The organism is Pseudomonas sp. Irchel s3a18, assembly GCF_900187535.1.
In the GTDB taxonomy this organism is placed as follows: Bacteria; Pseudomonadota; Gammaproteobacteria; order Pseudomonadales; family Pseudomonadaceae; genus Aquipseudomonas.
On record NZ_FYDV01000016.1, the window covers coordinates 57,672 to 114,507 of the forward strand.

50 protein-coding genes and 3 pseudogenes (1 of these 53 running past the window's edge) are annotated in these 56,836 nt (G+C 60.2%); 25 read left to right on the plus strand and 28 right to left on the minus strand.

Translation table 11 applies throughout. The annotated features are described in order from the left end of the window. Window positions 1-8: 8 nt before the first annotated feature. Window positions 9-1,304 carry a glycine-betaine demethylase subunit GbcA gene (gbcA, locus tag CKW29_RS20020; protein WP_095147206.1) on the minus strand — a complete coding sequence of 432 codons (1,296 nt, stop codon included), beginning with the start codon at window positions 1,302-1,304 and terminating at the stop codon, window positions 9-11. Window positions 1,305-1,586: 282 nt separating this feature from the next. Between gbcA and gbcB the strand changes: the two genes are divergently transcribed. Beyond that, entirely contained in the window at window positions 1,587-2,687 is a 1,101-nt protein-coding gene (gbcB, locus tag CKW29_RS20025) for a glycine-betaine demethylase subunit GbcB (RefSeq protein ID WP_095147205.1), read from the plus strand. Between the two features lie 39 nt (window positions 2,688-2,726). On the opposite strand, the gene CKW29_RS20030 is transcribed toward gbcB, so the two are convergent. After that, window positions 2,727-3,551, minus strand: coding sequence for an NAD(P)-dependent oxidoreductase (locus CKW29_RS20030; RefSeq protein WP_095147204.1), 825 nt, complete (start codon window positions 3,549-3,551; stop codon window positions 2,727-2,729). Between the two features lie 611 nt (window positions 3,552-4,162). Further along, window positions 4,163-5,203, minus strand: coding sequence for a low specificity L-threonine aldolase (locus CKW29_RS20035; protein ID WP_095147203.1), 1,041 nt, complete (start codon window positions 5,201-5,203; stop codon window positions 4,163-4,165). Window positions 5,204-5,333: 130 nt separating this feature from the next. Between CKW29_RS20035 and CKW29_RS20040 the strand changes: the two genes are divergently transcribed. The 8 genes from CKW29_RS20040 to fdhA all read left to right on the plus strand — a co-directional run bounded on the left by CKW29_RS20040 (window position 5,334) and on the right by fdhA (window position 15,058). After that, window positions 5,334-6,056, plus strand: coding sequence for a TraX family protein (locus CKW29_RS20040; protein ID WP_095147202.1), 723 nt, complete (start codon window positions 5,334-5,336; stop codon window positions 6,054-6,056). Window positions 6,057-6,226: 170 nt separating this feature from the next. Then, entirely contained in the window at window positions 6,227-7,480 is a 1,254-nt protein-coding gene (gene glyA / locus CKW29_RS20045) for a serine hydroxymethyltransferase (protein WP_095081391.1), read from the plus strand. A 23-nt stretch (window positions 7,481-7,503) separates the two neighbouring features. Next, complete coding sequence (locus tag CKW29_RS20050; protein WP_027617102.1) at window positions 7,504-8,754, plus strand: sarcosine oxidase subunit beta; 1,251 nt, start codon at window positions 7,504-7,506, stop codon at window positions 8,752-8,754. 14 nt (window positions 8,755-8,768) lie between these two features. Next, the gene (locus CKW29_RS20055) at window positions 8,769-9,098 is read left to right on the plus strand and encodes a sarcosine oxidase subunit delta (RefSeq protein ID WP_095147201.1); all 330 of its coding nucleotides are present in this window, start codon (window positions 8,769-8,771) and stop codon (window positions 9,096-9,098) included. After that, on the plus strand, window positions 9,095-12,112 hold the full coding sequence (locus tag CKW29_RS20060) for a sarcosine oxidase subunit alpha (RefSeq protein WP_095147200.1): 3,018 nt from the start codon (window positions 9,095-9,097) through the stop codon (window positions 12,110-12,112). The genes CKW29_RS20055 and CKW29_RS20060 overlap by 4 nt, the downstream gene beginning before the upstream one ends. A 54-nt stretch (window positions 12,113-12,166) precedes the next feature. Continuing rightward, window positions 12,167-12,799, plus strand: a complete 633-nt coding sequence (locus CKW29_RS20065) for a sarcosine oxidase subunit gamma (protein WP_095147199.1) — start codon at window positions 12,167-12,169, stop codon at window positions 12,797-12,799. 94 nt (window positions 12,800-12,893) lie between these two features. Then, on the plus strand, window positions 12,894-13,751 hold the full coding sequence (gene purU / locus CKW29_RS20070) for a formyltetrahydrofolate deformylase (protein WP_095147198.1): 858 nt from the start codon (window positions 12,894-12,896) through the stop codon (window positions 13,749-13,751). A gap of 107 nt (window positions 13,752-13,858) precedes the next feature. After that, window positions 13,859-15,058, plus strand: a complete 1,200-nt coding sequence (gene fdhA, locus CKW29_RS20075; protein WP_095147197.1) for a formaldehyde dehydrogenase, glutathione-independent — start codon at window positions 13,859-13,861, stop codon at window positions 15,056-15,058. A gap of 285 nt (window positions 15,059-15,343) precedes the next feature. On the opposite strand, the gene CKW29_RS26340 is transcribed toward fdhA, so the two are convergent. The 3 genes from CKW29_RS26340 to CKW29_RS26115 all read right to left on the minus strand — a co-directional run bounded on the left by CKW29_RS26340 (window position 15,344) and on the right by CKW29_RS26115 (window position 17,381). Then, a complete protein-coding gene (locus tag CKW29_RS26340; protein ID WP_371850672.1) occupies window positions 15,344-15,844 on the minus strand; it encodes an RHS repeat-associated core domain-containing protein in 501 nt (166 codons plus the stop codon). After that, window positions 15,799-16,167 carry a hypothetical protein gene (locus tag CKW29_RS20080; RefSeq protein ID WP_371850671.1) on the minus strand — a complete coding sequence of 123 codons (369 nt, stop codon included), beginning with the start codon at window positions 16,165-16,167 and terminating at the stop codon, window positions 15,799-15,801. The genes CKW29_RS26340 and CKW29_RS20080 overlap by 46 nt, the downstream gene beginning before the upstream one ends. 188 nt (window positions 16,168-16,355) lie before the next feature. Next, window positions 16,356-17,381: an RHS repeat-associated core domain-containing protein gene (locus CKW29_RS26115; protein ID WP_256584923.1), complete on the minus strand. Its 1,026-nt coding sequence runs from the start codon at window positions 17,379-17,381 to the stop codon at window positions 16,356-16,358. 156 nt (window positions 17,382-17,537) lie between these two features. On the opposite strand from CKW29_RS26115, the pseudogene CKW29_RS20090 reads away from it, so the two are divergent. Further along, window positions 17,538-17,852: pseudogene (locus CKW29_RS20090) on the plus strand (formaldehyde dehydrogenase, glutathione-independent); the annotation flags it as partial. A gap of 83 nt (window positions 17,853-17,935) precedes the next feature. Here CKW29_RS20090 and CKW29_RS20095 read toward each other — a convergent pair. Then, a complete protein-coding gene (locus CKW29_RS20095; protein WP_159950318.1) occupies window positions 17,936-18,412 on the minus strand; it encodes a DUF3757 domain-containing protein in 477 nt (158 codons plus the stop codon). Between the two features lie 290 nt (window positions 18,413-18,702). On the opposite strand from CKW29_RS20095, the pseudogene CKW29_RS20100 reads away from it, so the two are divergent. After that, a pseudogene (locus tag CKW29_RS20100) lies at window positions 18,703-19,032 on the plus strand (formaldehyde dehydrogenase, glutathione-independent); the annotation flags it as partial. A 57-nt stretch (window positions 19,033-19,089) separates the two neighbouring features. Here CKW29_RS20100 and CKW29_RS20105 read toward each other — a convergent pair. The 3 genes and pseudogenes from CKW29_RS20105 to CKW29_RS20115 form a co-directional block, all read right to left on the minus strand. Then, window positions 19,090-20,103, minus strand: a complete 1,014-nt coding sequence (locus CKW29_RS20105; protein WP_095148955.1) for an RHS repeat-associated core domain-containing protein — start codon at window positions 20,101-20,103, stop codon at window positions 19,090-19,092. Between the two features lie 176 nt (window positions 20,104-20,279). Then, a complete protein-coding gene (locus CKW29_RS20110) occupies window positions 20,280-20,954 on the minus strand; it encodes an anti-sigma factor domain-containing protein (protein ID WP_095148956.1) in 675 nt (224 codons plus the stop codon). Beyond that, window positions 20,951-21,587: pseudogene (locus CKW29_RS20115) on the minus strand (RNA polymerase sigma factor). Before CKW29_RS20115 ends, CKW29_RS20110 begins: the two are co-directional and overlap by 4 nt. A gap of 147 nt (window positions 21,588-21,734) precedes the next feature. On the opposite strand from CKW29_RS20115, the gene CKW29_RS20120 reads away from it, so the two are divergent. Further along, window positions 21,735-22,283, plus strand: coding sequence for a DUF2780 domain-containing protein (locus CKW29_RS20120; protein WP_095147192.1), 549 nt, complete (start codon window positions 21,735-21,737; stop codon window positions 22,281-22,283). A gap of 1 nt (window position 22,284) precedes the next feature. Here CKW29_RS20120 and CKW29_RS20125 read toward each other — a convergent pair whose 3' ends face one another. Beyond that, entirely contained in the window at window positions 22,285-23,172 is an 888-nt protein-coding gene (locus CKW29_RS20125) for an acyltransferase (protein WP_095147191.1), read from the minus strand. Window positions 23,173-23,366: 194 nt separating this feature from the next. Between CKW29_RS20125 and CKW29_RS20130 the strand changes: the two genes are divergently transcribed. Continuing rightward, a complete protein-coding gene (locus CKW29_RS20130; RefSeq protein ID WP_159950321.1) occupies window positions 23,367-23,873 on the plus strand; it encodes an ATP-dependent zinc protease in 507 nt (168 codons plus the stop codon). Between the two features lie 46 nt (window positions 23,874-23,919). Here the strand turns inward: CKW29_RS20130 and CKW29_RS26345 are convergent, their stop codons facing one another. Further along, a complete protein-coding gene (locus CKW29_RS26345) occupies window positions 23,920-24,993 on the minus strand; it encodes an RHS repeat-associated core domain-containing protein (RefSeq protein ID WP_095147189.1) in 1,074 nt (357 codons plus the stop codon). Window positions 24,994-25,172: 179 nt separating this feature from the next. Between CKW29_RS26345 and creB the strand changes: the two genes are divergently transcribed. The 3 genes from creB (at window position 25,173) to creD (ending at window position 28,748) form a co-directional block, all read left to right on the plus strand. Then, on the plus strand, window positions 25,173-25,853 hold the full coding sequence (creB, locus tag CKW29_RS20140; protein WP_095147219.1) for a two-component system response regulator CreB: 681 nt from the start codon (window positions 25,173-25,175) through the stop codon (window positions 25,851-25,853). After that, on the plus strand, window positions 25,853-27,271 hold the full coding sequence (gene creC / locus CKW29_RS20145) for a two-component system sensor histidine kinase CreC (RefSeq protein ID WP_095148957.1): 1,419 nt from the start codon (window positions 25,853-25,855) through the stop codon (window positions 27,269-27,271). The genes creB and creC overlap by 1 nt, the downstream gene beginning before the upstream one ends. Before the next feature lie 115 nt (window positions 27,272-27,386). Then, window positions 27,387-28,748, plus strand: a complete 1,362-nt coding sequence (creD, locus tag CKW29_RS20150) for a cell envelope integrity protein CreD (RefSeq protein WP_095147187.1) — start codon at window positions 27,387-27,389, stop codon at window positions 28,746-28,748. A 94-nt stretch (window positions 28,749-28,842) separates the two neighbouring features. Here the strand turns inward: creD and CKW29_RS20155 are convergent, their stop codons facing one another. The 10 genes from CKW29_RS20155 to CKW29_RS20200 all read right to left on the minus strand — a co-directional run bounded on the left by CKW29_RS20155 (window position 28,843) and on the right by CKW29_RS20200 (window position 40,407). Continuing rightward, complete coding sequence (locus tag CKW29_RS20155) at window positions 28,843-29,907, minus strand: RHS repeat-associated core domain-containing protein (protein ID WP_095147186.1); 1,065 nt, start codon at window positions 29,905-29,907, stop codon at window positions 28,843-28,845. A gap of 87 nt (window positions 29,908-29,994) precedes the next feature. Then, the gene (locus CKW29_RS20160) at window positions 29,995-31,074 is read right to left on the minus strand and encodes an RHS repeat-associated core domain-containing protein (protein WP_095147185.1); all 1,080 of its coding nucleotides are present in this window, start codon (window positions 31,072-31,074) and stop codon (window positions 29,995-29,997) included. Window positions 31,075-31,177: 103 nt separating this feature from the next. Next, the gene (locus CKW29_RS20165; RefSeq protein ID WP_095147184.1) at window positions 31,178-31,807 is read right to left on the minus strand and encodes a glutathione S-transferase; all 630 of its coding nucleotides are present in this window, start codon (window positions 31,805-31,807) and stop codon (window positions 31,178-31,180) included. A gap of 203 nt (window positions 31,808-32,010) precedes the next feature. After that, a complete protein-coding gene (locus CKW29_RS20170; RefSeq protein WP_095081362.1) occupies window positions 32,011-32,190 on the minus strand; it encodes a hypothetical protein in 180 nt (59 codons plus the stop codon). After that, window positions 32,187-33,317, minus strand: a complete 1,131-nt coding sequence (locus tag CKW29_RS20175; RefSeq protein ID WP_095147183.1) for a PepSY domain-containing protein — start codon at window positions 33,315-33,317, stop codon at window positions 32,187-32,189. Before CKW29_RS20175 ends, CKW29_RS20170 begins: the two co-directional genes overlap by 4 nt. Window positions 33,318-33,377: 60 nt before the next feature. Beyond that, a complete protein-coding gene (locus CKW29_RS20180; RefSeq protein ID WP_095148958.1) occupies window positions 33,378-35,792 on the minus strand; it encodes a TonB-dependent siderophore receptor in 2,415 nt (804 codons plus the stop codon). A 298-nt stretch (window positions 35,793-36,090) separates the two neighbouring features. Beyond that, the gene (locus tag CKW29_RS20185) at window positions 36,091-37,071 is read right to left on the minus strand and encodes a FecR domain-containing protein (RefSeq protein ID WP_095148959.1); all 981 of its coding nucleotides are present in this window, start codon (window positions 37,069-37,071) and stop codon (window positions 36,091-36,093) included. Beyond that, window positions 37,068-37,586: an RNA polymerase sigma factor gene (locus tag CKW29_RS20190; protein ID WP_095147180.1), complete on the minus strand. Its 519-nt coding sequence runs from the start codon at window positions 37,584-37,586 to the stop codon at window positions 37,068-37,070. Before CKW29_RS20190 ends, CKW29_RS20185 begins: the two co-directional genes overlap by 4 nt. A 176-nt stretch (window positions 37,587-37,762) precedes the next feature. Then, window positions 37,763-38,470, minus strand: coding sequence for a PolC-type DNA polymerase III (locus CKW29_RS20195; RefSeq protein WP_095148960.1), 708 nt, complete (start codon window positions 38,468-38,470; stop codon window positions 37,763-37,765). Further along, the gene (locus CKW29_RS20200; RefSeq protein ID WP_095148961.1) at window positions 38,467-40,407 is read right to left on the minus strand and encodes a putative nucleotidyltransferase substrate binding domain-containing protein; all 1,941 of its coding nucleotides are present in this window, start codon (window positions 40,405-40,407) and stop codon (window positions 38,467-38,469) included. Before CKW29_RS20200 ends, CKW29_RS20195 begins: the two co-directional genes overlap by 4 nt. A gap of 250 nt (window positions 40,408-40,657) precedes the next feature. On the opposite strand from CKW29_RS20200, the gene CKW29_RS20205 reads away from it, so the two are divergent. Continuing rightward, complete coding sequence (locus tag CKW29_RS20205) at window positions 40,658-41,104, plus strand: response regulator (protein ID WP_095148962.1); 447 nt, start codon at window positions 40,658-40,660, stop codon at window positions 41,102-41,104. A 97-nt stretch (window positions 41,105-41,201) separates the two neighbouring features. Here CKW29_RS20205 and CKW29_RS20210 read toward each other — a convergent pair whose 3' ends face one another. After that, window positions 41,202-43,379, minus strand: a complete 2,178-nt coding sequence (locus CKW29_RS20210; RefSeq protein ID WP_095148963.1) for a malate synthase G — start codon at window positions 43,377-43,379, stop codon at window positions 41,202-41,204. 511 nt (window positions 43,380-43,890) lie between these two features. Here CKW29_RS20210 and CKW29_RS20215 point away from each other — a divergent pair. After that, complete coding sequence (locus tag CKW29_RS20215; protein WP_095147175.1) at window positions 43,891-44,409, plus strand: glycine cleavage system protein R; 519 nt, start codon at window positions 43,891-43,893, stop codon at window positions 44,407-44,409. A gap of 220 nt (window positions 44,410-44,629) precedes the next feature. Here the strand turns inward: CKW29_RS20215 and rarD are convergent, their stop codons facing one another. The 5 genes from rarD to CKW29_RS20240 all read right to left on the minus strand — a co-directional run bounded on the left by rarD (window position 44,630) and on the right by CKW29_RS20240 (window position 50,433). Continuing rightward, on the minus strand, window positions 44,630-45,517 hold the full coding sequence (rarD, locus tag CKW29_RS20220; protein WP_095148964.1) for an EamA family transporter RarD: 888 nt from the start codon (window positions 45,515-45,517) through the stop codon (window positions 44,630-44,632). A 140-nt stretch (window positions 45,518-45,657) separates the two neighbouring features. Further along, complete coding sequence (locus CKW29_RS20225; protein ID WP_095148965.1) at window positions 45,658-46,632, minus strand: serine/threonine protein kinase; 975 nt, start codon at window positions 46,630-46,632, stop codon at window positions 45,658-45,660. Window positions 46,633-46,858: 226 nt separating this feature from the next. Next, complete coding sequence (locus CKW29_RS20230) at window positions 46,859-48,760, minus strand: PhoX family phosphatase (RefSeq protein WP_095148966.1); 1,902 nt, start codon at window positions 48,758-48,760, stop codon at window positions 46,859-46,861. Window positions 48,761-48,870: 110 nt separating this feature from the next. Then, window positions 48,871-49,635 (minus strand): TOBE domain-containing protein, encoded by a 765-nt coding sequence (locus CKW29_RS20235; protein WP_095147171.1) that lies wholly within the window; start codon window positions 49,633-49,635, stop codon window positions 48,871-48,873. 57 nt (window positions 49,636-49,692) lie between these two features. Further along, on the minus strand, window positions 49,693-50,433 hold the full coding sequence (locus tag CKW29_RS20240; protein ID WP_095147170.1) for a ComF family protein: 741 nt from the start codon (window positions 50,431-50,433) through the stop codon (window positions 49,693-49,695). A gap of 94 nt (window positions 50,434-50,527) precedes the next feature. On the opposite strand from CKW29_RS20240, the gene bioB reads away from it, so the two are divergent. The 7 genes from bioB to CKW29_RS20275 all read left to right on the plus strand — a co-directional run. After that, a complete protein-coding gene (gene bioB, locus CKW29_RS20245) occupies window positions 50,528-51,583 on the plus strand; it encodes a biotin synthase BioB (RefSeq protein WP_095147169.1) in 1,056 nt (351 codons plus the stop codon). Window positions 51,584-51,750: 167 nt separating this feature from the next. Continuing rightward, window positions 51,751-52,929: an 8-amino-7-oxononanoate synthase gene (bioF, locus tag CKW29_RS20250; protein ID WP_095148967.1), complete on the plus strand. Its 1,179-nt coding sequence runs from the start codon at window positions 51,751-51,753 to the stop codon at window positions 52,927-52,929. Next, a complete protein-coding gene (locus tag CKW29_RS20255) occupies window positions 52,922-53,653 on the plus strand; it encodes an alpha/beta fold hydrolase (RefSeq protein ID WP_095148968.1) in 732 nt (243 codons plus the stop codon). The genes bioF and CKW29_RS20255 overlap by 8 nt, the downstream gene beginning before the upstream one ends. Further along, entirely contained in the window at window positions 53,646-54,455 is an 810-nt protein-coding gene (gene bioC / locus CKW29_RS20260) for a malonyl-ACP O-methyltransferase BioC (protein WP_095148969.1), read from the plus strand. Before CKW29_RS20255 ends, bioC begins: the two co-directional genes overlap by 8 nt. Next, window positions 54,455-55,135: a dethiobiotin synthase gene (bioD, locus tag CKW29_RS20265; RefSeq protein ID WP_095147165.1), complete on the plus strand. Its 681-nt coding sequence runs from the start codon at window positions 54,455-54,457 to the stop codon at window positions 55,133-55,135. The genes bioC and bioD overlap by 1 nt, the downstream gene beginning before the upstream one ends. 106 nt (window positions 55,136-55,241) lie before the next feature. After that, the gene (locus CKW29_RS20270; RefSeq protein ID WP_095148970.1) at window positions 55,242-55,538 is read left to right on the plus strand and encodes a pyrroloquinoline quinone biosynthesis protein PqqE; all 297 of its coding nucleotides are present in this window, start codon (window positions 55,242-55,244) and stop codon (window positions 55,536-55,538) included. A 276-nt stretch (window positions 55,539-55,814) separates the two neighbouring features. Next, window positions 55,815-56,836, plus strand: the 5' portion of a protein-coding gene (locus CKW29_RS20275; protein ID WP_095148971.1) for a phenylacyl-CoA dehydrogenase. Its footprint extends 784 nt past the window's final position; the window shows 1,022 of its 1,806 coding nt (coding positions 1-1,022); it begins with the start codon at window positions 55,815-55,817; its stop codon lies off the right edge, out of view.

Sequence of the window (56,836 nt, forward strand, 5' to 3'; positions counted from 1 at the left end):
GGCTTGCTTTAGCCTTGAACAGGAACCCCTTTGAGGTATGGCGCAGGCTCTGCACCCAGGTTGTTCAGCAGGCGCTCGCTGTACCAGTCCACGAAGTTCACCACGCCAAACTCGTAAGTCTTGGAGTACGGCCCAGGTTGGTACGCGGTGGAGTTGATCCCGCGCTGGTTCTCTTCAGCCAGGCGACGGTCCTGGTCGTTGGTGGCATCCCAGACCTGACGCATGCGCTCCACGTCGTAGTCCACGCCTTCGACGGCATCCTTGTGCACCAGCCACTTGGTGGTGACCATGGTTTCCTGGGCGCTGATCGGCCACACAGTGAAGACGATGATGTGGTCGCCCATGCAGTGATTCCAGGAGTGCGGCAGGTGCAGGATGCGCATCGAGCCCAGGTCCGGGTTCTGGATGCGGCCCATGAGCTTCTTGCAGCCTTGCTTGCCGTCCAGGGTCATGGACACGGTGCCCTTGAGCAGGGGCATGCGCACGATGCGGTTGCGCAGACCGAAGCTGGCGTGGGCGTAAGGGATCTTCTCGGCTTCCCAGGCAGCGGCGGAATCGGCCACGTGGTCCTTGAACGCCTGGTCGGCGCGCGGGTCGGTGACGTCGTCCCACTCGAGCAGGGTTTTCAGTAGTTCCGGGTGCGACGCGTTGCAGTGGTAGCATTCGCGGTTGTTTTCCAGCACCAGTTTCCAGTTGGCCTTTTCCATCAAGGTGGTGGTGATCGCCACCTTGGTGTTCTCCATGTCGTACGGTTCCATGTAATGGTTCAGCGTCGACAGGAAGTCATCGATGGCTGGCGGGTTTTCCGCCAGGCTGATGAAGATGTAGCCGCCAGCGGTTTTCACGTTCACCGGCTTGAGGCCGTACTGTTTCATGTCGAAGTCGTCGCCCATCTCGGTGCCGGCGAACAGCAGGCGACCGTCGAGCTCGTAGGTCCACTGGTGGTAGTGGCAGACCAGCTTGGCGACCTTGCCCTTGTCACTGGTGCACAGGCGCGAGCCACGGTGGCGGCAGACGTTGTGGAAGGCATGCACCACGCCTTCGGCGCCGCGGATCACGATGATCGGGTTCTTGCCGATCTGCAGGGTCAGGTAGTTGCCCTTGGTCGGGATCTCGCAGGTCATGCCGGCGATCAACCACTCTTTCTGAAAGATTTCCTGCATGTCGATATCGAACAGGCGGTCATCGGAGTAGAACGGTTGTGGCAGCGAGAACGTGCGCTCGCGCTCTTGCAGCATCTGTGCGGTGGCCTTGCGTGCGGGTTCCAGTGGATCGCCCAGGCTCAGGGTAGTGGTGACGTCCATCGATTTAGTCCTCATGGCCATTCGGTGTGGCCGGCGAATAGTGGCTGATACGGTTGCTACGCAAGACAAAAACAGCGTTTATCTGTTGAGGCGAGTGTGGGGCCGGCGCTGGTCAGAACCTTATCCATGGGCGACATGATGCAATCTGTTCCCGACGCGCAACCCCCGGTATACAGGGGCTGGTCGCGATAAGTACGTGAATGTCGTAGATAGGTAAGTGGTCGCCTCGCGCCTTGAGCAGAATCGCCAATATGAGGCCGACAGTCGGCCGTGGAGATCAGCATGTCCAACAGCTTCCTGAACCCGGTAACCACCCAGACCTGGGCCAATGGCCGACACATTGTCCGTTGCGTCAAAGTCATCCAGGAAACCTGGGACGTGCGCACCTTCTGCTTCATGGCCGATCAGCCGATCATGTTCTTCTTCAAGCCGGGGCAGTTCGTCACCCTGGAACTTGAGATCGAAGGCCAGCCGATCATGCGGTCTTACACCATTTCCAGCTCGCCGTCGGTGCCCTACAGTTTCTCGGTGACCATCAAGCGCGTGCCGGGCGGCAAGGTCTCCAACTGGCTGCACGACACCCTGCACGAGGGCCAGGAACTGGCGGTGCACGGCCCGGTGGGATTGTTCAACGCCATCGACTTCCCGAGCCCGAAAGTGTTGTACCTCAGCGGCGGTGTCGGCATCACCCCGTGTATGTCCATGGCCCGCTGGTTCTACGACACCAACGGCAATGTCGACATGGTGTTTATCCACAGCGCACGTTCGCCCAAGGACATCATCTATCACCGCGAGCTGGAACACATGGCTTCGCGGATCGACAACTTCAGCCTGCACTTGATCTGCGAGAAACACGGCCTGGGCGAGCCCTGGGCCGGTTATCGCGGCTACCTGAACCACAAGATGCTGGAATTGATGGCGCCGGATTTCCTCGAGCGCGAGGTATTCTGCTGCGGCCCGACCCCGTACATGAACGCGGTCAAGCGTCTGCTCGAAGCCAGTGGCTTTGACATGAAGCGCTATCACGAAGAATCCTTCGGTGCCACGCCACCGGAGGCCCGCGCTGATGCGGTTGAGCAAGCCGAACAGGCTGCCGAAGCACCGGAAGTCGACGCCGCGGATTTGCACCAGGTGGAGTTCACCGCCTCTGGCAAGAGCATTCGCGTGGCGCCGGGCGAAACCGTGCACGCGGCGGCGGCCAAGGTCGGACTGTTGATCCCCAAAGCCTGCGGCATGGGTATTTGCGGCACCTGCAAGGTGTTGAAGCTTGGGGGCGAAGTGGAGATGGAGCACAACGGCGGGATCACCGAGGAAGACGAGGCCGAAGGGTTCATCCTGTCGTGCTGCAGCGTGCCGAAAGGCGATGTGCGCATCGAGTTCTAAACGAAACGATCCCGCCCGCCAGGGCGGGATCGGCGGTACTTAGTCGATGAACAGGTCGGTCATCAGCTTGTCGGTGGTGCCCGGCGCGAAGCGATAGTGCTCGAACTCGGTGGCACCCTGTTCCCGAAGTATTTGCTCATCGATCAACAAACGTCCGGTCAGGCTGCGGTTGGCGCTGCTGAGAATGGCGTGGGCGGCATCGGCCATGATGGCGGGTGTGCGGGCGTGCTTGAACGATTCCCGCGATCCCAGCTGAAACTCGATGGCGGCTGTGGCGATCATGGTCTGTGGCCACAACGAGTTGACGCTGATGCCATAGGCTGCAAATTCCTCGCTCATGCCCAGGGTCAGCATGCTCATGCCGTATTTGGTCACGGTGTAGGGGCTGTACTGGGCGAACCATTTGCTGGCCAGGTTCAGCGGTGGCGACAGGTTGAGGATGTGTCCGCCGGATTTTTTCAGATAGGGCAGGGCGGCCTGGCTGCACAGCAGCACGGCGCGGGTGTTGATCTGGTGCATCAGGTCGAAGCGCTTGAGTTCGATGTGCGCAACCCCGGTCAGCTTGATTGCCCCGGCATTGTTGATCAGCGCGTCAATACCGCCGAAATGCTCGTTAGCCTGGGCCAGTGCCGCCTGCACCGCGACTTCGTCGCGAACATCGACCTGCAGGGCCAGCGCCTTGCCTCCAGCCGCCTCAACTTCCAGGGCCACGCTATGGATAGTCCCGGGCAGTTTGGGGTGAGGCTCCGCACTTTTGGCGGCGATCACGATATTGGCCCCATCGCGGGCAGCTCGCAGCGCAATCTCACGGCCGATGCCACGGCTGGCGCCAGTGATGAACAGGGTTTTACCTTGCAATGACATGTACACGCTCCTGATTGTTGTTATGTGAGCGGACGAGCTCGACAGAGAATGTAGACGAAGCCTGATGGATGGCGCGAGCGGACAAAAGTGACTTCACCCGTCGGCAGAGGTCGTTTCGGGACCTGCGAAGTGCTGTAGTGGGTAAGATAAAGCGGCGGGGATATTGCAGAAGGTCTGAAAGGCTCCGCGTCTAAAGGGCTTTGACGCGGAGCATTGGAGCGATAATTTACGGCCTTTCTGAGGAGATCTCAATTTTGTAATTATTTGACATCTGTTGCACGAAAACCTTTTTTACAACAATGGATTCTGAATTGTCGTGATGTTTAATTGTGTCGCCGATGTTCACAATTTTTAAAAATTCATCTCTTTCAACTTCTTTGGCGGTACTTGTCAGAAGCACACCTTGTGATTGATCGTTCATTTTGATAGCTCTCTACTGGAACAGCGTTTGCGCCGAATGTTCGACGGGCCTTGTTCCTGAAAGACTGCGCAACCTTTTCAGGTGTTCCGACGATACGCCAGCGTTGCAGAGCAGTTGAACTGTCAGAAATAACAGTTCTGATGAGCGGCGCGACGCAATCCGGATGCGCCTGCCGCTGCTGGTGCCAGATTCAGGCACTCATCACTTCACGAATATCTTTCGCCAATTCACGCACGCGCTCTTCGTCGGTATCCCATGAGCACATGAAGCGGGCGCCGCCTTTGCCGATGAAGGTGTAGAAACGCCAGTTTTTCTCGGTCAGTGCCGCGACGGCCGACTCCGACAGCTGCAGGAACACACCATTGGCCTGTACCGGGAACATCAGTTCAACGCCGGGAATGTCGCTGACCAGTTCGGCCAGCAGCTGCGCGCAGTGGTTAGCGTGGCGGGCGTATTTGAGCCAGGCGTTGTTTTCGAGAATGCCGACCCAAGGGGCCGAGAGGAAGCGCATTTTCGACGCCAGTTGACCGGCCTGTTTGCAGCGGTAGTCGAAGTCTTCGGCCAGTTTCTGGTTGAAGAACAGAATCGCCTCACCGACCGCCATGCCGTTTTTCGTACCGCCAAAGCACAGCACGTCGACGCCGGCTTTCCAGGTCAGGTCGGCGGGCGAGCAGCCGAGGAAAGCGCAGGCGTTGGAGAAGCGCGCGCCGTCCATGTGCAGGTTCAGGCCCAGTTCTTTGCAGGTGGCGCTGATGGCGCGGATTTCGTCCGGGGTGTAGACGCTGCCGACCTCGGTGGCCTGGGTCAGGGTCACGACCCGTGGTTTCGGGTAGTGGATGTCCTGGCGCTTGAGGGCGATTTCGCGGATCGAGGCTGGCGTCAGCTTGCCGTTTTCGGTGCCGGCGATCAGCAATTTTGAGCCGTTGGAGAAGAATTCCGGCGCGCCGCATTCGTCGGTTTCGACGTGGGCGGTTTCCGAGCAGATCACACTGTGGTAACTCTGGCACAGCGACGACAGGGCCAGTGAGTTGGCGGCGGTGCCGTTGAAGGCGAAGAACACTTCGCAGTCGGTTTCAAACAGCTTGCGGAAGTCGTCCGAGGCGCGGGCAGTCCACTCATCGTCGCCATAGGCGCGCTGGTGGCCCTGGTTGGCCTGTTCCATGGCGGCCCAGGCTTCAGGGCAGATACCGGAATAGTTGTCGCTGGCGAATTGTTGGCTCTTATCGGTCATGGCCCGCTTCCGTGGTCGAGACTCTTGGGTGAAGAGTTCGTTGGTCAATGAGGGTGCGCACTTTACCGAAGATCGTCCGGGGAGCACACGGGATGTATCTGTCAGAAAACTACACAGTCGATGGGCGATTATGCACGTGACTCAACGTGACGGGGCACTCGATCTGCTCAAATGGTTGGCGCTGCTGAGCATGGTGCTCGATCACCTGCGTTACATCGGGTTGCCCCTGGACCTGCTGTATGTGCCGGGGCGTCTGGCGTTCCCGTGGTTTTGCCTGGCAATGGCGGCCAACCTGGCGCGGCCGGCCGCGGTGCCTGGCGATGGCGTGCGTCAGTGGCGTTACCTGGGCTGGTTGCTGCTGTTCAGTCTGTTGAGCGAAATACCCTACCGGTTGTATATCCCTGATCCTGGCGTTTTAAACGTGTTGCCTACACTGGCGCTGGGGTTGCTGGTTGCGCGTGGCTGGCAACAACCGGACATTCAGGCGCGCGGGTTGGGGCTGGTGGCGCTGCTGCTGGGGGCTCTGTTCAGTGAACGACTGATGTTCGGTGTGTTCGGTGTCCTGCTGCCCCTGGCGACGCTGCTGGTGATCCGCAAGCCGTGGTATTTCGCCGTGTTGCCGGGACTGGTCTGTCTGGCGGCCAATGAGTGGGAGGCGCTGATTGCCGCCGGTCGCCACGGCAACACGCTTGCCGAGGTCGCTTTTGGCGTCTGCCTGATCGCACCGCTGGGCGGTCTGTTGCTGTTGCGCGGTGTGCGCCAGTGCTCGCCACCGCCGATGCGGCGCTGGGCTTACGCGCTCTATCCCGTGCATTTCCTGCTGTTACTGGGCCTGCGTCAGGTCCTGTCCTGAGCCCTGTTCAAGAGTCTACCGGCACAGCATGTCGTAAACGCACCTTTGCGTGGCGTCCATAGGCATTTGACCACTCGAAGCCGGCCATACCATCGCATTCAAAGGGCACTGCGCAAAGGCAGGTGCCTCACCGAGACGAATGGCGCACCGCCGCCGCTGGGAGAGACGCGATGTTCAGCAAGCAAGACCAGATCCAGGGTTACGACGATGCACTGCTGGCGGCGATGAATGCCGAGGAGTTGCGCCAGGAAGATCACATCGAGCTGATCGCGTCAGAGAACTACACCAGCAAGCGCGTCATGGAAGCCCAGGGCAGCGGCCTGACCAACAAATACGCCGAAGGTTATCCGGGCAAGCGTTACTACGGCGGTTGCGAGCACGTCGACAAGGTCGAAGCCCTGGCCATCGAGCGCGCCAAGCAGCTGTTCGGCGCCGACTATGCCAACGTCCAGCCGCACTCCGGCAGCCAGGCCAACGCGGCGGTCTATCTGGCCCTGCTGCAAGCCGGCGATACCGTACTGGGCATGAGCCTGGCCCACGGCGGGCACCTGACCCACGGTGCCAAGGTCAGCTTCTCCGGCAAGCTCTACAACGCGGTGCAATACGGCATCGACACCGACACCGGCCTGATCGACTACGACGAAGTCGAGCGCCTGGCGGTCGAGCACCAGCCGAAAATGATCATCGCCGGCTTCTCCGCTTACTCCAAGACCCTGGATTTCCCGCGCTTCCGTCAGATCGCTGACAAAGTCGGTGCTTATCTTTTTGTTGATATGGCCCACGTCGCCGGTCTGGTCGCTGCCGGTCTGTACCCGAACCCGATTCCGTTCGCCGACGTGGTCACCACTACCACCCACAAGACCCTGCGCGGTCCACGGGGCGGCCTGATCCTGGCCCGCGCCAACGAAGAGCTGGAAAAGAAACTCAACGCCGCCGTGTTCCCCGGTGGCCAGGGCGGCCCGCTGATGCACGTGATCGCCGCCAAGGCCGTGTGCTTCAAGGAAGCACTGGAGCCAGGCTTCAAGGTGTATCAACAGCAAGTGATCGACAACGCCCAGGCCATGGCCGGCATCTTTATCAAACGTGGCTACGATGTAGTGTCCGGTGGCACCGACAACCACCTGTTCCTGGTGAGCCTGATCCGCCAGGGCCTGACCGGTAAAGAAGCCGACGCCGCCCTGGGTCGCGCCCACATCACCGTGAACAAGAACGCCGTACCGAACGACCCACAGTCGCCGTTCGTCACTTCGGGCCTGCGCATTGGCACCCCGGCCGTGACCTCGCGTGGCTTCAAGGTCACCCAGTGCACGGAACTGGCCGGCTGGATCTGCGACATCCTCGACAACCTCGGCGACGCCGACGTTGAAGCCGATGTGGCGAAGAACGTCGCGGCCCTGTGCGCGGACTTCCCGGTTTATCGCTGAGCGCGGTTTTGGAGTAAATGACTATGCAACGCTACTCAGGCTTCGGCCTCTTCAAACACTCCCTCAGCCACCACGAAAACTGGCAGCGGATGTGGCGCACGCCGACCCCGAAAAAGGTCTACGACGTGGTCATCGTCGGCGGCGGCGGGCATGGTCTGGCGACTGCCTACTACCTGGCCAAGGAGCACGGCATCACCAACGTGGCCGTGGTCGAGAAAGGCTGGCTGGGCGGCGGTAACACCGCGCGCAACACCACCATCGTGCGTTCCAACTACCTGTGGGATGAGTCGGCGCACCTCTACGAACACGCCATGAAACTCTGGGAAGGCCTGTCCCAGGACCTGAACTACAACGTGATGTTCTCCCAGCGCGGGGTCTACAACCTGTGCCACACCCTGCAGGACATCCGTGACTCCGAGCGTCGGGTCAGCGCCAACCGCCTCAACGGCGTCGACGGCGAATTGCTCAACGCCCAGCAAGTGGCCGACGAGATTCCGTACCTCGATTGCTCGAAGAACACCCGCTATCCGGTGATGGGCGCGACCGTCCAGCGTCGCGGCGGCGTGGCTCGCCACGATGCCGTGGCCTGGGGCTTTGCCCGTGCCGCCGACGCCCTGGGCGTGGACCTGATCCAGCAGACCGAAGTGATCGGCTTTCGCAAGGAAAACGGTGTGTGCATCGGCGTGGAAACCAACAAGGGTTTCATCGGCGCCAAGCGCGTCGGCGTGGTCACCGCCGGTAACTCCGGGCACATGGCCAAGCTGGCCGGTTTCCGCCTGCCGATCGAATCCCACCCGCTGCAAGCGCTGGTGTCCGAGCCGATCAAGCCGATTATCGACAGCGTGATCATGTCCAACGCCGTGCACGGCTACATCAGCCAGTCCGACAAGGGCGACCTGGTGATCGGTGCCGGTATCGACGGCTACAACGGCTACGGCCAGCGTGGTTCCTACCCGGTGATCGAACACACCATCCAGGCCATCGTCGAGATGTTCCCGGTATTGTCCCGCGTGCGCATGAACCGCCAATGGGGCGGCATCGTCGACACCACCCCGGACGCCTGCCCGATCATCTCGAAAACCCCGGTGCCGAACATGTTCTTCAACTGCGGTTGGGGCACCGGCGGTTTCAAGGCCACACCCGGCTCGGGCAACGTGTTTGCCGCGAGCCTGGCCAAGGGTGAAATGCACCCGTTGGCCGCACCTTTCTCCATCGACCGTTTCCACAACGGTGCGTTGATCGATGAACACGGCGCTGCTGCGGTCGCCCACTAACAGGAGAAATCCCTATGTTGCATATCTTCTGTCCTCACTGCGGCGAACTGCGCTCCGAAGAGGAATTCCATGCATCCGGCCAGGCGCACATTCCGCGCCCACTGGATCCGAACACCTGCACCGACGAGGAGTGGGGCGACTACCTGTTCTTCCGTGACAATCCTCGCGGCCTGCACCACGAACTGTGGGACCACGTTGCCGGTTGCCGCCAGTACTTCAACGTCACCCGAGACACCGTGACCTACGAGATTCTCGAGACCTACAAGATCGGCAGCAAGCCGCAGTTCACCGACAAGACTGAAAGTCCGAAAGTGGCCGCGCAGGCTCTGGGAGCGAAGGTATGAGCCAGATCAATCGCCTGTCCAACGGTGGACGGATCGACCGCAACAAAGTCCTGACCTTCACCTTCAACGGCCAGGTCTACAAAGGCTTTGAAGGCGACTCCCTGGCTGCTGCACTGCTGGCCAATGGCGTCGACATCATCGGTCGCAGCTTCAAGTATTCCCGTCCGCGCGGGATCTTCGCCGCAGGCTCCGAGGAGCCGAACGCCGTGCTGCAGATCGGCGCCACCGAAGCCACCCAGATCCCCAACGTCCGGGCCACGCAACAGGCGTTGTACCAGGGCCTGGTCGCCACTAGCACCAACGGCTGGCCGAGCGTGAACAACGACATGATGGGGATTCTCGGCAAGGTCGGCGGCAAGCTGATGCCGCCGGGCTTCTACTACAAAACCTTCATGTACCCGCAATCGTTCTGGATGACTTACGAGAAGTACATCCGCAAGGCTGCCGGCCTGGGTCGTTCGCCGACCGAGAATGATCCGGACACCTACGACTACATGAACCAGCATTGCGACGTGCTGATCGTCGGTGCCGGCCCTGCCGGTCTGGCGGCTGCCCTGGCCGCTGCGCGCAGCGGCGCCCGGGTGATCCTGGCCGATGAGCAGGAAGAGTTCGGCGGCAGCCTGCTCGATACCCGCGAAAGCCTGGATGGCAAGCCAGCCACCGAGTGGGTCGCCAACGTGATCGCCGAGCTGAAGGCCACCCCGGATGTGCTGTTGCTTCCACGGGCGACCGTCAACGGCTACCACGACCACAACTTCCTGACCATTCACGAGCGCCTCACCGATCACCTCGGCGACCGCGCGCCGATCGGCCAGGTGCGCCAGCGCATCCACCGGGTTCGCGCCACGCGCGTGGTGCTGGCCACCGGGACCCACGAGCGTCCACTGGTCTACGGCAACAACGACGTGCCGGGCAACATGCTGGCCGGTGCCGTCTCGACTTATGTGCGTCGCTACGGCGTGGCACCGGGTAAAAAACTGGTGCTGTCCACCAACAACGATCACGCCTACCGCGTGGCCCTGGACTGGCTCGATGCCAGCCTGCAAGTGGTCGCCATCGCCGACGCCCGCAGCAACCCGCGTGGTGCGCTGGTGGAAGAAGCGCGGGCCAAAGGTATCCGCATCCTGACCGGCAGCGCGGTGATCGAAGCCCGTGGCAGCAAGCACGTGACCGCTGCCCGCGTGGCGGCCATCGATGTCAAAGCCCACACCGTGACCAGTCCGGGTGAATGGCTGGAGTGCGACATTGTCGCCAGTTCCGGCGGTTACAGCCCGGTGGTTCACCTGGCCTCGCACCTGGGTGGCAAGCCGATCTGGCGTGAAGATATCCTCGGTTTTGTACCGGGCGAAGCCCCGCAGAAGCGCGTATGCGTCGGTGGCATCAACGGCGTCTATAGCCTCGGTGACTCGCTGGCCGACGGTTTTGAGGGGGGCGCCCGCGCCGCCGCCGAAGCCGGTTTCAAAACGGTCGAAGGCGTGCTGCCCAAGGCCCTGAGCCGCCATGAGGAATCGACCCTGGCGTTGTTCCAGGTCCCCCATGAAAAGAGCACCGCACGGGCGCCGAAGCAATTCGTCGACCTGCAAAACGACGTCACCGCCGCCGCCATCGAACTGGCGACCCGCGAAGGCTTCGAATCGGTCGAGCACGTCAAGCGCTACACCGCATTGGGCTTCGGTACCGACCAGGGCAAGCTGGGCAACGTCAACGGTCTGGCCATCGCCGCCCGTTCGCTGAACGTGACCATCCCGCAGATGGGCACCACCATGTTCCGCCCGAACTACACGCCGGTCACCTTCGGCGCGGTGGCCGGTCGTCACTGTGGGCACATCTTCGAGCCGGTGCGCTACACCGCGCTGCATCACTGGCACGTGAAGAACGGTGCCGAATTTGAAGACGTCGGGCAGTGGAAGCGCCCTTGGTACTTCCCGCGCAACGGCGAAGACCTGCATGCCGCGGTCAAGCGCGAATGCCTGGCCGTGCGTGAAAGCGTCGGCCTGCTCGATGCCTCGACACTCGGCAAGATCGACATCCAGGGACCGGATGCGCGGGAGTTCCTCAACCGCGTCTACACCAACGCCTGGACCAAGCTGGACGTGGGCAAGGCGCGCTACGGCCTGATGTGCAAAGAAGACGGCATGGTCTTCGATGACGGCGTCACCGCCTGCCTGGCCGACAACCACTTCGTGATGACCACCACCACGGGCGGCGCCGCGCGTGTGCTGCAGTGGCTGGAGCTGTATCACCAGACCGAATGGCCGGACCTGAAGGTGTACTTCACCTCGGTCACCGATCACTGGGCGACCATGACCCTGTCCGGGCCGAACAGCCGCAAGCTGCTCAGCGAGGTCACCGACATCGACCTGGACAAGGACGGCTTCCCGTTCATGACCTGGAAAGAAGGCCTGGTCGGTGGTGTGCCAGCGCGGGTGTTCCGGATTTCGTTTACCGGTGAGCTGTCGTACGAAGTCAACGTGCAGGCCGACTACGCCATGGGCGTGCTCGAGAAAATCGTCGAGGCCGGCAAGAAGTACAACCTGACGCCGTATGGCACCGAAACCATGCACGTATTGCGGGCCGAGAAGGGCTTCATCATCGTCGGCCAGGACACGGACAGCTCGATGACTCCGGACGACTTGAACATGGGCTGGTGCGTGGGTCGCACCAAACCGTTCTCGTGGATCGGCTGGCGTGGCATGAATCGCGAAGACTGCGTGCGTGATCAGCGTAAACAGCTGGTCGGCCTCAAGCCAATCGATCCGACCAAATGGCTGCCGGAGGGTGCGCAGCTGGTGTTCAACACCAAGCAAGCGATCCCGATGACCATGGTCGGTCATGTGACCTCCAGCTACGCCCACAACTCCCTGGGCTACTCGTTTGCCATGGGTGTGGTCAAGGGCGGTCTGGAGCGCCTCGGTGAGCGAGTGTTCGCACCGTTGGCCGACGGCAGCGTGATCGAAGCGGAAATCGTTTCTTCGGTGTTCTTCGATCCGAAAGGCGATCGCCAGAACGTGTAATCGATCACCCCCGCGCCAGGCGCGGGGGGACACAGAATTCAGGACAGGTGCTTTATGACCGCAGCCAATGTGTACCAACAACGCCCAACCACCGGGGCCAAGGCCGAGTCGTCGCTGCATCATGCCGACCTCGCCAGCCTGGTGGGCAAGGGCCGCAAGAGCGCCGGTGTCACCGTGCGCGAGAAAAAACTGCTGGGCCACCTGACCCTTCGCGGCGATGGCCATGACCCTGCATTCGCAGCCGGTGTGCACAAGGCCCTGGGTCTGGAACTGCCCGTGGCCCTGACCGTGGTCGGCAAAGGTGAAACCAGCCTGCAATGGATGGGACCGGACGAGTGGCTGCTGATCGTGCCGACCGGCGAAGAGTTCGCCGCCGAGCAGAAGCTGCGCGCCGCGCTGGGTGACCTGCACATCGCCATCGTCAATGTCAGCGGCGGTCAGCAGCTCCTCGAGCTGAGCGGCCCGAATGTGCGTGAAGTGCTGATGAAATCCACCAGCTATGACGTGCACCCCAACAACTTCCCGGTGGGCAAGGCGGTGGGCACGGTGTTCGCCAAGTCCCAGCTGATGATTCGCCATACCGCTGAAGACACCTGGGAACTGCTGATCCGTCGCAGCTTCTCCGATTACTGGTGGCTGTGGTTGCAGGATGCGGCAGCGGAATACGGGCTGAGCGTCCAGGCCTGATGATCATTCCCACCTGTGGCGAGGGAGCAAGCTCCCTCGCCACAGTGTGGTATTGCCTTTGCCGTGTTGGTTTCGCAACAGGAGTCACCGCACTATGAGCCGCGCCCCAGACACATGGATTCTGACCGCCGACTGCCCCAGCGTGCTCGGCACGGTAGACGCGGTGACCCGCTTTCTGTTCGAACAGGGTTGCTACGTCACCGAACACCACTCCTTCGACGACCGGCTCTCGGGCCGATTCTTCATTCGCGTGGAATTCCGTCAGCCCGACGGCTTTGACGAACAGTCATTCCGCGCAGGTCTGGCTGAACGAGCTGAAGCCTTCGGCATGATCTTCGAGCTGACACCGCCGCATCATCGACCCAAAGTGGTGATCATGGTTTCCAAGGCCGATCACTGCCTTAACGACTTGCTCTACCGCCAGCGCATCGGCCAGTTGTCGATGGACGTCGTCGCCGTGGTGTCCAACCACCCGGACCTCAAGCCCTTGGCCGACTGGCACCAGATTCCGTACTACCATTTTCCCCTCGACCCCAACGACAAACCGTCCCAGGAGCGTCAGGTGTGGCAGGTGATCGAGGCGTCCGGCGCCGAACTGGTGGTCCTTGCCCGCTACATGCAAGTGTTGTCGCCGGAGCTGTGCCGCAAGCTCGACGGCAAGGCGATCAACATTCATCACTCCCTGCTGCCCGGCTTCAAGGGTGCCAAGCCCTATCACCAGGCCTACAACAAGGGCGTGAAACTGGTGGGCGCCACGGCGCACTACATCAACAACGACCTCGACGAAGGCCCGATCATCGCCCAAGGCGTGGAAGCGGTGGATCACAGCCACTACCCCGAAGACCTGATCGCTAAAGGGCGAGATATCGAAGGCCTGACCCTGGCTCGGGCGGTGGGGTATCACATTGAGCGGCGGGTGTTCTTGAACGCCAATCGCACGGTTGTTCTCTGAAAGCAGCTTCAAGTTGCAAGCTTCAAGTAAAAGCGGTGTGCTGAGGTCAGCTTGTAGCTTGACGCTTGAAGCTTGCCGCTCAATAACAACAACAGCGAGGTGAAAGCATGTCTGGCAATCGTGGTGTGGTGTATCTCGGCGCGGGCAAGGTCGAAGTGCAGAAAATCGACTATCCGAAAATGCAGGATCCGCGCGGCAGGAAGATCGAGCACGGTGTGATCCTGCGCGTGGTCTCTACCAATATCTGTGGTTCCGACCAGCACATGGTGCGCGGTCGCACCACCGCCCAGACCGGTCTGGTGCTGGGTCATGAGATCACCGGCGAGGTGATCGAGAAGGGCAGCGATGTCGAGAACCTGAAAATCGGCGACCTGGTGTCGGTGCCGTTCAACGTCGCCTGTGGGCGCTGCCGCTCCTGCAAGGAGATGCACACCGGTGTCTGCCTGAGCGTTAACCCGGCCCGTCCTGGTGGTGCCTACGGGTATGTCGACATGGGCGACTGGACCGGTGGCCAGGCTGAATACGCCATGGTGCCGTACGCTGACTTCAACCTGCTGAAACTGCCGGATCGCGACCGGGCCATGGAAAAAATCCGTGACCTGACCTGCCTGTCCGACATCCTGCCTACCGGCTACCACGGCGCTGTCACCGCCGGCGTTGGCCCGGGCAGCACCGTATACATCGCCGGCGCCGGCCCGGTCGGCCTGGCGGCTGCCGCTTCCGCGCGCTTGCTGGGCGCTGCGGTGGTGATCATCGGTGACGTCAACCCGATCCGCCTGGCCCATGCCAAGGCCCAGGGTTTCGAAATCGCCGACCTGTCCCTGGACACCCCGCTGCACGAACAGATCGCCGCCTTGCTGGGCGAGCCTGAAGTGGATTGCGCCGTCGACGCCGTTGGCTTCGAAGCCCGTGGCCACGGCCATGCCGGGGTGAAACACGAAGCTCCGGCCACCGTGCTCAACTCGCTGATGGGCGTGGTCCGTGTCGCCGGCAAGATCGGTATCCCGGGCCTGTACGTCACCGAAGATCCGGGTGCAGTGGATGCCGCCGCAAAAATGGGCAGCCTGAGCATCCGCTTTGGTTTGGGCTGGGCTAAATCCCACAGCTTCCACACCGGCCAGACCCCGGTCATGAAGTACAACCGCCAGTTGATGCAGGCGATCATGTGGGACCGGATCAAGATTGCCGACATCGTGGGCGTTGAGGTGATCAGCCTGGATGATGCGCCACGTGGTTATGGCGAGTTTGATGCGGGTGTACCGAAGAAGTTTGTGATTGATCCGCATAAGTTGTTTAGTGCGGCTTAGGGGTATGAGGTGAAAAAGAGGGCGACGTAATGTCGCCTTTTTTAACAGTGTGGATATTGCATTGGGTCTGCGGTAGCTGGTGATTTTCTATTACTGCTGTCGGAATTTAATTGTCCAGTGTGCAGCAAGTTCTTGTTCGTACATAAATCTATTGAAGTTTGAGCTTATGTCTGAATTTTCTATATTTTTGAATGTTAAGGAAGTGTGAATTTCTTTGGGGATTTTAACTTGCTCTATATTGCTGGAGCCCTTGACTATGCCGCGTGCAGAGTATGAGCGCAGCTCTTAAAATTTATTAGTGTAAACGGCAAGGATTGAGCCATTTTCATGTAGGCTGGCGTAACTTTTCGCCCCGTCGAAGGTGTTGGTTATAAAAATATGTTTGCTGTTGTCATGGACTCCTACGCTCAATACATCGGCCGCGTTTTTTTTGCTCGTACCGTGAAAGCCAAGAAAAACATGTTCTTTATCAGCTAGGTTGGAAGGGGGTTTTGTAATCGACGTGATTTTAACAGTATTGGCAGTGCCGCGTTTTTTCATCACCCCAAGCCCGCGCAGAATGCTTTTCAGCCAGATAGGTGTATGTCCGTTAGGATCTCGTCCATTCACCGGATCCCCCACGCAATACGTGTACGCATTTAAACCACCCTCCCCGAATGGGCTCCAACTGTCCGGGCTGTTGAATCGCATCAACACTGGGTTAAACGCCCGATAACCATTGCCCAACAGATAATGCCCGGTCACCGGGTCTGGCCGTTCGCCGTTGAAACCGAGGAGGCAGACCAAGCCATTTCCGGTGAGCGGTGACCATAAGGTGTGTAGACGAACGCATCAGGCTTAATCCCATCGAGCACTTTCATCACTGAGCACTGTTGGTCGGTCGCGAGCAGGTTGGTTTGCACTGTGCCGCTCAAATGCTGTTGCTGGGTCAGCAGTTCGTCGTCGTGTTGCATGATCGAGTGCTGCACCACGCCCTGGATCTCGGTCGTCAGGCGACGTTTCTGGTAGAAGCGTTGGGTGTCGGCCTGTACTGCCGGTTTACTGGAAGCCAGGTGATCCAGCGAGTCGTAATGATATCGGCAAAGAAGAATTTTGCTGTTGATGTGCATGAGGTTCGCTCCCTGACAAGGAAATCGGATTAAGGATTAACTGCGATGCAATCGGCCTACGTTGCTACCAACTGAATTGAAAGGGTCGACGTCTTCAGGTTTACCAGCTCCTGTGGCAAGTAGGCGTAGCCTGAGGTTTGGTGCTTTATCAATGCGTTGGTCATCCATTTCAATATTCTTGAATGAGGTTATTGGAATTTGAAATCTTGTCTAATGGCAGTGATGTGAGTTATGGGGCTTCTAAGTCTTCTGGAGCTGCTAGAGCTGCTAGAGCTACTAGAGCTGCTAGAACTACCACTTTGGTGAAATTGGCTCCGCCAATTCCAGTAACTACTTGATCGCACTTCGTAATCAGGGAGTACTTTGTATCCAGGGGGTGGATTTGACTTGAAGTGCCTTGTCAGCCCGTCCAGCATTTCATCCTTCACTGCTTGGTCGGTGGTGCTGTAGTAAGTATCTCTATAAAAACGGACGATTTCAGACTCGTCGTGTCTCCAATTTTTCGGAATAGAGGGTAGATCTTCAGGGGTGGAAAGGCGGCGGCTGTTCATGTGCTGATTGTTTTTGTCTGATTTCGCAACAGGAACATTCGTCTTTTCCGCAGGCGATGGTTTTTTCGGAGATGGCTTTTTACTAAATCCCAACCTCTTCTTTATGCCATTTAAAAAGTTAAGTATCCATGGGCGGTGCCCTGTAGGATCACTCCTGTTCACCGGATCTCCCGCGCAATACCCATACGCATTCAACCCCCCCTCTCCAAACGGACTCCAACTGTCCGGGCTGTTGAACCGCATCAACATCGGGTTAAACGCCCGATAACCATTGCCCAACAAATAGTGCCCGGTCACCGGGTCTGGCCGTTCGCCGTTGAAACCGAGCAGGTTGAGCAAGCCGTTTTCCGGTACGCGATGACCATAAGGTGTATAGGCGAGGTGATGGGGGCGTGTGGCGTCGAGGATGGCCAGCACCGAGCGTTGCTGATCAGTGGCGAGCAAGCGTGTTTCCTGCATGCCGTTCTGGCGTTGTTGCTGCGCCAGCAGTTGATCTTCGTGCTGGAGGATCGAGCGCTGTATCGCGCCTTGAATCTCGGTGGCCAGGCGGTCTTTGAGGTAGAAGCGTAGGGAGCTGGCCTGTGCCGTTGGGGTGCAATCGGCCAAGCGGTCCAGAGGGTCGTAGCGGTAGCGGCAGAGTAGGGTCTCGCGGTGGGTTGGCATGGTCGGGGCTCCCTGGAAGGCGCGGCAATTCAGGGTTTACTGTGGCTCAATCGATCGGGGTTGCCTACTAGCAGAGTTGCTAGGGTTGATGGTGGGAGGTGACGCAGAGCGTCACGGGCGGCATTCTCACGCTGGGGCTGGGGCTGGGGAATGATCAAGATCGGTATTCTGAGCCTGTACGTTACCAAAGACCCGGGCGCCGTCGACGCCGCCGCGAAAATGGGTAGCCTGAGCATCCGCTTTGGTCTCGGTTGGGCAAAATCCCACAGCTTCCACACCGGCCAGACCCCAGTCATGAAGTACAACCGCCAGTTGATGCAGGCGATCATGTGGGATCGGATCAAGATTGCCGACATTGTGGGTGTTGAGGTGATCAGTCTGGATGATGCGCCACGTGGCTATGGCGAGTTTGATGCGGGTGTGCCGAAGAAGTTCGTGATTGATCCGCATAAGTTGTTTAGTGCGGCCTGACGCCTGGAACTGGCGGGGGAAAGGGCGACTTCAGTCGCCCTTTTTTAGTGTTGGAACTGTCAATTATCTGCGGTTGCTTTTCCCTATGGCTTGACCAGTGAGCTGTAGTTGAATGCACATTCTTTCTGGGAAAGTGATTCGCAGGTTTCGATGGTCTTGGCTTTTTTGTGGGCACCGTCCTTTACGTTATTTGACTGGGACTTCCACTTTGTCCCCGGCACGGACGCCCAGTCTTTAAAGGAGTACAACGTCAGCCGCGCAAACGCGAACCAGTCATCGCCCTCATAATCACAGGAGACCACGTCTGTATTACCTTCAGAGCTGACATCCCGGTACAGCGCTCCGGTGAACTTGAACGTTTCAAGATGCTCCTCTTCCGCATAGGGGTTTTCGCCCACCCAGAGACGGCCATTCGGCCCGATTGCACTGTAGCTCCACCCTTCAGCTTCTTTCTGCTGTTTGATGCTGGACTTTTGCGGGCACATTGCGATATCCGCGAAGGCGTTGCCCGCAAGGGCTGAAAGTATCACCGTAATTGCCGCGAGTTTTTTCATTATCATGTTGTACTCCATTACATTGGTAGGAGTCTTCAGTTTGGGGTGCCAAAAACTTTTCCGCTACGATCAGAACTGATAGTTGTCAAGGCTGTTTTAGTGTGAACTGAAAACGACGGGCAGAAGAACAAGCGTGAAAACTCTGGGAGGGGTGACGGGATTCCAGGTTTTAATAATATCAAAAGGCTTTTAATCGGATGGCCGAAGTGTCCCGTCTTATCATCTTGACTGACTGAGCCCCCACGCAGTATCCATAAGCATTCAAGCCACCAAGCGAAGTGATAGCATGTATCGCTTCGAGGATGGCCGGCAAGATCGGTATTCCGGGCCTGTACGTCACCGAAGATCCGGGTGCAGTGGATGCCGCCGCAAAAATGGGCAGCCTGAGCATCCGCTTTGGTTTGGTCTGGGCAAAATCCCACAGCATCCACACCGGCCAGACCCCGGTCATGAAGTACAACCGCCAATTGATGCAGGCGATCATGTGGGACCGGGTCAAGATTGCCGACATCGTGGGCGTTGAGGTGATCAGCCTGGATGATGCGCCACGGGGGTATGGTGAGTTTGATGCGGGTGCGCCGAAGAAGTTTGTGGTTGATCCGCATAATTTGTTTAATATGGCGTAAATCTGCTTTAAATGTAGAGAGGGTAACGGTGTGTCGCCCTTTCATTAGCAGATTAATTTATGAATCGGTTCTTATTGTGGTCTGTTTTTTTTGGTTGGCTTCGGCTTTTTTGATTAATGCGATTAGCTTGTTTTCATAGTGTTGTTCTAGTTCTGTTAGACGGCGCAGCTCTTTTTGAATCTGTGGGGCGTCTTTTTCTGTTAAGGTTCTAGACGGGATCGGGATGCCGTATTCTTCAGAATTTATTTTTGTGATTCTTTCCAGGTAACTATCTGGCTGGTTTTTTAAGTTTAGAATGTTATGCCTTGTATTTTGAAGTTTGGCTTCGTTTCTAGCTATTTTATTTTTAATGCTAGCTATCGTGCCTTCTGACTTGATCAGGTAGGAAACATCGGTTTTGGTGCTGGTGGAATTTGCTAGGCTGGTGGAGGCTATGGGGGTGTTTAAGCTTTCCCGTGATGAACTCAGGCTTTGTGTCGAGTTACTGAGTAATCTCTCCCTGCGGGTAACCGGCCTCCCCAGAATTTTACTGAAGATTGACCGTAAGGGCATATGTCCGGTTTCATCCCTTTGATTCACCGGATCTCCCAAGCAATAAACATACGTATTCAACCCACCTCTCCCAAACGGACTCCAACTGTCCGGACTGTTGAATCGCATCAACACCGGGTTAAACGCCCGATAACCATTGCCCAACAAATAGTGCCCGGTCACCGGGTCTGGCCGTTCGCCGTTGAAGCCGAGCAGGCCGTTCTCTGGAATGCGATGACCATAAGGTGTATAGGCGAGGTGATGGGGGCGTGTGGCGTCGAGGATGGCCAGCACCGAGCGTTGCTGATCAGTGGCGAGCAAGTGGGTTTCCTGCATGCCGTTCTGGCGTTGTTGCTGCGCCAGCAGTTGGTCTTCGTGCTGGAGGATCGAGCGCTGTATCGCGCCTTGAATCTCGGTGGCCAGGCGGTCTTTGAGGTAGAAGCGTTGGGTGCTGGTCTGTGCCGCTGGGGTGCAATCGGCCAGGCGGTCCAGTGAGTCATAGCGGTAGCGGCAGAGCAGGGTTTTGTGCTGGGTTGGCATGGGCGGGGCTCCCTGGAAGGCGCGGCGATTCAGGGTTTTACTGTGGCCCAAGCGAGCGGGGTTGTGTACTAGCAGAACTGCTAGGGTCGGCGGTGGGAGGTGACGCAGAGCGTCACGGGCGGCATTTCCACGTGGAGCATGGGAGCGATCAAATGATCAGTCTGAGCATGCTCGATCTACAACGCTGCCAACGCCCCTTGATACAACACCGGCCCCGTCGGTTGCCCGGTGGGTGAGCCGCCCTCCGGTTCCAGGCTGACCGCCAGTGCAATCGGTTCGCCTAGCAGTGCCTGCTGTTCACCGTTCAGTCCAATCCGACCTTGGCCGCCCACCGGGATCATGCCCATTGAGAGGGGTTTACCGTCGGCCGGAATCGCCCACAGTTCCAGGCTGCGACCGGGGGCGACGGCGGGCAGGGTCAGGGGGTCGACTTGCAGATAATTGTCGTGGGCCTTGATGTGCAGGGCCGGTTGGGCGCTGGCGTCGAGCAAGGTGGCGCTGTAGCGGGCGTTGTCGCGGTGGTAAAACAGCCCCAGGGTCAGCGCCACCAACAGCAAGCAGATCGCCGCCGTGATGCGCAACCCATTCCAGGACGGACGTCTGGCCGGTACGTGCAGGTGTTGTGGTTCGATGCGCGCGTTGATGGCGGCCCATACCCGGTCTGGCACCGGGACGGCCACCAGGGGTTCATTGAGCCGGGCCAGGCTTTCTTGCCATTTGGCCACCTCGTTGCGCAGTTCGGTGTCGTCCAGCAGCCGCTGTTCGAAACGCCGGCGCGCGGGTACCGACATCAGGCCAATGGCGTAGTCGGCGGCCAGCGCTCGGCGCAGGCGGCGGTTATGAATGTTCATGACTCCAGGCACCTGCGCAGGCGTTCCATGCCACGGCGAACCGAGGATTTGACCGAACCCGGGGACGCGGACAGGTGCTCGGCCAGTTCCCGGCAGTTCAACCCCTGAAAGTAGGCCGCGCTGATCGACTGGCGCTGTTTGTCATCCAGGGTCTCCAGGCTGCGGTTCAGCGCATGGGTTTCGCGGTCGCTACTGAAAGATTCCTGGGTTGAAGGCGCATTGTCGGCCAGTGCCTGTTCCTCTTGAGCGGTCAGGCGCCGGTCGCGGTGTTTGCGTAGCTGGTCGATGGCCTGGTGGCGGGTGATGTTGATCATCCAGGTCATCGGCGCCGACACCTGCGCCTGATAACGCGAGGCGTTGTTCCAGATGCGCACGAAGCTTTCCTGCAGTACGTCTTCGGCCATCGCAGGGTTGCCCATGAAGCGCAGGGCCACGCCATGCAGGCGTGGTGCGGTGCTGCGATACAGGGTCTCGAATGCACGGCGGTCACCGAGTGAGCATTGCGCGAGGAGCTGGCTGAGGGAATCGGCGTCGGCGGTGGAAATGGTCATTCTCCAGGCGAAAGCGGTGCGCGGGCGGGTTATGGGCGTGGTGCTCACAGGCTAGCCCAGCCTGGGCGGTCGTGCCATTCATCGGCTGCTGGTGCGGGTGTCACGGTCCTTATGCATCTCAGTGCTGAAAATGGATGGGTGAACGCGGAACATTCCCGGGCCGGTTTCAGTCAAAATGGCGGTTCGTCGCCCATGAAGGGCACCTTTGAGAGTTCAGGAGTTGGTTTCGATGAAGATTTCACGCGGTTTTGCTTTGGCTTCGCTCATGACTCTGGCGGCCAACCCGGTCTTCGCCGGTTTCAGCCTGAACGATGTAGCGGGTGCAGTATCGGGCATGCAAGGTGGCGACAAGGCCGCAGCCACGGCCCCAACCTCGCAGGCCGTCGGTTTGCTGAGCGCCTTGAGCGCGCTGAACGTGACGCCGGAACAAGCGATTGGCGGCACCAGTGCGATGTTGGGCCTGGCGAAGAACCAGCTCAGTTCCACTGACTATTCGGAGCTGGCCAAGAGCGTGCCGGGGATCGAAAAACTGGCGGGTGGCGGTGAGCTGGGCGCCCTGGCGGGCTTGCTGGGTTCGTCCGGTAAAACGGCCGGCCTGGAAAATGCCCTGGGCACGGTCAAGGACACCAATGACCTGAATACAGCCTTCAGCGCACTGGGCATGGACGGTGGCATGGTTGGCCAGTTTGCCCCGATCCTGCTGCAGTTCCTGGGCCAACAGGGTGTGGCCGGTACGCTGCTGCAGAGCCTGGGCGGTATCTGGGGCGCCGGTAGCTGATTCAGCGACGCTCGGCGCGCAAGGCGTCGATGCGTGCGTCTTTCTCGGTCCAGAGCTGGTTGAACCAGTTCTGGACGTCTTCCCGGAACACCGAATCGTTTTCGTAGTCGCCCTGCCACAGTGCCGGGTCCAGCTCGCGGGTCTTGATGTCGATGATCACCCGTGGCACCGCGCCGCTGATCAAATCCCAGAACCCCGGAATCTTCGCCTGTGGATACACCACGGTCACGTCGAGGATGGCGTCCAACTGTTCGCCCATGGCGGCCAATACAAACGCCACGCCACCGGCCTTGGGCTTGAGCAGGTGCTTGAAGGGGGATTGCTGGGCGCCGCGTTTGGCTTGGGTGAAGCGCGTGCCCTCCAGGTAGTTGACCACGGTCACGGGTTGGCGCTTGAACAGTTCGCAGGCCGCTTTGGTGATTTCCAGGTCCTTGCCTTTCAGCTCCGGGTGTCTGGCCAGGAAGGCTTTGCTGTAGCGCTTCATGAACGGGTAATCCAGTGCCCACCAGGCCAGGCCCAGGAACGGCACCCAGATCAGTTCCTTTTTCAGGAAGAACTTGAAGAATGGCGTGCGCCGGTTGAGGGTCTGGATCAGTGCCGGGATATCGACCCAGGACTGGTGGTTGCTGACCACCAGGTAGGAGGTGTCGACCCGCAGGCCTTCGCCCCCGCGAATGTCCCATTGGGTGGGGATGCACAGGGCAAAAATAAGCTTGTCGATTTCGGCCCAGGTCTCGGCGATCCACATCACCGCCGCGCTGGCATAGTCGCGATAACGCCCGGGCAGGAGCAGTTTGAGCAGGGCAAACACCAGCAATGGCCCGATCAGAACCAGGGTGTTGAGTAACAGCAACAGGGTGACGAAACAGCCGGTGAGCAGGCGGCGCATAAATGACTCTTGGCAATCCGTGGGCGCGCCATGATAAGCAGCTTCGACGCGCAGGCCAAATGTGGGGGCCGACGAATGTTTCACCTTTGCCCCTCTAACCTACTCGCAATGATCGTTCCCACGCGGGAGCGCGGGAACGATCATCGCCAATGCGGTCTAAAATCCCGTTGTCCTACTCCCAGGGAATCCCTTACGTGAAATCCGTCCTCGCACTGTTATCCCTCCTGGCCCTGCCAGTCATGGCCGCCGAACCGACCCTGTACGGCCGTTACGAGTACATCGCGCTGCCGGAAATCGGCGGTGAAGTGCTCAAGGCCAAGATGGACACCGGCGCGTTGACCGCCTCGCTGTCGGCCAGGGATATCGAAACCTTTACCCGCGATGGCGAGGAGTGGGTACGTTTCCGCCTGGCGACCAAGGATGCGAGCAACAAGGTCTACGAACACAAAGTCGCGCGAATCAGCAAGATCAAGACCCGCTCGGAAGAGAGCGACGATGAAGACGAAGAGGTCGCACCCACCAAGCGGCCAGTGGTCGATCTGGAGCTGTGCCTGGGCAACGTCAAGCGCACGGTCGAGGTCAACCTGACTGATCGCAGCAGCTTTAACTATCCGTTGCTGATTGGGGCGAAGGCGTTGCGTGAATTTGGCGCAGCGGTGAATCCGGCTCGGCGCTTTACGGCGGATAAGCCGGACTGTTGAAACAGCAGAGTGCCTATCAATAGTATGGCTCTGTTCTTCGGAATGCCTAATGTGACAAGCTGCCGTGGGGATCACGGATTCGGCTCAATTCGTCTCTGCGGATTGCAATGCTAAGTCTTGCCAGTGAGTAGTTTGGATCGTCGGGGCTTATGTGCGGAACGGCTTCGTCATAAGTCGGGAGTCCGGCATTTTCCCCCGTTGTGGAAGTAGATGGTAGTGCCCGGCCATTCATTGTTTCAGAGGAATTGTTCCTCCCGCTATACATTCCACTGGTAGGTGTATGAGGCCTTGGTGGAGGGTTGGCAACCGACCTTCCATATGATTCAGATGAGGGGCCTCCTCGACCATATATCGTTTGTCCAGGCGCGAAGTTACCTGGAGTTGAGCCTATAGCTGGCGGTGGTGGAGGTAAATCCACTACGAGTTCGATGCGCGTCCATTCAGGCATCTGCCTGGTTGGGACATTCGCGACGGTCGTTAAAGGCGCTGCTCGATTTGTGTTAGCCAATGGGGTAATCAATGGACTAGGAGGGACTACAGCTATCGTAGTAGGTCGTCGTAAACTACGTAAAGTTGGCAGAATCGTGAAGTGTCCGTTTGGATCTGTTAGATTAACCGGATCCCCTACGCAATACGCATACGCATTCACCCCCCCCTTGCCAAACGGACTCCAACTGTCCGGACTGTTAAACCGCATCAACACCGGGTTGAACTGTCGATACCCATTCCCCAAATGATAATGCCCGGTCAGCGGGTCCGGCCGTTCGCCGTTGAACCCGAGCAGGCTGAGCAAACCATTTTCCGCTGGGCGATGGCCGTAGGGGGTGTAGGTAAGGTGATGAACTTGAGCCGCGTCGAGGGCGCTCAATACCGAGCGTTGTTGATCCGTCGCCAGTAGGGCCGTATTGGCCTTGCCGCTCTGGTAGCTCTGTTGCGCGAGCAATTGATCGTCGTGCTGGAAAATGCGGGTGTGCAGTGAACCCTGGATTTCAGTGGCCAATCGACTCTTGAAGTAAAAGCGCTGGAAGGTGGCCTGGTTCAATAGTGAGCAACCGACTTGGCGATCTAGCGGGTCGTAGTGATAGCGGGACAATTCGGTTAAGCGCGAGGAAGCAGGCATCAACTTTGCTCCATGCAGGATCCCAAAAAATGAACCTTGAGCATCGGCGCTTTTTCAGCCGTTGCCTACTATCAGAACTGCTAGGTACTACAGTCCCGCCGCTGATTCACCGCTGTCGGATTGACGACGACTGCGCCTTGGGGCACCGTTCGTCCATTCAATTGCCGGGCCTGGATGCCATGCCTCATATCCTGATTGTCGAAGACGAAGCGGCGATTGCCGATACCCTGGTGTATGCGTTGCAAGGCGAGGGGTTCACCACCACGTGGTTGAGCCTGGGGGCGGCCGCGCTTGAGCATCAACGGATGACACCGGCCGATCTGATCATTCTCGACATCGGCTTGCCGGACATCAGCGGCTTTGAAACTTGCAAGCAACTGCGACGTTTCAGTGAAGTGCCAGTGATGTTCCTCAGTGCCCGCGACGGTGAGATCGACCGGGTGGTGGGCCTGGAGATCGGCGCGGACGATTACGTGGTCAAGCCGTTCAGCCCGCGTGAGGTAGCGGCGCGGGTCCGGGCGATTCTCAAGCGCATGGCGCCGCGTCCGGGGATCGAGTCCACCAGCGCGTTGTTTCAGGTCGACGGCGAGCGGGTGGTGATCAGCTATCGCGGTCAGCCGTTGAGCCTGACCCGGCATGAGTTTCGACTGTTACAGTGCCTGCTGGAACAACCCGAACGGGTGTTCAGCCGCGAGCAATTGCTCGATGCGCTCGGGGTGGCCGCCGATGCCGGGTACGAGCGCAGCATCGACAGCCACATCAAAAGCGTGCGCGCCAAGTTGCGCCTGGTGGCGGCCAACGCCGAGCCGATCCAGACCCACCGAGGCCTCGGTTACAGCTACAGCCCAGGGCACAGCTGATGCCATTGGGGATCCGGATCTTCCTGGTCTATGTGCTGTTCATCGGCCTGACCGGCTACTTCGTGCTCAGCACCGTGATGGAAGAGATCCGCCCCGGCGTGCGCCAGTCCACCGAAGAAACCCTGGTGGACACCGCCAACCTGATGGCCGAGATCCTGCGCGACGACTTCAAGGCCGGCACCCTCAATCAGAACCGCTGGCCCGAGTTGCTCAAGGCCTATGGCGAGCGGCAACCCGCGGCAAGTATCTGGGGCTTGCCGAAGAACCAGGTCAACCACCGTATCTACGTCACCGACGCCAAGGGCATCGTGGTGCTGGACTCCAGCGGCACGGCGCTGGGCCAGGACTATTCACGCTGGAACGATGTCTACCTGACCCTGCGCGGTCAATACGGTGCACGCTCGACCCGCAGCATTGCCGACGACCCCGGTTCATCGGTGATGCACGTCGGCGCGCCGATTCGCGACAACGGGCAGATCATCGGCGTGGTCACCGTGGCCAAGCCCAACAGTTCCTTGCAGCCCTACGTCGACCGTACCGAGCGCCGCTTGCTGTGGTACGGCGCCGGGTTGATCGGTTTGGGCCTGCTGTTCGGCGCGGCGCTGTCGTGGTGGCTGAGCAGGGCTTTGCGGCGTTTGACCGGCTACGCCCAGGCCGTCAGTGAAGGCCAGCGGGCCCAATTGCCTCACTATCGGGGAGGCGAACTGGAGCAGTTGGCCGTGGCCGTGGAGCACATGCGCACGCAACTGGAGGGCAAGGCCTACGTCGAGCGTTATGTGCATACCCTGACCCACGAATTGAAAAGCCCGCTGGCGGCGATTCGCGGTGCCGCCGAGTTGCTGCAGGGTGAGATGCCGGCGGCGCAGCAACAGCGTTTTGTCAGCAACATCGACAGCGAAAGCGCGCGGATGCAGCAGTTGATCGAGCGCTTGTTGAACCTGGCTCAGGTTGAACAGCGCCAGGGACTGGAGGAGCGGGTGGCGGTGCCATTGGCGGCGTTGGTGGATGAACTGCTCAGCGGCCAGCAGGCGCGGATCGAGCGCAAGCAACTGCGGGTCGACCTGCGGATTTCAGCGGATTTGAATGTGATGGGCGAGCCGTTTTTACTGCGTCAGGCGCTAGGCAACTTGCTGGAAAACGCCTTGGATTTCAGTCCGGTCGAGGGTGTGTTGCGCTTCAGTGCCGAGCGGCAGGGCGATCAGCTTGTGTTCAAGGTGTTCAACCAGGCCGAGCCGATTCCCGAATACGCCTTGCCGCGATTGAGTGAGCGTTTCTACTCACTACCCCGCCCGGACAGTGGACGTAAAAGCACCGGGCTGGGGCTTAACTTTGTCGAAGAGGTGGTGAAGTTGCATGGCGGGGCAATGCACGTCGGCAATGTGCCGGGCGGCGTGGAAGTCACACTGCAGCTTCCCTGACCCCCTGCGTGTGGCTTATTGAAGTGAGTGATCTCCACACAGTCTCCACATTGCCTCCATAAAACCCCCACAGCGCCCCCTCAGACTTTCCCTCATTCGAACAGGGAGAGACCCCATGAACCGCAGCCTGGCCTTGAAACTCGGGGCGATTGCCCTATTGATTCTGTTGTTGCTGATTCCGTTATTGATGATCAGCGGCATGATTTACGACCGCCAGCAACTGCGCGACGGCGTCCTCGAAGACATCGCCCGCAGCTCCAGCTACAGCCAGCAGTTGAGCGGGCCGCTGATGGTGGTGCCGTACCGCAAGGTGGTGCGTACCTGGAAACGCAACGAAAAAACCAACGCGCGTTATCAGGAAACCAGCCTGGAGCGCGGGCGCCTGTATTTCCTGCCGGAGCGTTTCGAACTTGAGGGGCAGGTGCAGACCGAACTGCGTGCCCGTGGCATCTACGAGGCGCGGTTGTTCCATGCGGATAACCGCATCAGCGGGCACTTTTCGATTCCGGAGCGCCTGGGGATCGAGGAAGACTTTGCCGACTACACGTTTGATTCGCCCTATCTGGCCGTGGGCATCAGTGATATCCGCGGCATCGAAAACGCCTTGCAACTGGAACTCGATGGCCAGCGCCTGGACTTCGTACCGGGCACCCAAGAGGAATGGCTGGGGGAGGGGGTGCATGTCACGCTGGCGCCACTGGACGTTCGCAAAGCCAATGAACTGACCTTCGCGTTCGACCTGCGCTTGCAGGGCACCGGCCAGTTGCAGATCACCCCGGTGGGCAGGACCAGCAACGTGACGGTGTCCGCCAACTGGCCCCACCCCAGCTTTATCGGCAACTACCTGCCGGCCCAACGAGCGATCAGCGCTGAAGGCTTCAAGGCCAACTGGCAGACCTCGTTCTTCTCCACCAACCTGGAAGAAGCGCTGAGCACCTGCGTTGTCCGTGACAGTTGCGAAGAGTTCAAAAGCCGCAGCTTCGGCGTGAGCTTCATCGACCCGGTGGACCAGTACCTCAAGAGCGAGCGGGCGATCAAATACGCCCTGCTGTTCATCGTGCTGACCTTCGCCGGGTTCTTCCTCTTCGAAGTGCTGAAAAGCCTGGCCGTGCACCCGGTGCAATACGCCTTGGTCGGCGTGGCGCTGGCGTTCTTCTACCTGCTGCTGTTGTCGCTGTCCGAGCACATCGGTTTTGCCCTGGCGTATCTGTTGTCGGCCAGTGCTTGTGTGTTGCTGATCGGCTTTTATGTTTGCCACGTATTGCGCAGTGCGGTGCATGGCTTGAGTTTTTCGGCGGGGTTGGCGGCGTTGTATGGGCTGCTTTACGGATTGTTGAGTGCCGAGGATTACGCGTTGTTGATGGGCTCGTTACTGCTGTTTGGGTTGTTGGGGGTGTTTATGGTGCTGACGCGTAGGCTGGATTGGTATGGGATGGGGCAGGGGAAGATGGGCAAGGTGGAGGTGGGAGGTGAGTAGGTCGTTAGGGTTGCGGGAGGATCGGGAGGCAGGGAGAGAGCTGGCGATCAAGATCGCCAGCCTGTTCATCTTGAGTCATATTGAGTGTGGAGATTTAGTTGTTAGTGGATGGGCTCCATGTAAGTTGCCGTATAACGGCGCTTTGGCTGGTCAGTGTTGGATTGGAGTGGATGTTGTTGAGTATTTTTAGATCGTCTTTGTGGCGGCTGAAATACATTGCTTGTGAGTGTAGGTTTAATACTGCTTGCCCTCTGGCGCTCGAAGTATTTGTCACCGTGGGATATTGTATGGTGCCAGTGAAATAATCAATTGCGCGTTGTTTTTCTGGGGAGTCTGGTATTTTTCCGAGTAGCAAGGTTCTTTCGTTAATTAGTTTGGTGTTGGCGGTTTCGATTACGTGGGCGTGGAGGTTGATGTCTTTGATGCTCATGTTGTCCAGTTTTATATTTGATGATCTTTCACCAAGTTGATAGCCTAAGACCTGGCCTTTATAAGTCATTCCTCGTTTCATGTTTGCGATATCGGAAGCGGTATTTATTATTTCTTGGCTGATTGCTGGTGTTGTCATGACTCTTGCTGGCGAATTTCTTGATCTAAACAAACTTAAAATCCCATGGAGTGAGTGCCCGGTGGGATCTACTTGATTCCTTGGGTCTCCTTCGCAATAGGCGTAAGCATTCAACCCGCCTTTCCCAAACGGACTCCAACTGTCCGGGCTGTTAAACCGCATCAACACCGGATTGAACTGCCGATAGCCATTGCCCAAATGATAATGCCCGGTCACCGGGTCTGGTCGTTCGCCGTTGAAACCGAGCAGGCTGAGCAGGCCGCTTTCTGCCGGGCGATGGCCGTAGGGGGTATAGGCGAGGGGATGGGGGCGGGTCGTGTCGAGTGCGCTCAATATCGAGCGCTGCTGATCGGTCGCCAGCAGGGTGGTATCGACCTTGTCGTTTTGGTGCCGATGTTGCGCCAACAATTGATCATCGTGCTGGAACAGATGGGTCCCGACTGCGCCCTGTATTTCAGTGGCCAAGCGGCTTTTGCAGTAAAAGCGCTGGAGGGTGGCCGGCTGCAATAGCGTGAGGGTGCAACCGGCCTGGCGGTCCAGTGGGTCGTAGTGATAGTGGCACAGTACGGTTTTGTATGGGGAAGTGGGCATCGACTGAGCTCTCTGCAGTTTGAAATATAGGTGCGCAGCGTGGATAGACCATCGCCAGTTCGAATGTCACTGAGTGCTCTAAGCCGGCTAATCAAATCCCGGTTCACCCTTACGGATTTCTCGGTTACTTATAGGTGGTTCTCCAAAGTACTGAGGGAATCTGCGATTTTTTTCTTGTTTTATTATGCTCAGCATCCGATCTCCTTCGGCACCTTCTTTTGCCCATGCACTTATTGCGTTCTCTTGCTGGAGTAGTTCAGCGTAAGTTGAGTGTTCTGCTGAGTTGGTAAATGCAGAAGGTGCTGGATGATTAGTTGAGTTATTTGGAGTGCCGTGTGCCCGGGTGGATAATGAAGTGGAGTGGGCAGGAGTTCCCTTTAGTTTATTGAGTTTTCGAACCAGGTTAGGAGTGTTAGCTTCACTGTTTGCGGGGCTCATGCTTGTTAATGTTTGTGAGCTAGCGATGTTCGGGTTGGGCGGAAGCTGTGCTGGAGTGTCCGATGAACGGCGCGTAGCGCCTGCTGTTTTTGTGAAAACGGAGGTCGAGCTTTTGGTGTTGCTTGGTGTTCTCAGGCCAAGGCGATTTCCAATACCCTTCCCAAAGCTTCTAATGACTTTAAAAAGTTTAAAGTGTCCCGTTGGATCGCTCCCAAGCACCGGCTCCCCTTCACAGTACGCATAGGCATTCAACCCACCCTGGCCAAACGGACTCCAACTGTCCGGGCTGTTAAACCGCATCAACACCGGGTTGAACTGACGGTAGCCATTACCCAAGTGATAGCACCCGGTGATCGGGTCTGGCCGTTCGCCGTTGAAACCGAGCAGGCTGAGCAGGCCGTTTTCTGCCGGGCGATGGCCGTAGGGGGTATAGGCGAGGGGATGGGGGCGGGTTGTGTCGAGCGCACTCAATACCGAGCGCTGCTGATCGGTCGCCAGGAGTGTGGTATCGACCTTGTCGTTTTGGTGCCGATGTTGCGCCAACAGCTGATCATCGTGCTGGAAAAGACGGGTCCGGACTGTGCCGTGGATTTCAGTGGCCAAGCGGCTTTTGCAGTAAAAGCGCTGGAGGGTGGCCGGCTGCAATAGCGTGAGGGTGCAACCGGCCTGGCGGTCCAGCGGGTCGTAGTGGTAGCGACACAACTCGGTTAGGCGAGATGAGGATGGCATCGACTGAGCTCCGTGCAGGGTCCAAAAAGCCGGACCTTCAGCATCGGAGTTTTTTCAGAAGTTGCCTACTAGCAGAACTGCTAGGTACTGGACCTTGCCGGCTTCACACCTTCGGCACAGTCGCCAGCATCGACGGCCGTTGGCTGACCTGCGCATACCAGGCGCTGAGTTGCGGATGGGCGTCACGCCAGTTCAAATCGGGGTGACGCAGGTCCAGGTAACTCAGGGCGCAGGCTACGCTGATGGCGGCGATGTCGAAGTGGCTGGTCAGTTCGGCGATGGCGTCGGCTTCCAGCACCGCGAGGGCGCGGCGGATTTTGTCGCGTTGGGCGTCGAGCCACTGGTCCCAGTGTTTTTCCGGGGCGCGTAAGGCCAGTTCGTAACGGATCGTCACCGAGGCGTCCATGATGCCGTCGGCCAGTGCGGCCAGGGTCAGGCGCCGCCAGCGGGCGCTGCCTTCACGAGGGATCAGCGGGTTGCCGACGTGTTGCTGGTCAAGGTAGTCGAGGATCACCCGGCTGTCGTACAGCACATTGCCGTCGGCCAGGCGCAGTGCCGGGATCTTGCCCAGCGGGTTGTCCTGGTTCAACGCGGCGTCGGGGCTGACCGGGCTGAGCTGGCTGTGTTGCAGGGCCACGCGGTCCAGTTGACCGGTTTCGTGCAACAGCACCATCACTTTGCGCACGTAGGGTGAGGCAGGGTTGTGGAACAGGGTCATGCTGGGGGCGGACATGGGCATTCCTCGGCGATCATCGGGGAGCAAGGGCTTAGCCTAGTGAGTTCCGGCGTGGCTGGCGAGCGAGGGTGCTCGCGCTTGGGAAGCGAAGCGATTTTCAGGCATTCAGATAAAGCTCGGCGACCTGATTTGGGGCTGCACGCAGCCCAGCGCGAGCAAGCTCGCTCGCCACACCGATGTCCATTGACACACCGCGCCTTTCACCGGCGTTGCAACAACCCCCGCAGTCCCAAAACGGCCGGCACGCCCAAGCCGATCCAGCTCAAGCCGTCCCAGATGTCGTCCCCCAGCAGCGCTGAGAACAACCCCGCCGCGCTGAGCAGGGCGATGACGGTTGGCGTGGCGAAGACTTTCCAGAAGTTCGACTGCCTCGGTCTCATGCCGCGACCTCCGCTTCAACGGCCACCGGTTTTGCCGCTTTGCGCCGCACCAGCCACAGGTACAGGCCACTGATGAGGACAATGATGGTCAGTACGTCCAGCACGGCCCAGAGGATTTTCATCGGCATGCCGCCGTAGTCACCGAAATGCAGGGGTGAAGACATGCCCATGGCGTCCATGTACCACGGTCGTTCACCGATAGCAGTGACTTGCAGGGTGCTGGCGTCGATCAATACCGGGGTCAGCAGGTGCGAGGTCAGGTGGGTGCTGCCTTTCAGGAACACCGCATAGTGATGCTCGCTGGAGAAACGCGTGCCGGGGAAGGCGATGAAGTCGGGTTGCATGTCTGGTGCCGCTGCTTTGGCAATGTCGATCAGGCGGCTGGCGGGTGCCAGTTGGGTCAGCGGTGGGGCGCCGCGATAGGGTTCGATCATTGCGCCAAGGCTGTCGTTGCGCCAGGCGGCGATGATCAGGTCGGCGCAGGCGCTGATGACGCCGGTGACGCCCACCACTAGCGCCCAGGTCAGGGTCACGACGCCAATCAGGTTGTGCAGGTCGAGCCAACGCAAGCGGGTGGATTTGTTGTGGCGCACGGTGCCGAACTCCAGGCGGCGCATGAACGGCAGGTACAGCACGGTGCCAGAGACAATCGCCATCACGAACAGAATGCCCATGAACGCCAGCAGCAACTTGCCCGGCAGCCCGGCGAACATGTCCACATGCAGGCGCAGCATGACCATCATCAGCCCGCCGTTGGCCGACGGCATTTCCACGGCTTCGCCGGTGCGGGCGTCGAGCATGAAGGTGTGGGACGAATTGGGTTCAGTGCCAGCGGTCCTGGCCATGATGGCGACCACACCGTTGGGGTCTTCCTCATCCCAGCCAAAGTACTGCATGACCTCCCCGGGACGGTGGGCCTCGGCGGCACGTACCAGCTGCTGCAGGTCCAGGTGCGGGGTGTCGACCGGCATCTGCTTGAGTTCGGGGGCATCGCCCAGCAGGTGATCGATCTCGTGATGAAAGATCAGCGGCAGGCCGGTCAGGGCCAGCATCAGCAGGAATGCGGTACAGATCAGGCTGGTCCAGGTGTGGATAAAGGACCAGCGGCGGATGGTTTTGCTTTTCATCGGTCATCCAAATGCCAGAAGGGCCACCGGACGGGTGGCCCTTCAATCACGGTGTGCGGCTCAGAACTTGTAGTTGACGCTGGCCACGACGTTGCGTTCGTCGCCGTAGTAGCACCAGTAGCCATCACAGTTGGCCAGGTAGTCCTTGTCGAACAGGTTCTTGGCTTCGACGGCGACTGTGACCCCTTTCAGGGTGTTATCCAGGCGGCCGAGGTCGTAATGCACCGAGGCGTCATAGATGGTGTAGGAACTGACATGGGCCACATCGGTGTTGGTGGTGTTGCCATAGGTGTCGCCGACGTAGCGTACCCCGGCACCGACGCCGAAACCGTCGAGCGCACCGGCGTGCCAGGTGTAGTCGGCCCACAGCGTGGCCTGGTTTTCCGGGATCAGCGCCATCCGGTTGCCGACTTCGGCTTCCAGGCCCTTGCGGATTTCGGTGTCGGTGTAAGTGTAGGAGCCGATGACCTTGAGGTTGTCGGTGACTTCTGAAGTGGCTTCCAGCTCAAGGCCGCGAACCTGCAGTTCGCCGACCTGGCGGGTGATGCTGCCTTCGGTCACGCTCACGTTTTCCTGGCGCAGGTCGTAGACCGCGGCGGTCAGCAGGGTCTTGCTGCCCACCGGCTGGAACTTGACCCCGAGTTCGTACTGGCGGCCTTCGGTCGGCTCGAACGACTCGGTGGCGGAGACGGCGGCGCCGATGCTCGGCTGGAACGACTCGGTGTAGGAGACGTAAGGGGTCACGCCATTGTCGAACACATAGCTCAGGCCAATGTTGCTGGTGAAGGCCTTGTCGCGCTGGGTGTTGGTGACATTGTTGTTGTTATAGAAGGTGGTGCCGGTGTGGACCCAGTCTTCACGACCGCCGAGGGTCAGGCGCCAGTTATCCAGGGCCATCTGGTCCTGGATGTAGACGCCCGTCTGCTGGGTCTTCTGGTTGTAGTCTTGCATGGCGAAGTAGGTGACATTGGACATGTCGCCGCCGTAGATCGGGTTGTTGACGTTGATCGGCGGTACGCCCATGCCGTACAGCCACTGGTAGTTGGTGTTGGAGCGCTGGTGATCCAGGCCCAACAACAGGGTGTGGCCGATGGCACCGGTGCTGAAGTCGGCCTGGAAGTTGTTGTCGACCGCGAACTGGCTGATGTCCTCGTTGACGATGCCCGACTCGCGGTTGACGTTGCCTTCCTCGTCGACGGTGTTCATGGTGGCGACGTTCACTGCCTGGAATTCCAGGTCGCTCTTGGTGTAGCGCAGATTCTGACGGAATTGCCAGACGTCGTTCATGCGGTGTTCAAACGCATAACCCAGGGCGTAGTAGGTGCGGTCGTAGTAGTCCCAGTCTGGCTCGCCGAGGTTCTTGGAATGGGAAATATCCCCGGCCGGCGAGCCGAGCTTGGTGCCCTGCAGCGGCAGGAACTGGCCGGTGATGCCGGTATCGTCGCGGGTGTACTGGGAAATGAAGGTCAGGCTGGTGTCGTCATTGATGTTCCAGGTCAGGCTCGGCGCGATGTTGTAGCGCTTGTCCGGGATATGGTCGATCGGCGAGTTGCTGTCACGCACGACGCCGCTGACGCGGTAGAGAAACTGGCCTTCGTCATCGACCTTGCCGGTGCTGTCGAAGTTGATCTGTTTGTGTTCGTTACTGCCGGTCTGGGCTTCGATCTGGTGGGCGCTTTCGACCTGCGGACGACGGCTGACCATGTCGAGCATGCCGCCTGGCGGGGTTTGACCGTAGACCGAAGAGGCCGGGCCGCGCAGCACGGTGATGCGCTCCAGGTTCCAGGGTTCGATTTTCGGGTTGGCGAACGAGCCCTTGGGCAGCGGCAGGCCGTCGAGGAACTGGCTCGGGTCGAAGCCGCGCACGCGCAGCCAGTCGGCACGGGAGTCGGAGCCGTAGCCGCTGCTCTGTACGCCGGCGGTGTAACGCAGGGCGTCATTGAGGTTGAGCACCTGGCGGTCATCCAGTTGCTCGCGGGTGATCACGCTCATCGAGCGGGGGACTTCGACGATGGCGGTATCGGTCTTGGTCCCGGCTGCGGTGCGAGTGGCCACGAAACCGGCGGCCGGCCCCCAGGCGCTTTCGCTGTCTCCGACACCAATCACAGCGGTTTCCGGCAGGGCCAGCACGCCCTCGGGCACGGCCACCAGGCTGTAGGTGCCGGCGCTGCTTTGTTCCAGTTGCAGGCCGGTGCCACGCAGGGCCTGGTTCAGGGCGCCGGTGGCGTCGAACTGGCCGTTGACCGGCGACGAGGTTTTACCGGCGGCCAGCGACGGGTTCAGGCTCAGGGCCAGGCCGGCCTGGCTGGCGATCTGGTTCAGGGTGCTGGCCAATGGCGCGGCTGGCAGGTTGTAGGCGCGAACGCTGGACACCTGTTCGGCGGCGACCAGCACAGTGCTGGTCAACGGCACGCAGAAGGCAATCGCCATGGCCAACAGGCCGGGGCGCAACAAGGTGTCTAGCGAACGGGGCATACGGCGGCTCCTGAATGGAAATATTTCTCAATTGCCTATGAGCCGGATGAGATTGGAAAAGTGATAGGGCTGGATGAAAATAATTTCGATTCACGTAATGCCGAGCTACACATCAAGGGTGAAGGCTTGCACCCTGTGGCGAGGGAGCTTGCTCCCGCTGGGCCGCTCAGCGGCCCCTGTGCAGGTCACCCTGGCCCGCCAGATAAGCGCAGAGCCGGTTTACGGTCGCTTCGCAACCGAGCGGGAGCAAGCTCCCTCGCCACAAGGAGGAAATTGGCCACAGTGAATGGGGATTGGCTCAGGGTTTGGTATCGGCCTTTGCCACTACCGTCACCCACCACGCGGTGTGCTGCTCGATCTGTACCGGCAGGGTTGGCAGCAGGGCGGTCAATGCCAGGTCGGTGTTGTGCAGCGGGAAGCTGCCGGTGATGCGCAGGTCGGCGACCTCCGAGGCGACGCCGAGGTGGCCGGGACGGTAGCGGCCGAGTTCGCGGACCAGGTCTTCCAGGCGCGCGTTGTCGACCACCAGCATGCCCCGGGTCCAGGCGTCAGCCCCGGCGTTGAGTGCCGTTAGCGGGCCCAGGCCATCGCGGCGCATCAGCACTTGCTGGCCTTCCTGGAGGATTTTCTCCTCGGGGCTGGCGTCCACTCGTGCCGCCACGGCGGATTTCAGTACGCTCAAGCGCGTGCCTTCTTCCTCGTGCTTGACCAGGAACCGCGTGCCGAGCGCGCGCATTTGCCCATCCCGGGTTTCGACGATGAACGGACGTGCGTCGTTATGGCCGGTTTCGATGAGGATCTCGCCGTCCTGCAGGACGATTCGTCGCTGTTGCTCATCGAAGCGCACGTCCAGCGCACTGTGGGTGTTGAGGTTGATCACCGTGCCATCGGCCAGGCGCAGGGTGCGCTGCTCGCCCGTGGCGGTGCGCTGGTCGGCCAGCCAATAGCCGATGGGCAGGTACCGTTCGCCGGCAAACAGGCTCAGGCCAATCACCAGCATCACGCTGGCCACGCCGCTGCCCAGCTTGCGTACCCGACGTCGAATGCTGTCCCGCGACTGCATCAGGGCAGCGCGGGCCGGACCGCTGGCGACGCTGAAGCGTTGATCGAGCATGCCCAGTTGCTGCCAGGCGCGGGCGTGTTCTTCATCGGCCGCATGCCATCTGGCGAACGCTTCGCGCTCCACCGGACTGCCGCTACCGGCGTCGAGGGACAGTTGCCAGGCAATGGCAGCGTCGAGTACCCGCGCCGAGACCGGCCTTGAGTTGACCGGGTTCATACCGGTTCGCCGTACAGTGCCACATAGCACTGGCGAATGCCTTGGGCCAGGTATTGCCGGACCCGTGGAACGGACACCCCCAGGCGCTCGGCGATGTCGGCATGGCCAAGCCCGTCGAGGCGGTTATAGAGGAAGGCGGCGCGGGCTTTGCTCGAGAGCTTGCCGAGCAGGTGGTCGATGGCCTTGAGGTCGTCGAGGATCAGTTGCTGTTCTTCCACGGAGGGTTGTTCGGCTTCGGGAATCAGCATCAATTCGGTGAGGTAGGCCTGTTCCAGCGCGGCACGGCGGAAATGGTCGAACAACAGGCCTTTGGCGATGGCCACCAGAAACGCCCGGGGTTCACGGGGTTCCTTGAGCTCTTCACGACCGAGCAGGCGGACAAAGGTGTCCTGGCTCAGGTCTTCGGCCTTCGATGGACAGGCGACACTGCGCCGTAGCCAGGCCAATAGCCAGCCACGATGGTCGCGATACAACGCACCAACGAGCTCACTGTGAGGGCTTTGGACTGACGACAAGGGGCTTCACCGAATAAACGTTTAAACTAACGAGAATTATTCGCGATTGTGTCAGAGGCCAAGGCCCGGCGCAATTGGCGTTGGTCGGGTAACCTCGGTGAGTGTGCATGTTCCGTCGCGAGGGCGCTTGCTCCCGCTGGGGTGCAAAGCGCCCCTAATGTGCGATCGAGGTTCACCTAAAACGATTGGCGCTGCTGCCGGCGTTTCCACTGGCTCAAGCGCTGTTGCAGATTCAGCGGGCTGTGAATCTCCTGGGCCCGTGCCCGGCTGAACAGGATCAACGCCAGTTCGGCGGTGGCCATGGCATCGGCGCTGGCGTTGTGGCGCTCGAAGATTTGCAGCTTGAACCAGTCGATCCAGTCATCCAGCCCGGCTTCGCGGATGTGCGCTTGCGGGCAGAGCAAGGGGGCCATGTCGGCCACATCCAGGAACGGATGCTGCAAGCGGTAGCCCAGGCTGTCCTTCAGGGCGCGGCCGAGCATGTGCTGATCGAACGGTGCGTGGAACGCCAGCAGCGGGCTGTCGCCGACGAACGCCATGAAATCCAGCAAGGCCTCCCGCGGGTCGCAGCCCGCGGCAATCGCACTCGGCCCCAGGCCGTGCAGCAACACACTGGGCCCGAGCTTGTGGTCGTTGCGCTGCAAGGTGCGCTCGAACTGCTGGCTGAAATCGATCGCGCCGTCCTCGATGACCACGGCACCGATCGACAGCACCACATCTTTGTTCAGGTTCAACCCGGTGGTTTCCAGGTCCACCACTACCCAGCGTTGCTCACGCAGGCTGCAGTCGTGGAGTATCGGGGCGTCGGGCAACTGCTCCAGCTGTCGTTGCTGTTCGGTGGACAGCGTCGGGCCGGCAGGGCGCAGCCAGGAGAACAGGCTCATAGCTGGTACCTCAGGCTCAGGCTGGTTTGCAGGCGCTGGGCCTGGCGCAGGGATTCACGCAGGATGCGCCGGTCCAGGTGATTCAGGCTGTCCGGATCGACCCGGTTGGAATAGGGCAGGTTCTCGCGGGTCTGTCGTTGATGTTGCTGCATGCGGGTTTGCTGGATGAAGTGGTAGGCCTCCTCATAGGCGGCGCCGTCCAGCGGATCGATGACTTCCTTGGCCACCAGTTGGCGGAAGCGTTCCTGGGTATTGCTGGTTTCAATCCCGTTCGCCAGGGCCAGCAGGCGGGCGCCGTCGACAAAGGGGGTCAGGCCCTGAACCTTGAGGTCGAGGGTGGCCTTTTCGCCGTTCTTCTTCGCCAGCACGAACTCGCGCAAACGTCCCACCGGCGGACGCTGGCGCAAGGCGTTCTCGGCCATCATGCGCTGAAACAACCGGTTGTCGGCGACCTGGTCGAGAATCCCGCGGCGCAATTGCTCGCAGCTGTGTTCGTTGCCCCAGACCACGCGCAGGTCGAAGTAGATGCTCGAGCCCAGCAGGTTTTCCGGTGTCGCTTCGCGAATGAACGCCGCGAAACGTCGCGCCCATTCGGCACGGGACAAGCACAGCTCGGGGTTGCCGGCCATGATGTTGCCCTTGCACAGGGTAAAGCCGCACAGCGCCAGGCTCTGGTTGACCTGATGGGCGATGGGCAGCAGCTTGCCGCGGATCTCGGCGGCATGGGCCGCGTCGCGGGCTTCGAACAGCAGGCCGTTGTCCTGATCGGTGTGCAGGGTCTGCTCGCGACGGCCTTCGCTGCCGAAACACAGCCAGCTGAACGGGATGCCGGGGTCGCCCTTGTCGGCCAGCGTCAGTTCGATGACCCGGCACACGGTGTGATCGTTGAGCAGGGTGATGATGTGGGTGATCTGGCTCGAGGACGCACCGTGGGCAAGCATGCGCTCGACCAGTTGGCCAATTTCACCGCGCATGGCCACCAGGTGCTCCACCCGTGGCGCATTGCGGATGGTGCGCGCCAGATGCACCAGGTCCACGCGTTGCAGGGAAAACAGGTCACGCTCGGACACCACGCCACACAGCCGTTGATCCTTGACCAGGCAAACGTGGGCGATATGCCGCTCGGTCATGGCGATGGCGGCGTCAAAGGCGCTGTGGTCCGGTGTCAGGTAGAACGGCGCGTGGGTCATGTGCTGTTCAATGGGGTGGTCAAAGTCACGGATACCGTCGGCCACCACATGACGTAAATCGCGCAAGGTGAAGATTCCCAGCGGGACTTTGTGCTCATCGACCACCACGATGCTGCCGACCTGTTGCTCGTGCATGAGTGTCACGGCGACCCGCAGCGGGGTGGTCGGGCCGCAAGTCACCGGGTGACGCATGGCCAGCTCGCCGAGGCGAGTGTTGAGCGAGTACTGGGTGCCGAGGGTTTCCACGGCTTTTTGCTGGACTTGCTGGTTGACCTGGTCCAGCAGGCTGCTGACCCCGCGCAGGGCGAAGTCACGGAAGGTGCCGGACAGGGCGAACAGTTTGATGAAGGCCGGTTTGTTCAGTTGCAGGCAGAAAGTGTCTTCGGCGGCCAGGTGTTCGGTACGGGTTGCGCGCTCACCGAGCAGTGCGGCAAGGGGGAAACATTCGCCGGTGGTGATCTCGAAGGTGGTTTCAGTACCCCCCTTGGCCGTGTGCGGGCGTTCGCCCACCACGCGGCCCTGTTTGACGATGTAAAAATGCTCGATCGGGCCATCGGCGGGCTTGATAATGCTGTCACCCGGGCCGTAGAAGCGCAGTTGGCACTGCTCCACCAGGTAGGCCAAGTGTGCGTATTCCATTTGATTGAACGGCGGGAACCGCTGCAGGAACTGCAAGGTGCCCTGGATGTTCTGCAACACTGCCGTCTTCCCGGCTTCAGTGAAGGCGTCCGTTTTATTCATAACCATGACCGCAGACTTTTTCGATTTGTTGTTGTCGGAGTGTCAGCCATGGTCGGCCCCCGCGCGCCGAGTGCCCATTGGACGTAAGTCTAGGGGGCAACGCACGAGGCGTTGTTGTGTAAATACCCTAAGCTATAAGTGCGTAAACCGTGTGCTAGTGGCGTGGGAAGTTACCCGACGAAGCGCACATTCGAGCTCTGCTTAGCGATGTCCGACCATGGTGCTAGGGGAATGATCTGATTATGTAGAGAGACCTATGTCCGACCACGATATTTTGAGCGATGCCGAGCGTGAAGCGCTGAGTGCCATCATGCTTGAGCCGAATTTGCCCTCAGCGCCGGTACTCATTGTCGATGACGACAAGGATGCGCGAGAGCTGCTTGCGGAAATTTTTACCCAGGGCGGCATTCGGTGCATGACCGCGGGCAGTGGTGAAGCGGCGCTTGAACTGTTGCAGGCGACCCCTTCGATCGGACTGATGATTACCGACCTGCGAATGGGGAAAATCGACGGTCTGGAGCTGATTCGACGGGTTCGCGGGTCAGTGGGGGTGGCATTGCCGGTCATCATCGTCTCCGGTGACGCGGATGTGAAGGACGCGATTGCTGCCATGCATTTGAGTGTGGTGGACTTTCTGCTCAAGCCGATCGATGCCAAACAGTTGTTGGCGGTTGTCCGGCGTGAGTTGGGAGTGGAGTCTTAGTGCGGGCCTTGTGGCCAATGATTACGTAGCCGGCCTGCAAACGAAAAAGCCCTGATCGGTCGATCAGGGCTTTTTCATGTTCGACGCGGGTGCTTACTCAAAGGCCATTGGCGGCCTTGAACTCGCGGCGGCGACGGTGCAGGACCGGCTCGGTGTAGCCGTTTGGCTGTTTAGTCCCTTCGATTACCAGTTCGACGGCCGCTTGGAAGGCAATATTGCTGTCGAAGTCCGGTGCCAGCGGGCGATACAGCGGGTCGCTGGCGTTCTGGCGGTCAACCACTGGCGCCATGCGCTTGAGGCTTTCCATGACCTGATCCTGGGTCACGATGCCATGGCGCAGCCAGTTGGCGATGTGCTGGCTGGAGATACGCAGTGTCGCACGGTCTTCCATCAGGCCGACGTCATTGATGTCCGGCACTTTCGAGCAACCTACGCCCTGGTCGATCCAGCGCACCACGTAACCGAGAATGCCCTGGGCATTGTTGTCCAGTTCGTTCTTGGTCTGTTCGGCGGTCCACTGCGGGTTCACCGCCAGCGGGATGGTCAGGATGTCGTCCACCGAGGCGCGAGCGCGCTTGGCCAGTTCGGCCTGGCGGGCGAACACGTCAACCTTGTGGTAATGCAGCGCGTGCAGCGCGGCCGCGGTCGGCGATGGCACCCAGGCGGTGTTGGCGCCGGCCAGAGGGTGAGCGACTTTCTGCTCGAGCATGGCGGCCATCAGGTCAGGCATGGCCCACATGCCTTTACCGATTTGCGCGCGACCTTGCAGGCCGGTGCTCAGACCGATATCGACGTTCCAGTTCTCATAGGCACCGATCCATTTCTCAGCCTTCATGTCGGCCTTGCGCACCATCGGGCCGGCTTCCATGGAGGTGTGGATTTCATCGCCCGTGCGGTCGAGGAAGCCGGTGTTGATGAACACGACACGCTCGCTCGCCGCCTTGATGCAGGCCTTGAGGTTGATCGTGGTGCGCCGCTCTTCGTCCATGATGCCGACTTTGAGAGTGTTGCGCGGCAGGCCCAACACGTCTTCGATGCGACCGAACAGCTCGTTGGTGAACGCCGCTTCTTCCGGGCCATGCATCTTCGGCTTCACGATATAGATGGAGCCGGTGCGGGTGTTTTTGCGCGTGGTATTGCCGTTCAGGTTGTGCATCGCTGCCAGGCAAGTGACCAGGCCATCGAGGATGCCTTCCGGCACTTCGTTGCCGTCTTTGTCGAGGATCGCGTCGATGGTCATCAGGTGACCGACGTTGCGCACGAACAACAACGAGCGACCGTGCAGGGTCACTTCATCGCCGTTGACGGTGGTGTAGCTGCGGTCAGGGTTCATGGTGCGGGTAAAGGTCTGGCCACCCTTGGCGACTTCTTCCGACAGGTCGCCCTTCATCAGGCCCAACCAGTTGCGGTAGATCACGACCTTGTCATCGGCATCGACGGCGGCGACGGAGTCTTCGCAGTCCATGATGGTGGTTAGCGCTGCTTCCATCAGGATGTCTTTGACGCTGGCGGCATCGGTCTGGCCGACCGGGGTGTTGGCGTCAATCTGGATTTCGAAATGCAGGCCGTTGTGTTTCAACAGGATCGCGATCGGAGCTGCCGCATCACCCTGGAAGCCGATCAGTTGCGCGTCATTGCGCAGGCCGCTGTTGCTGCCGCCCTTAAGGGAGACCACCAGCTTGCCGTCAACAATCTTGTAGCCGGTGGAATCGACGTGGGAGCCGGCCGCCAATGGCGCCGCTTCGTCGAGGAAGGCACGGGCGAACGCGATGACCTTGTCGCCGCGAACCTTGTTGTAGCCTTTGCCTTTTTGCGCGCCATCTGCTTCGCTGATGGCATCGGTGCCGTAGAGCGCGTCGTACAGCGAACCCCAGCGGGCGTTCGAAGCGTTGAGGGCGAAGCGGGCGTTCATCACCGGCACCACCAGTTGCGGGCCGGCCATGCGGGCGATTTCGTCATCGACGTTTTGCGTCGTGGCCTGGAAATCGGCCGCTTCTGGCAGCAGATAACCGATGTCTTGCAGGAAGGCTTTGTAGGCTTGCGCGTCATGCGCAACACCCGCACGAGACTGGTGCCAGGCATCGATACGCGCCTGGAAGTCGTCGCGTTTGGCGAGTAGGGCTTTGTTCTTCGGAGCCAGGTCGTGAATGACCTTGTCGGCACCGGCCCAGAACTTATCGGCGGTGAGGCCGGTACCGGGAATGGCTTCGTTGTTCACGAAGTCGAACAGGACTTTGGCGACCTGCAGGCCACCGACTTGAACGTGTTCAGTCATTGCTTGCCTCACTCTGCTCAGCTATTTCGCTTTTCAGCTCTTCAATTTGACAATGAAGCCTCTGGCCATTTAAACCACAAACCCCTCCACCAGTACATGCCATCGCTGGCGGCTGGGTGGGACCAATCAACGGCTTGGGGCCTTGCTGACGGGGCTTTCAGGGTTGCGAGCTTGCCTGCGGCGGACATCGATCCAACGTTATGTAGTGCGCGCTGCGGCATACTACATGATGAATTGCGGTTGTGAAAATCAGACTAATTACGTCGTTCTGCGACCCCGTGACGCATTGCAGTCACGTCGGGGAACTGGATGTTCTCAAAAAACCATTAGGTTGTTCCAGATAAATCTAAAAACTTGTACACAATTGGTTGTTTTCAGGCTCGTCAATGATGGCCTGTTTGCCAATGGAGCCAGTGGCAGATGCGCTGATTTCGCATCTGCCCAAGGTACTGATTAACCCTTGCCTATACTTGCTCTTCCAGAACAAAAGTCATGACAAGAGGGCTGCGCCATGGACCACCTCGTACTTACCGTTTTCGCTCCAGACAAGCCCGGCCAGGTCGAGCGTATCGCCCAGTGCATCGCCGAGCATGGCGGCAACTGGCTGGAGAGTCGCATGTCGCGCATGGCCGGGCAGTTTGCCGGGATCCTGCGGGTGGGCGTGCCAGCCGAGGCCTACGACGAGCTGGTGGACGCCCTGCAAGGGTTGTCGGCACAAGGGATCCGGGTGTTGATTGCCGAGAGCAGTATCGAACAGTCCTGCACCTGGAAGCCGATCGCCATGGAGCTGGTGGGCAATGACCGGCCGGGGATCGTGCGTGATATCACCCGCTTGCTCAGTGAACAGGGGGTCAGTCTGGAGCGCCTGGTCACCGAAGTGCGGCCGGCGCCGATGAGCAGCGAACCGTTGTTTCACGCTGAAGCGATCCTTGCGGTGCCGTTGACCCTGTCGCTGGACGTGCTGCAGTCGCGGCTGGAAACCCTCGCCGATGACCTGATGGTGGAGTTGGTATTGCGCAGCGAAACGTAACGCGTCGAAGTTATTCAGGTAAAACCTGCACCCGCCTGTGGATAACCTGTAGAGATCGCCCGCTGGCCCAGGCGGGCCGCGGCTCTTCGGTAATTGATCAAAAAATCAGCAGTTTCAAGGGCTTGTGCACAAACGGCGGGGATCACGTTGTGGATAACCTTGGGAAGGATGCTTGCAGGCCACGTCGGCTGTGGCCTGCAAGGATTTGTGCGTTTTTTGATCAGCTGCGGCGGCGCAAACTCAACCAGGCGTCGACGCTGTACACCGCCAGGCCGGCCCAGATGAACATGAAAGCCACCAGGGTGCTGGACGACAGGTGTTCACCGAACAGCAACACGGCTTGCAGCAGCACCAGGGTCGGTGCCAGGTACTGCAGGAAGCCCAGGGTGGTGTAGGGCAGGTGCCGTGCGGCGGCGTTGAAGCAGACCAGCGGCACCAGCGTGACCGGACCTGCGGCCACCAGCCACCAGGCTTCGGAGGTGGTCCAGAACTCGGCCTGGGCGCTGCTGGCGGTCGGGTTGAAGAGCAGCCAGGCCAGCGCAATCGGTACCAGCATCCAGGTTTCCACCACCAGGCCGGGCAAGGCCTTGACTGGCGCCTGTTTGCGGATCAGCCCGTAAAAGCCGAAGGTCAGTGCCAGCGCCAGCGATACCCACGGCAGGCTACCGACTTGCCAGACTTGCTGCGCGACCCCGGCCGCTGCGAGCCCGACGGCAATCCACTGCATGCGTCGCAGGCGTTCGCCCAGGATCAACATGCCCAGCAGCACGTTGACCAGCGGGTTGATGTAGTAACCGAGACTGGCTTCGAGCATGCGCCCGTTGTTCACCGACCAGACGTAGGTCAGCCAGTTGGCCGCGATAAGTGTGCCGCTCAGGGCCAGGACCGCCAGGCGGCGCGGGTTTTCCCGCAGTTCACGCCACCAGCCGGGGTGTTTCCAGACCATCAACAGCAAAGCGCCGAACAGTGCCGACCAGAGCACGCGATGGATAATGATCTCCACGGCGGGCACGGCGGCGATGGCTTTGAAGTAGAGCGGGAACAATCCCCAGATGATGTAGGCGCTCAGGCCCAAGATGTACCCGCGACGCGGGTTGGCGGCTTGCATGCAAAGTCCTTGCTTAGGCAGCTAACAAAGTGGTGATTGTAAGGAGATTTGTCAGGCTGTGTCCTGCCCAAATGGGTTGGGCAATTGTGAACGCCAGTGGGAGCGAGCCGGGCGGCGCTCCCACAGGCGTTCAGGGTGAATCAGAACAATTTCAACGGCTCTTCATTCAGCGCCGCCAGCTGTTCACGCAACGCCAGCACCTGGTCGCCCCAGTAACGCTCCGTACCGAACCACGGGAAGCTGCGGGGGAACGCCGGGTCATCCCAACGCCGGGCCAGCCAGGCGCTGTAGTGCATCAGGCGCAGGGCGCGCAGGGGTTCGATCAGCGCCAGTTCGCGCGGGTCGAAGTCGTGGAATTCACTGTAGCCGTCCATCAGCTCCGACAGTTGGCCGAGGCACTCCTGGCGATCACCGGCGAGCATCATCCACAGGTCCTGGACGGCAGGGCCCATGCGGCAGTCGTCGAGGTCGACGATGTGGAACATCTCATCGCGGCACATCATGTTGCCGGGATGGCAGTCGCCGTGCATGCGGATAATTTGATGCGGGGTGTCCTGGTAGACCTCTTCCACACGCTTGAGCAGGTCGCGAGCCACTGATTCGTAGGCCGGCAGCAAACTGCGTGGTACGAAATTGCCCTCGAGCAGGGTGGTCAGCGAATCATGCCCAAAGTTCTTCACTCCCAGTGCTTCGCGGTGCTCGAAGGGGCGGGTAGCGCCCACGGCATGCAGGCGGCCGAGCAATTGGCCAAGGCGATAGAGCTGATCGAGATTGCCCGGCTCCGGCGCACGGCCGCCGCGACGGGGGAACAGGGTGAAGCGGAAGCCCGCGTGTTCGAACAGGCTTTCGCCGTTGTGGATCAGCGGTGCGACCACCGGGACTTCGCATTCGGCCAGCTCAAAGGTGAAGCGGTGTTCTTCGAGGATGGCGTCGTTGGTCCAGCGCTGCGGGCGGTAGAACTTGGCGATCAGTGGCTCGCCATCTTCGATGCCGACCTGATACACGCGGTTTTCGTAGCTGTTGAGTGCCAGGACGCGGGCGTCGCTGAGAAAGCCGATGCTTTCAACGGCATCGAGCACCAGATCGGGGGTGAGTGTTTCAAACGGGTGAGACATGCTGACTCCTGCGCGCAGCAGGCTGCCGCGTCCGGCCAAGCATGGTAGCGCAGACGGAGAGGCTTTAGTGGGATCGTTCCTCACGCGTGGCAAAGGCATGCAGCCAGGGAAGCTGCGCGTCGCAAAAGCAGATGCAGAGCGTCCGGTGAGTCATTCCCACGCAGAGCGTGGGAACAATCCAATGCACAGGCTTCGCAGGAACGAGGCTACCCGCGACGAGGCCCTGTCAGGCGCCGACGATCCCGCCGTCTTCACGGCGGATGGCCATCACCGACGAACGCGGCTTGCCGTTGGGCAGGTGCTCGGGGAAGGTCGAGCCGCCGTTTTCACCGGGGTGCTGGATACCGACAAACAAGGTTTTCTGATCCGGCGAGAAGGTGATGCCCGTCACTTCGCAACCGACCGGGCCGACCATGAAGCGGCGGATTTCGCCAGTCGCAGGGTCCGCGCACAGCATCTGGTTGTTGCCCATGCCCGCGAAGTCCCCGGCGTTGCTGGAGTCACCGTCGGTGAGGATCCACAAGCGACCAGCCTTGTCGAAGCCCAGGCCGTCCGGGCTGTTGAACATGTTTTGCGGGGTGATGTTCGACGAACCGGCCTTCGGCGTACCGGCGTGGACGCCGGGGTTGCCGGCCACGACGAACAGGTCCCAGGCAAAGGTCAGCGAGGCGTGGTCGTCGCGATCGGTGCGCCAGCGCAGAATCTGCCCGTAGAGGTTTTTCTCCCGCGGGTTCGGCCCGCCCACCGGCTGGCCTTCTTCACCGCGCTTGGCGTTGTTGGTCAGGGTGCAATAGACCTGGCCGTCGGCGGGGCTGACGACGATCCACTCGGGGCGGTCCATGCGCGTGGCGCCGACCACACTGGCCGCCAGCCGCGCATGAATCAACACCTGGGCCTGGTCGGCGAAGCCGCTGCTGGCGTCGATGCCATTCTTGCCATGAGTCAGTTCGACCCACTGACCCTGGCCCTTGGGGTGATCAGGGTTGCTGTCGCCGGCATCAAAACGGGCGACGTACAGCGTGCCGTGGTCCAGCAGGTCGTGGTTGGCCTTGGGGTTTTTGTGATCGATCCTGTCGCGGCTGATGAATTTGTAGATGAACTCGCCGCGCTCGTCATCGCCCATGTACACCACGGCACGACCGTCATGGGTTTCGGCCAGGGCCGCGTTTTCGTGTTTGAAGCGGCCCAGGGCGGTGCGCTTGACCGGGGTCGACTGCGGATCGAACGGGTCGATTTCCACCACCCAGCCGTGACGGTTGAGTTCGTTGGGGTTTTTCGCCAGGTCGAAGCGCGGGTCGTGCTGATGCCAGTTAATCTCTTTGCTGGTCGCCACGACGCCATAGCGCTTTTGCGCGGCATCGAATGCCTGTTGCGGGTTGCTGCTGCCAAAGCAGTCGGTGAAGTTCTCTTCACAGGTCAGGTAAGTGCCCCATGGCGTCTTGCCATTGGCGCAGTTCTGGAACGTCCCCAGGACCTTCTCACCCTTGGGGTCGGCGCTGGTCTTGAGCAGCTCATGACCGGCTGCCGGGCCGCCGACACGAATCGGTGCGTTGCCGTGAATCCGGCGGTTGTAGCGCGAGCCTTGGACAAAGTGCCATTGACCGTCCTTGCGCTGCACCTCGATCACCGACACGCCTTCGCAGGCCAGGGCCTTGCGCACTTCTTCAGCCGACTGCGGCATGCCGCCGTGGGGGTAGAGGTAGCGATAGTTGGTGTATTCGTTGTTGATGGCCATCAGTGCGCGGTTGTCGTCGTCCGGGAAGGCGAACAGGCTCATGCCGTCGTTGTTATCGCCAAACTGGACTTCCTGCGCTTCGGCGCTGCCTTGGCCGCTGGGGTCGAAGGCCGGGCCGTTTTTCTGTAGTGGCTGGCCCCAACTGATCAATACCGATGAGGTGTAGCCGGATGGCAGCGTGATGGTGTCGCTGGTGGCGGCGGCAATGCTGTCAAAGCCCAGCAGTTTGCTCGACGCGGCGCTGACACTGGCCGCCAGTACGCTACGGCTCAGCAGGTTGCCGCCCAGAAACATCGCAGCGCCGCACAGCGCACCGGCACTGATGAAACCACGGCGGCTGAGGCCGACTATTTTTTCGAGGTCGGTGGCTTGGTTTTCTTCTAATAGGTTCACGTCAGGCTCCCTGCTGGTTTTGGCAGACACCTTAAGGGGCGTTGATGACACAAATGTTGCAGTGTGCGATCAGCGTTTAGCCGCGCTCACGAAAAGCCTGGCCGTGCCGGTTACAGCGGTGTGCCGAGCAAGACATTGGAGGGAGAGAACTGTACCTGAACGGCTTTGTCGACCTTCAGCCCCAGGGTTGCGAGGTGCAGCGGCTCGGCGAGTGCACAGAGTGTCTGGCCGTTGGGCAGAGTGATTCGCACCTCACTGGGGCCGTCTTCGGCATCGAGAATCTGCTTGATGATTCCGCTCAGGCAATTGTGTCCGGGGATAGAAGGTTGTTCGATGGCGAGCAACTGCAGCCAGCCCGCCTTGATCAAGGCCACCACTTCGGTGCCGGTTTGCAGGTCCAGCCGCTGGGTGCTGTCGTGGGTGATCTGTGCATGCAAGGTCAACCCTTGCGCCAGCGTCAGCGTGATCAGATCGTTGCGCCCTTGAGCGTCGATGCCGGCGACTTTGCCGTGGAGTTGGTTGCGCGCACTGGTACGCAGCATCAGCCGCCCCAGCAGATCGAGGTCGCTGGCCTCTTCCGCAGCCTCCAGCACCTGGGCCTGCAAGGCTTGCAGGCGCTGGTACAGGCGCAACACCCGCTCGCCTTCACTCGTCAGCCGGGCACCACCACCGCCCTTGCCGCCGACGCTACGTTCCACTAGTGGCTTTTGCGCCAGGTTGTTCAACTCGTCGATCGCATCCCAAGCGGCTTTGTAGCTCAGCCCGGCGCTTTTTGCGGCACGGGTGATCGAGCCTTGTTCGGCGATGTGTTGCAGCAAGGCAATGCGTTGCGGACGGCGGACAATGTGCTGGGACAACAAGGTGGGCAAGGACATGATGTGCGCTGCGAACGGTAATGATGGTGTCGACGTTGGCGGCTTGGCGCATGGGAGTCAAGCCAGCTCTCCGGGTTTTGCCGTGCGTGCCAGGCAATAGACGTCAACCCGCGCTGCACCCGCCTTGCGCAGCAGTTGCGCAAGGCTGTGTGCAGTGGCGCCGGTGGTCAGTACGTCATCGACCAGCGCCAGATGGCGACCGTTGACCGCGGCGCCGGCCATCAGCGCGAAGGCGTTGCGCAAGTTCTGTTTGCGGGCCCTGGCGTCCAGGTCCTGCTGCGCGGTGGTGTTCTGGGGGCGTATCAACAGTGTTTCATCCATTGGGATGTGCAGGTAGTCGCTGAGCCAGCGGGCGAGCATCGCCGCTTGATTGAATCCGCGTTCGCGCAGGCGTTTACGGGCCAGGGGCACGGGCACCAGCGCATCAGGGAGTTTGAGGCCTTCATTGAAACGATGTTGCAGGGATTGAGCGAGAATTTCGCCCAGCAAGCGGCCAAATGGCCATTTTTCGCTGTGTTTGAAGCGGGTGATCAAGGTGTCCACCGGGAAGCCGTAGACCCAGGGTGCGATGACCTGCTCGAAGGCTGGCGGAGCCCGCAAACACTGGCCGCAGGTGAGGTCGGCCATGGGCAGCGGCAGGGCGCAGACCTGGCAATGATCGCCCAGCCAGGGCAGTTCGGTTTCGCAGGGTATGCAGAGGGGGTGGCAGGCGTCGGTAGGCTCGTCGCAGAGCAAGCAGGCCTGTTTGTTTTTTAACCAGATGTAAACCGGCTTTCCGTGGCGTGGTTGACAGTGCATGCGTCTTCCTTAAATATGCTGAAACGTCCGTGTCACGTCTGTGAGATCTCCGTTGTTCCAGACGTGTATCAAGCATAAGAAAGGAAATGAGCCGATGAGCGCCAGCATCACCGCCAAATTGCGTCACGATTGGTCTTTGGCCGAAGTTAAAGCGCTGTTCGTTCAGCCTTTCAATGACCTGTTGTTCCAGGCGCAGACGGTGCACCGTGCGCATTTCGATGCCAACCGGGTCCAGGTATCGACCTTGCTGTCGATCAAGACCGGTGCTTGCCCGGAAGATTGCAAATATTGTCCGCAGTCCGGTCACTACAACACCGGTCTGGAAAAAGAAAAGCTGATGGAAGTGCAGAAGGTCCTCGAAGAGGCCGCTCGCGCCAAGGCCATCGGTTCGACCCGCTTCTGCATGGGCGCGGCCTGGAAGCACCCGTCGGCCAAAGACATGCCCTACGTGCTGAAGATGGTTGAAGGCGTGAAGGCCATGGGCCTGGAAACCTGCATGACCCTCGGTCGCCTGGATCAGGACCAGACCGAAGCCCTGGCCAAGGCCGGCCTGGACTACTACAACCACAACCTCGACACCTCCCCTGAGTTCTACGGCAGCATCATCACTACCCGGACCTACAGCGAGCGCCTGCAAACCCTGGCTTACGTTCGTGAGTCGGGGATGAAGATCTGCTCCGGCGGTATCCTGGGCATGGGCGAGTCATTGGACGACCGAGCGAACCTGCTGATCCAGTTGGCCAACCTGCCGGAGCATCCGGAGTCGGTGCCGATCAACATGCTGGTGAAAGTCGCCGGTACTCCCCTGGAAAATGCCGACGACGTCGACCCGTTCGACTTCATCCGCATGCTCGCGGTGGCCCGTATCCTGATGCCGCAATCCCACGTGCGCCTCTCGGCTGGCCGTGAAGCCATGAACGAGCAGATGCAGGCCCTGGCGTTCTTCGCCGGCGCCAACTCGATTTTCTACGGCGAAAAACTGCTGACCACCGCCAACCCGCAAGCGGACAAGGACATGCAGCTGTTCTCACGCCTGGGGATCCTGCCTGAAGCCCGCGAAGAACACGCCGATGAAGTGCATCAGGCGGCGATCGAGCAAGCGCTGGTCGAACAGAAAAGCAGCGAGCAGTTCTACAACGCCGCTGTTTGATCGTCTGGAATGCACAACCTTTGTAGGAGCGAGCTGGCTCGCGATGAACGTTAACGATAACGCGTGTTTTCTGGGTAAGCGCGTTGCTCTTGAGTTCATCGCGAGCGCGCTCGCTCCTACAGGGATCGCGTTCATTTGATTTATGTGATCTGACACTCGAGGCCTGCATGTCTTTCGATCTCGCTGCGCGCCTTGCTGCCCGTCGTGCCGAAAACCTCTATCGCCATCGCCCGCTGCTCGAAAGCCCCCAGGGCCCGGAAGTGGTGGTTGACGGCCAGCCGTTGCTGGCGTTCTGTAACAACGATTACCTGGGCCTGGCCAATCACCCGCAAGTGATCGAAGCCTGGCGCGCCGGCGCGGCCCGTTGGGGTGTCGGCGGTGGTGCATCGCACCTGGTGATCGGTCACAGCAGCCCACACCACGCCCTTGAAGAAGCCTTGGCGGACTTGACCGGTCGCCCGCGGGCGTTGCTGTTCACCACCGGCTACATGGCCAACCTCGGTGCGGTCACCGCGCTGGTCGGGCAGGGCGATACCGTGCTTGAGGACCGGCTCAATCACGCCTCGTTGCTCGATGCCGGGTTGTTGTCGGGTGCGCGTTTCAATCGCTACCTGCATAACGACGCCGAGAGCCTGGCCAAGCGTCTGGAAAAGGCCACCGGCAATACGCTGGTGGTGACAGACGGGGTGTTCAGCATGGACGGGGATATCGCCAATCTGCCAGCGCTGGCCCGGGAGGCCAAGGCCAAGGGCGCATGGCTGATGGTCGATGATGCTCATGGCTTCGGCCCATTGGGTGCCCATGGCGCTGGCATCGTCGAGCATTTCGGCTTGAGCCTGGAGGACGTGCCGGTGCTGGTCGGCACCCTGGGCAAGGCATTCGGCACGGCGGGGGCGTTTGTCGCCGGCAGTGATGATCTGATCGAGAGCCTGATCCAGTTCGCCCGGCCGTACATCTACACCACCAGTCAGCCACCGGCGCTGGCCTGTGCGACGCTGAAAAGCCTGGAGCTGCTGCGCAGCGAGCATTGGCGGCGCGAGCATTTGAAGGTGCTGATTGCCCAGTTCCGCAAAGGCGCCGAGCAGATCGGCCTTGAGTTGATGGACAGCGCCACGCCGATCCAGCCGATCATGATCGGCGACGCCGGTCGGGCCGTGCGCTTTTCTCAGATGCTGCGCGAGCGTGGCCTGATGGTGACGGCGATTCGTCCACCGACCGTGCCCGCCGGCAGTGCCCGTTTGCGCGTGACCCTCACGGCGGCCCACAGCGAGGCGCAGGTCCAGCTATTGTTAGAGGGACTGGCCGATTGTGTTCAGCAACTGGGAGCGGTGTCGAACCATGCGTGATCGACTGATTCTGTTGCCCGGTTGGGGGCTCGGTGTTTCGCCACTGGAACCACTGGCGGCTGCGTTGCAGGGGCTGGACGAACATCTGCGGGTCGAGATCGAGCCGCTGCCGGAGCTTGAATCGAGCGACCTTGAAGAATGGCTGGATGAGCTCGATTCCAGCGTGCCGCAAGATGCCTGGCTCGGTGGCTGGTCGCTGGGCGGGATGCTGGCTGCCGAGCTGGCGGCGCGACGCGGCGAACGTTGTTGCGGTTTGCTGACGCTGGCGAGCAATCCTTCATTCGTGGCCCACCCCCAATGGGCGAGCGCGATGCCGGGAGAAACCTTCGACGGGTTTCTGGCCGGATGCCGTGCCGATCCACGCACCACCCTCAAGCGCTTCAGTCTGCTCTGCGCCCAAGGCGCTGAAGACCCACGCGGGCTGTCACGGTTATTACTGGGCGGTGCGCCGAACACCTCGCCACAGGTGCTGATGAGCGGGCTGGAACTGCTCGCACAGCTGGACACCCGGCAAGCCTTGCAAGCCTTTCGCGGGCCACAGTTGCATCTGTTCGCCGGCCTCGATGGGCTGGTGCCGGCCGAAGCTGCCGGTGAACTGCTGGCGCTGCTTCCCGATGTCGAAATTGGTCTGATTGAACAGGCCAGTCACGCGTTTCTTCTGGAGGACCCCCACGGTGTGGCGGGGGCCATCCAGGCTTTTTTGCATGAGTGCGGTGATGACTGATTTGTCTATTCCCAACTTGCCCGGCGGTTTGCCGGACAAGCGCCAGGTCGCGGCGTCCTTTTCCCGGGCTGCGGCCAGTTACGACAGCGTTGCCGAGTTGCAGCGCACGGTGGGCAGTCAGCTGCTGGCACGCTTGCCCGCGGATTGCTCGCCAGCGCGCTGGCTGGATCTGGGCTGCGGCACCGGGTATTTCAGTCGCGCGCTGGGGCAACGCTTCACCACAGCCGAAGGGCTGGCACTGGACATTGCCGAAGGCATGCTCAATCACGCCCGGCCCTTGGGCGGTGCGAGCCATTTCATCGCTGGCGATGCCGAGCGTTTGCCGCTGCAGGACGCCAGCTGTGACCTGTTGTTTTCCAGCCTGGCGGTGCAGTGGTGCGCCGATTTCAGGTCGGTGCTGAGCGAGGCCAATCGTGTACTCAGGCCCGGCGGTGTACTGGCGTTCGCCAGCTTGTGCGTGGGAACCCTGTATGAGCTGCGTGACAGTTGGCGTCAGGTGGATGGCCTGGTGCACGTCAACCGTTTCCGGGAGTTCAGTACCTATCAACAGTTGTGCGCGGACAGCGGCCTCAAGGTCTTGAGCCTGCAAAGCCGTCCCCATGTGCTGCACTATCCTGATGTGCGCAGCCTGACCCATGAACTGAAAGCCTTGGGCGCGCACAATCTTAATCCGGGTCGGCCCGGCGGGCTGACAGGCCGGGCGCGGATCAAGGGATTGATCGATGCCTATGAGCAGTTTCGTCAGGCGCAAGGACTCCCCGCGACTTACCAGGTGGTCTACGCCGTGTTGGAGAAACCTTGATGAGCGCAGCCTATTTCATTACCGGCACCGATACCGATGTCGGCAAGACCACCATTGCCGCCGGCCTGTTGCAGGCAGCGCGGTCGGCCGGATTGAGTACGGCGGCTGGAAAACCCGTGGCGTCGGGCTGCGATGTGACGCCAAAAGGGCTGCGCAACGCCGACGCTCTGGCACTACTGGACCAATGCTCGGTGCCGCTGACCTATGCCGAAGTCAACCCGATGGCCTTTGAACCGGCCATCGCCCCCCATCTGGCGGCGCGGGAATCGGGGGTTGCGCTGACGGTTCAGTCGTTGCTGGTGCCTATGCGCCACATCCTGGGCAAGCAGGCCGACTTCACCTTGATTGAAGGCGCAGGTGGCTGGCGGGTGCCATTGGCGGACCAGGACAACCTGTCGGACCTGGCGATGGCGCTCGGTCTGCCGGTGATCCTGGTGGTCGGCGTGCGGCTGGGCTGCATCAACCACGCGTTGTTGACCGCCGAGGCGATTGCCCGGGACGGTTTGCAACTGGCCGGCTGGGTGGCCAACATCATTGAGCCCAGGACATCCCGGCTGGAAGAAAACCTGGCGACCCTGGCCGAGCGGCTGCCCGCGCCGTGCCTGGGCAAAGTACCGAAACTCAAGGTGGTCACCGCGCAAGCCGTGGCCGAGTACCTTGAACTGGATTTGCTGGACTAGGCTTTGCCTATGACAAGGCATTGTGCCATTAGTGTTTTTGTCGGGTGTTTTGCCGGTGGCTCTGCTTCAATGAGGACCGATCACTTTTGCAGGATGGAGTCGTCCCTTGGACATTTCGGGCAACAGCGCGTTTTATCCCGGGCTGAGCACGATCAATGCCGGGTTGAACCGCATCGATCAGACTGCCGGTCAGATCGCCAATACCACGGTCGAGCGCGCGGTGAGCAGCCAGTCCTCCGATGCTCAAGTCGACCGACTGCGCTCGGTCGATCACAGCCAGCAATCGGATCTGGCCAGCAATAGAGTCGAATTGTTTCAAGGCAAACTCCAGGCAGCGCTGGGCGTCAATATCGCCAAGGCGTCTGACGAAATGCTCGGTACGTTGATCGATACGTACGCCTGATCCCTCGCTGAATCCTTTGCCCTAACGCCGCTGTCTGCGCGGCGTTCTGTCGGGCATGTCCTTGCCGTTCAACTAATCTTTCCTACACGTTCTGTTGCTTTGTGCACCGGCTGAACGCCTGTGCGCGCGTGCTTTTCCCACAGCTGATGACGAACGGCAAAAGATCGATGCTTGACAAGATTTCGGCGTAAACGTATGTTTCAAACAACTGTTTGACCGTCACAACAAATCATCACGGTCGTTCATTCCCGGTTACATCAGCAGAGGTTTATCGCTATGCCTGACTACAAGGCCCCCTTGCGTGATATTCGCTTCGTTCGTGACGAACTGCTCGGCTACGAAGCGCATTATCAGAGCCTTCCGGCTTGCCAGGACGCTACCCCGGACATGGTTGACGCCATTCTCGAGGAAGGCGCCAAGTTTTGTGAGCAGGTGCTGGCTCCGCTGAACCGCGTGGGTGACACCGAAGGCTGCACCTGGAGCGAGTCCGGTGTTAAGACCCCGACTGGCTTCAAAGAAGCCTACAAGCAATTCGTCGAAGGCGGCTGGCCAAGCCTGGCGCACGACGTCGAGCACGGCGGTCAAGGCCTGCCGGAGTCCCTGGGTCTGGCCGTGAGCGAAATGGTTGGCGAGTCCAACTGGTCGTGGGGCATGTACCCGGGCCTGTCGCACGGCGCGATGAACACCATCTCCGAGCACGGTACGCCAGAGCAGCAAGAGGCTTACCTGACCAAGCTGGTATCCGGCGAATGGACCGGCACCATGTGCCTGACCGAGCCGCACTGCGGCACCGACCTGGGCATGCTGCGCACCAAGGCCGAGCCTCAGGCTGATGGCTCCTACAAGGTTTCCGGCACCAAGATCTTCATCTCGGCCGGTGAACACGACATGGCCGACAACATCGTCCACATCGTGCTGGCCCGCCTGCCGGATGCACCGGCTGGCACCAAAGGCATTTCGCTGTTTATCGTTCCCAAGTTCCTGCCGAACGCCGATGGCAGCATCGGTGCACGCAACGCCGTGACCTGTGGTTCCCTGGAACACAAAATGGGTATCCACGGTAACGCCACCTGCGTGATGAACTTCGACGCGGCCACCGGTTTCCTGATCGGCCCGGCGAACAAAGGTCTGAACTGCATGTTCACCTTCATGAACACCGCACGTCTGGGTACGGCGCTGCAAGGTCTGGCTCACGCCGAGATCGGTTTCCAGGGTGGCCTGAAGTACGCTCGCGATCGCTTGCAAATGCGTTCCCTGACTGGCCCGAAAGCGCCGGAAAAAGCCGCAGACCCGATCAT

Excerpts from the sequence above, each read along its gene's own strand:
- bioB (WP_095147169.1), top strand. The coding sequence starts at position 50,528 with ATGAGCGCCAGCATCACCGCCAAATTGCGTCACGATTGGTCTTTGGCC.
- CKW29_RS20215 (WP_095147175.1), top strand. The coding sequence starts at position 43,891 with ATGGACCACCTCGTACTTACCGTTTTCGCTCCAGACAAGCCCGGCCAG.
- rarD (WP_095148964.1), bottom strand. The coding sequence starts at position 45,517 with ATGCAAGCCGCCAACCCGCGTCGCGGGTACATCTTGGGCCTGAGCGCC.
- CKW29_RS20240 (WP_095147170.1), bottom strand. The coding sequence starts at position 50,433 with ATGCACTGTCAACCACGCCACGGAAAGCCGGTTTACATCTGGTTAAAA.
- CKW29_RS20255 (WP_095148968.1), top strand. The coding sequence starts at position 52,922 with ATGCGTGATCGACTGATTCTGTTGCCCGGTTGGGGGCTCGGTGTTTCG.
- CKW29_RS20110 (WP_095148956.1), bottom strand. The coding sequence starts at position 20,954 with ATGAACATTCATAACCGCCGCCTGCGCCGAGCGCTGGCCGCCGACTAC.
- CKW29_RS20080 (WP_371850671.1), bottom strand. The coding sequence starts at position 16,167 with ATGCACATCAACAGCAAAATTCTTCTTTGCCGATATCATTACGACTCG.
- CKW29_RS20235 (WP_095147171.1), bottom strand. The coding sequence starts at position 49,635 with ATGTCCTTGCCCACCTTGTTGTCCCAGCACATTGTCCGCCGTCCGCAA.
- CKW29_RS20170 (WP_095081362.1), bottom strand. The coding sequence starts at position 32,190 with ATGAGACCGAGGCAGTCGAACTTCTGGAAAGTCTTCGCCACGCCAACC.
- CKW29_RS20065 (WP_095147199.1), top strand. The coding sequence starts at position 12,167 with ATGACCGCAGCCAATGTGTACCAACAACGCCCAACCACCGGGGCCAAG.
- CKW29_RS20165 (WP_095147184.1), bottom strand. The coding sequence starts at position 31,807 with ATGTCCGCCCCCAGCATGACCCTGTTCCACAACCCTGCCTCACCCTAC.
- creB (WP_095147219.1), top strand. The coding sequence starts at position 25,173 with ATGCCTCATATCCTGATTGTCGAAGACGAAGCGGCGATTGCCGATACC.
- CKW29_RS20120 (WP_095147192.1), top strand. The coding sequence starts at position 21,735 with ATGAAGATTTCACGCGGTTTTGCTTTGGCTTCGCTCATGACTCTGGCG.
- CKW29_RS20050 (WP_027617102.1), top strand. The coding sequence starts at position 7,504 with ATGCAACGCTACTCAGGCTTCGGCCTCTTCAAACACTCCCTCAGCCAC.
- CKW29_RS20105 (WP_095148955.1), bottom strand. The coding sequence starts at position 20,103 with ATGCCAACCCAGCACAAAACCCTGCTCTGCCGCTACCGCTATGACTCA.
- bioF (WP_095148967.1), top strand. The coding sequence starts at position 51,751 with ATGTCTTTCGATCTCGCTGCGCGCCTTGCTGCCCGTCGTGCCGAAAAC.
- bioD (WP_095147165.1), top strand. The coding sequence starts at position 54,455 with ATGAGCGCAGCCTATTTCATTACCGGCACCGATACCGATGTCGGCAAG.
- CKW29_RS26345 (WP_095147189.1), bottom strand. The coding sequence starts at position 24,993 with ATGCCTGCTTCCTCGCGCTTAACCGAATTGTCCCGCTATCACTACGAC.
- fdhA (WP_095147197.1), top strand. The coding sequence starts at position 13,859 with ATGTCTGGCAATCGTGGTGTGGTGTATCTCGGCGCGGGCAAGGTCGAA.
- CKW29_RS20040 (WP_095147202.1), top strand. The coding sequence starts at position 5,334 with ATGCACGTGACTCAACGTGACGGGGCACTCGATCTGCTCAAATGGTTG.
- CKW29_RS20125 (WP_095147191.1), bottom strand. The coding sequence starts at position 23,172 with ATGCGCCGCCTGCTCACCGGCTGTTTCGTCACCCTGTTGCTGTTACTC.
- CKW29_RS20185 (WP_095148959.1), bottom strand. The coding sequence starts at position 37,071 with ATGAACCCGGTCAACTCAAGGCCGGTCTCGGCGCGGGTACTCGACGCT.
- gbcB (WP_095147205.1), top strand. The coding sequence starts at position 1,587 with ATGTCCAACAGCTTCCTGAACCCGGTAACCACCCAGACCTGGGCCAAT.
- CKW29_RS20055 (WP_095147201.1), top strand. The coding sequence starts at position 8,769 with ATGTTGCATATCTTCTGTCCTCACTGCGGCGAACTGCGCTCCGAAGAG.
- bioC (WP_095148969.1), top strand. The coding sequence starts at position 53,646 with ATGACTGATTTGTCTATTCCCAACTTGCCCGGCGGTTTGCCGGACAAG.
- CKW29_RS20210 (WP_095148963.1), bottom strand. The coding sequence starts at position 43,379 with ATGACTGAACACGTTCAAGTCGGTGGCCTGCAGGTCGCCAAAGTCCTG.
- CKW29_RS20035 (WP_095147203.1), bottom strand. The coding sequence starts at position 5,203 with ATGACCGATAAGAGCCAACAATTCGCCAGCGACAACTATTCCGGTATC.
- creD (WP_095147187.1), top strand. The coding sequence starts at position 27,387 with ATGAACCGCAGCCTGGCCTTGAAACTCGGGGCGATTGCCCTATTGATT.
- creC (WP_095148957.1), top strand. The coding sequence starts at position 25,853 with ATGCCATTGGGGATCCGGATCTTCCTGGTCTATGTGCTGTTCATCGGC.
- CKW29_RS20200 (WP_095148961.1), bottom strand. The coding sequence starts at position 40,407 with ATGGTTATGAATAAAACGGACGCCTTCACTGAAGCCGGGAAGACGGCA.
- CKW29_RS20030 (WP_095147204.1), bottom strand. The coding sequence starts at position 3,551 with ATGTCATTGCAAGGTAAAACCCTGTTCATCACTGGCGCCAGCCGTGGC.
- CKW29_RS20160 (WP_095147185.1), bottom strand. The coding sequence starts at position 31,074 with ATGCCATCCTCATCTCGCCTAACCGAGTTGTGTCGCTACCACTACGAC.
- glyA (WP_095081391.1), top strand. The coding sequence starts at position 6,227 with ATGTTCAGCAAGCAAGACCAGATCCAGGGTTACGACGATGCACTGCTG.
- gbcA (WP_095147206.1), bottom strand. The coding sequence starts at position 1,304 with ATGGACGTCACCACTACCCTGAGCCTGGGCGATCCACTGGAACCCGCA.
- purU (WP_095147198.1), top strand. The coding sequence starts at position 12,894 with ATGAGCCGCGCCCCAGACACATGGATTCTGACCGCCGACTGCCCCAGC.
- CKW29_RS20180 (WP_095148958.1), bottom strand. The coding sequence starts at position 35,792 with ATGCCCCGTTCGCTAGACACCTTGTTGCGCCCCGGCCTGTTGGCCATG.
- CKW29_RS26115 (WP_256584923.1), bottom strand. The coding sequence starts at position 17,381 with ATGCCAACCCACCGCGAGACCCTACTCTGCCGCTACCGCTACGACCCT.
- CKW29_RS20195 (WP_095148960.1), bottom strand. The coding sequence starts at position 38,470 with ATGAGCCTGTTCTCCTGGCTGCGCCCTGCCGGCCCGACGCTGTCCACC.
- CKW29_RS20155 (WP_095147186.1), bottom strand. The coding sequence starts at position 29,907 with ATGCCCACTTCCCCATACAAAACCGTACTGTGCCACTATCACTACGAC.
- CKW29_RS20175 (WP_095147183.1), bottom strand. The coding sequence starts at position 33,317 with ATGAAAAGCAAAACCATCCGCCGCTGGTCCTTTATCCACACCTGGACC.
- CKW29_RS20095 (WP_159950318.1), bottom strand. The coding sequence starts at position 18,412 with ATGATAATGAAAAAACTCGCGGCAATTACGGTGATACTTTCAGCCCTT.
- CKW29_RS20060 (WP_095147200.1), top strand. The coding sequence starts at position 9,095 with ATGAGCCAGATCAATCGCCTGTCCAACGGTGGACGGATCGACCGCAAC.
- CKW29_RS20225 (WP_095148965.1), bottom strand. The coding sequence starts at position 46,632 with ATGTCTCACCCGTTTGAAACACTCACCCCCGATCTGGTGCTCGATGCC.
- CKW29_RS20205 (WP_095148962.1), top strand. The coding sequence starts at position 40,658 with ATGTCCGACCACGATATTTTGAGCGATGCCGAGCGTGAAGCGCTGAGT.